Here is a 57,671-nt window from a genome sequence, read left to right on the forward strand (position 1 = left end):
GCTTTGGCGGTGCCGGATTTGGGGGCGTTGCCGAGGCTTTTGAGGGCTTTGAGGGGCCGCAGCAGGGGTGGGGTGTATTCGGTGGCGTGACTCATCCTGCGATCTCCGAGGGCCAGAGGGTGTTGTAGACCTGGGTGATGATGATGTTGACCGCGAATAGGACGATCGCGGAGGTGACGACGGCGGTGTTCACGCAGTTGGCGACTCCGCCGGGTCCGCCTTTGGTGGATAGTCCGGCGTGGCAGGCGATGATCGCGGCCAGGAGGCCGAAGATCAACGCTTTGAGCAGGGCGATGATGAGGTCGTTGGCTTGGGCGAAGGCGGCGAAGGCGGTGACGAAGCTGCCGGGGACGCCGCCTTGGACGAAGACGGTGAACATGTAGCCGCACAGGAATGCGACGAAGATGACGCAGCCGCAGAGTAGGACGGACACGAGGGTGGCGGCGGCTAGGCGGGGGGCGACGAGGCGGCGCATGGGGTCCACGCCCATGACGCGCATGGCGTCGATTTCTTCGCGGATGGTGCGGGATCCGAGGTCGGCGCAGATGGCGGAGCCGACGGCGCCGGAGATCATGAGCACGGTGACCAGGGGTGCGCCTTGCCTCAACACGCCTAATCCGGTGGCGGCGCCGATGAAGGAGTCGGCTCCGACCTGGCAGACGATGCCGCCGACTTGGATTTGGATGGTGACGGTGATGGGGATGGCGACGAAGAGGGTGGGGATGACCGCGACGCTGCACATGAAGGCGCATTGGCGGATGAATTCGGCGAACGGGAATTTGCGTTGCCAGACGTCTTGGGCGAGGGTGGCGATGGATTCGCCGCCCATGGAGATCATGCGGCCGCCGGTCTCGAGGGACTGGCGTGGGTGTTCACGCCAATACTTCTTCGTCCACTCGGACGCTGCACCGTATGACGAAGTCTTGGGCGCGCTCTTGGTTGCGACCACCAGTGACCTCCTTCGTGCTGCCAGGGGGCTGCCCGGAGAGGGAGTCTCTGAGCAGGTGCTGCGGTAAAGCTAAGGGCAAGCTGAGACCCCTGTGAGAGACGGGGTCAGAGTGGCGTCTGTTAATTGGACGACACGCGTGATCAGGATCATAAGCATTGGGAGGTGCCTGTGGTACTGGCTTTGTCCAGATTTAAAGCTGGGAACAATGTGGTCATTGTCAAATCGTGATGAAGATGTGCACCAAAGGTGTCCTTGTGGGTATAGTTCAGATACTTCCCCCCTGAAGTGTCACCTGGTTGCACCCCGCCTTTAAGACGTTGAATTCTCCTGTCCAACAACGGGTATGGGGTTTGGACTAAGGCCATACTTCTGGCCATTCCGGTCTCGGCCGGGCCGAACTCGTTCGACGTTGGGGAGGATCATGTTCACCAAGCTCGCAACGGTCGTTGTCGCTGCCGTAGCGATGATGGCTGGACTATTCGTTACGCAGGCAGCTGCATCGGGTGGCATCGCCATGGGTGGTGGTTCCGGCATCATCCTCGCCGGCCGTGCCACCTGTACTCTCACCACGATCGGTCACGACCGCTCGGGTTCCCTCGTCGGTATCACCGCGGGTCACTGCGGTAATCCCGGGGCCAGTGTCGTGGCTGAGAGGTTCCGTGGTGCCGGTGTCATCGGTCGGATGGTCGCCAAGAACTCCGCGCTCGACTATGCGGTCATCGAATTCGACCCGGGTCGCGTCGTCCCGGTGCGCCACGTCGGCGGCACCACGATCACGGGCATCGGGTCCCCGGTCAGTTTCCCCGCGCTGATCTGCAAGGAAGGCCGCACCACGGGCCACACCTGCGGTTGGGCGTACGGTGACGTCTTCGCCTCGAACCAGACGTGGGGCCAGGTGTGTGTCCGAGAGGGTGACTCCGGTGGACCGGTCACCGTCGGCACGACGCTCGTCGGCATGATCAACGCCTACTTGTCGCAGGCCTGTGTTGGGCCATCGGTCGGTACCAACATGAATGCAGTGCTCGCCGACCTCCGGGCTCGCGGCGGCGCCGGCGCTGGATACCGGCCAATTTAGACCCTTCCCCAAGGAGCGAGAAGCCCGGCGGACTGCCCATTCCGCTGGGCTTTCTCGTGTCTGGAGTGCGATGCTCGACCCATGCAGATGGACGAAGTCGTGGCGTTCCTCGAAGCGATGCCAGGGATTCTCGTGCTCGCCCCCAAGGCGGGCGACGGTTCGCCCGAGCTCGCGTGGGGCGATTCCTTCTTCTACTTCTCACCGAGCGGCGAGGTCCCACTCCGTGAACAGCCGTTCGCCACGATCGTGACCAAGACCTACCCAGGCGAGAAAGCCTCGCGCCTCGATCGCCCGGGGGCGTTCCGGGTCAACGTGAAGGCGTCGAAAGACGATTTCACGCGGTTCACCGGGCATCAGCCGCGGGACACCCCGCCTCCGGCCGAACACGAAGACGACACCGTGGTGGCCCACCCGACCTACGGAACGGTGGGCTGGCTTGCCGTCGTGAACCCTGGTGAGGTGAGTCGCACTGACCTGTTTGCGCTGCTCGAGGCGGCGTACGAGAAGGCCGTCGCGCACGCCGCGAAGTAGCGGCGAACCCGAAGCCAATGTCTCGCGCCAACTGGCTTGTACAAAACTGGACTTTCGTACAGGCCGCTGTGCGCGAGACATTAACCCCGGCGCTAGCCGCAGATCGCTCCGAACGACGCCGAGCCCACGAGCTTGGTGTACTTCGCCAGGACGCCTCGGTTGTAGCGCGGCGGTAGGGGCTCCCAACCGACCTTCCGGGCTTCGAGCGTTGCCGAATCGATCTCGACTTCGAGCTTGCCGTGTGCCACGTCGAGCATGATCGGGTCGCCATCCTGGACGAACGCGATCGGTCCGCCGTCGACGGCCTCTGGCGCAACGTGGCCCACGCACAGACCCGTCGTGCCACCCGAGAAGCGTCCGTCGGTCAGCAGGAGAACGTCCTTGCCGAGACCGGCACCCTTGATCGCGGCCGTGATCGCGAGCATCTCGCGCATTCCCGGGCCGCCCTTCGGGCCTTCGTAGCGGATGACGACCACGTCACCGGCGGTGATCGTGCCGTCCGTGAGTGCGTCGAGTGCCGCGCGTTCCCGGTCGAATACTCGTGCGGTGCCCCGGAAGACGGTTTCGTCGAAACCGGCGGACTTCACCACCGCGCCGCCCGGTGCCAGTGAGCCATCGAGGATCGTGATGCCACCGGTCGGATGGATCGGCTCGCTCATGGCCCGCAGGACCTTGCCGTCCGGGTCCGGCGGATTGATGTCCGCCAGGTTCTCGGCCATGGTCTTTCCGGTGACCGTCAGGCAGTCGCCGTTGAGCATGCCGGCATCGAGCAGCGCTTTCATCACCACGGGGATGCCACCGATGCGGTCGACGTCGGTCATGACGTGGCGGCCGAACGGCTTGAGGTCGGCAAGGTGTGGGACTAGTGCCCCGACTTTGCGGAAGTCGTCGAGCGTGAGTTCGACCTCGGCTTCGTGGGCGATCGCGAGGAGGTGCAGCACGGCGTTGGTCGAACCGCCCAGGGCCATGACCACGGCGATCGCGTTCTCGAACGCGGGCTTGGTCATGATGTCGCGGGCGGTGATGCCCTGGCGAAGAAGGTCGACGACGGCCTGGCCACTGCGGCGGGCGTAGCCGTCGCGGCGCCGGTCGGTGGCCGGCGGGGCGGCGCTGCCCGGGAGAGACATTCCCAGTGCCTCCGCCGCGGACGCCATCGTGTTCGCCGTGTACATACCGCCGCAGGCGCCCTCACCAGGGCAGATCGCACGTTCGATGGCGTCGACGTCCTCGCGGGTGATCAGGCCGCGCGCACATGCGCCGACTGCTTCGAACGCGTCGATGATCGTGACTTCGCGCGACGTCCCGTCCGGCATCTTGGCCACGCCTGGCAGGATCGAGCCGGCGTAGAGGAAGACGCTCGCCAGATCGAGTCGAGCCGCGGCCATGAGCATGCCCGGCAGCGACTTGTCACAGCCCGCCAAGAGCACGGACCCGTCGAGTCGCTCGGCCATCATGACCGTTTCGACACTGTCGGCGATGACCTCACGCGAGACGAGCGAGAAGTGCATGCCCTCGTGGCCCATCGCGATGCCGTCCGACACCGAGATCGTGCCGAACTCCATCGGGTAGCCGCCGCCTTGGTAGACGCCGTCCTTGCTGGCCTTGGCGAGGCGGTCGAGCGACAGGTTGCACGGCGTGATCTCGTTCCACGACGACGCGACGCCGATCTGCGGCTTCGCGAAGTCGTCGTCGCCCATGCCGATCGCGCGCAGCATGCCGCGCGCGGCTGCCTTCTCGAGCCCATCGGTGACGTCGCGGCTGCGGGGCTTGATATCAACGGGGGGCTTGAGTCCGACCATGGGGCCAAGCCTATGGCTACCAGATGGTGATGCGCTCGTCTTCCGGCAGGTAGAGGGCATCACCTTCGGCAACTCCGAAGGCTTCGTGGAACGCGTCCAGGTTCCGCACGACACCGTTGCAGCGGAACTCCGGAGGCGAGTGTGGGTCGACCGACAAACGGCGCAACACCTCTTCGTCGCGACCCTTCGCGCGCCACACCTGTGCCCAACTGAAGAAGACCCGCTGGAGGCCGGTGAGTCCGTCGAGGACCGGGGCTTTGTCGCCGTTCAGCGCGATTTCGTATGCCTTGAGACCGATGGTCAGTCCGCCGAGGTCACCGATGTTCTCGCCGACCGTGAACGCTCCGTTGACCTTGTGGTCCGGAAGCTGCTTCGGGGAGAACGCGTCGTACTGCGCGATGAGCGCCTTCGTCCGCTTGCCGAATTCTTCGCGGTCCGAGTCGGTCCACCAGTCGACGAGGTTTCCGTCGCCGTCGTACTTGGCACCCTGGTCGTCGAAACCGTGGCCGATCTCGTGTCCGATCACCGCGCCGATCGCACCGTAGTTCGCGGCGTCATCGGCCTCGAGGTCGAAGAACGGCGGCTGCAGGATCGCGGCCGGGAAGACGATCTCGTTCATTCCCGGGTTGTAGTAGGCGTTGACCGTCTGCGGGGTCATGAACCACTCGTCGCGGTCCACGGGGCCACCGAGTTTCGACAGGTTGTAGTCGCTCTCGAAGGCAGCGATCCGGCGCGCATTTCCGACGAGGTCGTCGGCCTTGATCTCCAGAGCCGAGTAATCGCGCCACTTGTCGGGGTAGCCCACCTTCGGGGTGAACTTCTCGAGCTTGGCGAGCGCGGCCTCACGGGTTTCCGGGCCCATCCATTCGAGGCTGCTGATGCTCTGGCGGTAGGCCTCGCGCAGGTTCCCGACCAGCTCGACCATGCGCTGCTTGGCGACCTCGGGGAAATGCTTGTCGACGTAGAGCTTGCCGACCGCCTCGCCGAGACCGGCTTCGACGGTCGCGACGCCACGCTTCCACCGCTCCCGGTTCTGCGGGGCGCCGGTCAGTCGCGTGCCGTAGAACGCGAAGTGCTCCGCGACGATCTCGGCGGTCAGCTCGGTTGCGCGGCCGTTGACCACGCGCCACGCCGCCCATGCCTTCCAGTCGTCGAGAGGCTCGGAAGCCCAGAGTTCGGCGAAGCCGGCGACGAAGCTCGGCTGCCGAATGACGACTTCACGGAAGGGCTCGATCGATCCGGCGAACGCGGTGGCCCACCCCGCCCAGTCGAAACCGCTGTGGTCGCCGGTGAGGCCGGCGATGCTGCTCAGGTTGTACGAAAGTTCGGCGTCACGGCGCTTGACGACGTCCCAGTGATGGCTCGCGAGCTTGGTTTCGAGGTCGAGTACGCGCTGCGCGTCGTAGTGGAGGCCGGTGAGCGCGAACATCTTCGAAATGTGCTCGACGTACGCCGCGCGGGTCTCGGCGTGCTCGTCCGCTCGGTAGTAGGCCTCGTCGGGGAGCCCGATCCCGGACTGGCTCAGGTACATGAGGTACCGGGTCGAGTTCTTCGCGTCGGTGTTGACGTAGCTGCTCACGGCACCACCGATGCCGGCGTGCTGCAGTTCGCCCAAGACGTGCGCAAGCTCGGTCCGGTCGGCGGCGTCGACAACGGCCGACAGTTCGCCAGTGATCGGAGTGATGCCCAGGGCCTCGATCGTGTCCTCGTCCATGAAGCTGCGGAAGAGGTCGCCGATGCGCTGCGCGTCGGTCCCCGGCTCGGCTGTGGTGTCGGCGGCGTCGGTGATGATCTGCCGGACGTCGAGCTCGGCCTGGTCGTACAGCGCGCGGAACACACCGTCCATCGCACGGTCGGCGGGGATCTCGTGTTCGGCGAGCCATCGTCCGTTGAAGTGCGCGTACAGGTCGTCCTGGGCGCGGGTGCCCGCGTCGACGAACGAGAGATCGATGCCAGAGTGTGCGGTACCGGAGGTCACGAGAATCCAGTATGCCGTGAGTGGCCGCGGCGCCGGTCGACTAGTTGCCCTGGGTCCCGGAGCCGTCGTTGAATTCCGCGAAGCACTGCTGCGCCGAGAACGGGTTGTTCTGTGCGTTGTCGAGGCAGTTCGTCAGTTCGGTGCCGGTGCTGGAGACGTTCGAGATGAGCGTTCCGTACAGGGCCGTGAACCACATGGCGGCGATCATGGCGGCGAAGCCGAGGACGATGCCGGTGATGGACTTGCCCAGGCCGGTGCGGTAGCCGGTCGTGGCCCGGACGAACGCGATCGCGCCCAAGACCACTGCGATGAGGCCCAGAACGCCACCGACGACGAGCCACGAGGTGAGGACACCAAGGATCGCCAAGACAAGGGAGGTGGTCGCGGTGCCGTTCGACTGACGTCGGTGCTGGTACTGGGGATACGCCGGCTGGTGCTGCTGCTGGTAGTAGCTGCCCGCAGGCTGCTGCTGGTGGTAGTAGCTGTTCACGGGGGCGTACTGCCCGCCGGCCGGCTGCTGATGCTGCTCGTGCGCCGGTGGGTATCCGTCCACGACCGGGAACACCGCAGTCGCGGGGTACTCGCCGTAGTAACTCATTCCACGGACGGTACCGGCGCAATCCCGCAGTTAGGGAACTTGGTGACGTAGATCAAAGTCTGCTAGGACCGCTACGGAGCTGGCCCGGGCTCGGTCGGAACGGTGCCAAATCGGTCTTTGAAGTGCTGGTCGAACGACTTTCCGCAATCCTGCGCGGCCACTGGATCGCGGCCCGCACTGCTGACGCACCGGGACAGCTCGTTGAGTCCGCTCTCGGAGATGAAGTAGCCGAGCGCGACCGCGACGACGACCGCCAAGGCCACGCCGAGAACGCCGAACGTGATGCCGGCGGTCGCCATTGCGCCGCCGCTGGCCTGCCCGTGCCGAATGCGCCGCAACGCGACGCCGCCGGTGATGATCGCGAACAGGCCAAGCACCGCAGCCACGACGGTGAAGAACGCCAAGACCGAAATCAGCCCCAGAATCAGGGACGTGATGGCGAGACCGCGTGATGGAGTGAGCTGATCCCGTTCGACCATGGCGGCTTCTAGTTGCCGGGCGACAATCGCGCGTGCATTTCCCAGACGAGGATCTCGGCACCGTTGTCGGTGTGGACCGAAATATCGGGACCGAAGGTGATCCGGACGGCATCGCCCTCGTCGATCGGCCCGACTCCGGTCATTTCGGCTTCCCCGCGGGCGACATAAACGTGCAGGTAGGGGGCGTTTGGCAACGTCACGGTACGACCGGGGTTCAACCGGCCGATGTGGAGCGTCGCGTGGCGATTGCTCAGTCCGAGCGGCACGTGGTCGCGGTAGCCATCCATGCCGGAGGCGACGGGGATGAGATCGCCGTCGTTGAGTTCGGCGGCGATGTCGACGTGTTCGAACGAGGGATCCGGCCGCAGGTCATCGGGCGCGACCCACATCTGGATGAATCGGACCGACTCGTCAGGTTCGCTGGCGTTGCGCTCGGAGTGGGTGATTCCGCTGCCCGCGTACAAGCGAGTCAGGGCGCCGGGACGGACGAGCGTCGTGTTGCCCATCGAATCCTCATGCGTGAGCACGCCTTCCAAAACCCAGGTGAGAATCTCGAGGTTCCGGTGTGGGTGGGAATCGAAGCCGGCGCCGGGGGCGATGACGTCTTCGTTGTTGACCAACAGAACGCCGTGATGCGTGTTGTCGGGTTCGTAGTGGTGACCGAAAGAGAATGAATGTCGGGAATGGAGCCAGGCGACACGCGTGCGCAAGCGCTCATCGCCTCGATGGAGGTCGACGTGCGGAAGCACCGGCGCGGCCACTTTGCCCCTTTCCCGAACTGTGTGCTGCGTCACACAGAACGGGGCAAGACTACGTGGAGCGGATGAGACTGTGCCGAAAATTCGTCACAGTCCCATCCCAATCTCAGTTTTGAGCAGCTGAATTCATTCGTTTGACGCGAATGATGTCCCAATCAGTGCGCGGCGGGGATTCTGCCGAAGCGGCCCGACTGGAAGTCCTCGAACGCTTGGATGACTTCGGCGCGCGTGTTCATCACGAAGGGTCCGGCCATCGCGACGGGCTCGCGGATCGGTCGGCCGCCGAGGATGTAGAGCTCGAGCGACTCGTGGTGTGAGTCCTGGCTCGCCGACGCGGTCGCGGACAGGACGTTGCCGGTGGAACCGGGACCGAAGACGGCAAGCTGGCCGGTTTCGATCGGTCGCTGGTCGGCTCCGACGGTGCCCTTGCCGGCCATGACGTAGATCAGCGCGTTGAAGTCCGGCTCCCACGGCAGATCGAGCCGTGCGCCGGGCGCCAGCGTCACGTGCGACAGCGCGATCGGCGTGTGGGTCGAACCCGGGCCGTGGTGTCCGGCGACGTCGCCCGCGATGATTCGGATGAGCGCGCCACCGTCATTGTTGGTCAGCAGCTTGACTTCGCCGCCGCGAATGTCCTGGTAGCGGGGTGCGATGAGCTTGTCCTTGCCGGGCAGATTGACCCACAGCTGCATGCCGTGGAACAGCCCACCGCTCTGGACGAGCGACTCCGGCGGCTTCTCGATGTGGAGGATTCCGGAACCGGCAGTCATCCACTGGGTGTCGCCGTTGCTGATCGTGCCGCCGCCACCGTTGGAGTCCTGGTGCTCGAACGTGCCGTCGATCATGTACGTGACGGTTTCGAAGCCGCGGTGCGGGTGCCACGGCGTGCCCTTGGGCTCGCCTGGCGCGTAGTCGACCTCGCCCATCTGGTCCATGTGGATGAACGGGTCGAGATAGGCCGGGTTGACTCCCGCGAACGCCCGTCGGACGGGGAAGCCTTCGCCCTCGTAGCCGGTCGGGGCCGTCGAGACCGCGAGAACCGGACGCGGGGTCGCGGTGAGCGGAGTCTCGATGCGCGGCAGCGCGAGGATGTTGTCAGTGGTGACGGCAGGCATGACGCCCTCCCGAGGATTGTTGACCGTATTTGGTAGACAGGTCAACAAATATGTCGGTCGGTTATTCCCACTACTCAGACCACCAGCGGAAGGTTCAGGTCAGCGCGCCGATCTGCGGGGACGAGAGCGAGGTACTCGGGCCGCTTCGACACGAACCGATGGACGCTGCGGCACATGGGGAGCACGCCCAGCTTTTCGTCCCGAGTGGCGTCGAGGGCCGCACGGACGAGGACCTTCGACAGACCCAACCCCTCGAACCGCGGGTAGATCTCGGTATGCGTGAACGCCCGGTTCGTACCCGCCTCGCGATAGGTCGTGTATCCGGCCTCGGCGTCGTCGACGTACAGCACGAAGCGTTTGACGTCGCGTTTGTGCTCGACGCGTGTTTGCATGATGCTCCAGGCAAAGTGTGAGAGGGCGGGGGTGCCGATGCGATCAACGGTACCGATCGTCGTCGTCGCGCCGGACAAGTTGAAGGGTTCCGCCACCGCTGCGCAGGCTGCTGCGGCAATCTCCCAGGGGATCCGGGATCGAATTCCCCAGGCGGTTGTCCGTCAGTTGCCCATCGCCGACGGCGGAGACGGAACCGTCGATGCAGCGCTCTCGGCCGGATGGCAACGCATCGACCTCGTCGCCGAAGACGCTCTCGGAGTCGAGGGGCCGACGTACTTCGCCATGCGGGACGGCGTGGCCATCGTCGAACTCGCGCAGATCTGCGGACTCGTGAAGCTCGGTGATCGGCGAGATCCCATGGGCGCGGGAACCGAGGGTCTCGGCACCGCCATCGCGCACGCGGTCGAACTGGGGGTACGCGAGATCGTCATCGGACTCGGCGGGAGCGCCTCGACGGACGGTGGCGCCGGAATGCTGCGGCGACTGGGCGCCCGAACGCTCGATGTCGAGGGGCGCGGCGGGGCAGTGTTGGCCGGAATCGCGCGTCTCGACCTCAGCGGGCTGGCGTCGAGCCTCGCCGGTGTCGCCTTCACCCTCGCCGCGGATGTGGACAATCCGCTCCTGGGACCGCGCGGCGCCGCTGCGGTTTTTGCTGCCCAAAAGGGTGCAACCCTCGAGCAGGTCGATGAACTGGAAGAATCCCTGGCGCGCTGGGCGGCAGTGGTCGCTGAAGCGACGGGCCGGGACGTCTCGGACAGCCCCGGTGCGGGTGCGGCGGGAGGCGCGGGTTTCGCGGCGATGGCGGCGCTGAACGCCGTGCGCACATCGGGCGTCGAGGTCGTGCTCGATCTCGTGGGCTTCGACGCAGCTTCACGTGACGCAACGTTGGTCGTCACCGGGGAAGGCGCGCTCGACGTTCAGACCCTCGAAGGCAAAGCCCCGGCGGGGGTAGCGCGGCGAGCCCGAGCGGCCGGAGTGCCGGTCGTCGCGGTCGCTGGGCGGAATTCCCTGCGCGCTGAACAGATCCGCGACGCCGGATTCGACCGGGTGTACACGCTCGCGAGTCTCGAACCGGATTCGGAGAAGTCCATCGCCCGGGCCCTCGAACTGCTCCGGTTGATCGGCAGACACATCGCCGACGACCTCGAGTTCTAGCGCACCTTCCAGCCGGTGAGTGGCTGAGCGGACGTCGCGTACCCGAGCGGCGGCAGTCCGTACATCTCCTCGACAGTGCGCAGAATGCTGTAGTGGTCGATGCGCTGGTCGTTGGTTCCCGGCGTCATCATCGGTCCGTAGACGATGGTGGGAATCAGGTTGTCGTCGCTGCCGCTGTCTTCATCGAAGGTGACGATCAAAAGGCTGTTGTGGGTGCTCGCCCAGTCGGCATAGCCCGACAGGTTGTTCTTCATCCACGTATCGCCCGTTCGCACCGAGCATGAGTGCATGTCGTTGCAGAGGTTCGGCACCACGAACGACACCGCAGGCAGTTGCGAGTAGTCCGTCGGAAACGTGCTGAACGGCACCGATGCGGTGGCCGGGATATTGCTGAAATCCGCGAGTGGGTTGTGCTTGCGGTAGTAGTCACCGGACTTGCAACCGGCATATCCGGCCGAGGGCATCCCTTCGAAATAGCCGGTGACGGTGACGTTGTGGTCGAGCAACTGCCGCACGAGATTCGGCTGGTCACCGAGATCCTGCGGACACGAATCATTCGTCACGCCGAGGGTTTTCCCGGCGAGCAGAGCAACGTAATTGCCCTGGCTCGGGTGCGCGATTCCGTGGGAATTCGTGAAGTCCGCACCGCGCTCGGCAAGCGAGGTGAGGTAAGGAGCGTCGGGCGCACCGACGACCCGCGACTGGTCCTCGTTCTCCATCAGCACGATGACGACGTGGTCCGGGCGTGGAACGCTTCCCGCGATGGTCGTCACGGGTGGCGCGGTGGTCTCCGGGGCGGCGGTGAGCCTGGGATTGCCGCAGGCGGTCAGCGCGACGGCTGCCAGCGACGCGACCGTGATGAGCCACGGTCGCGTCCAACTCTTCACCACCGGCATGTCACCCTTTCTACGCCGCGTTGATGAGGCGCAGCTCAGTCGGCGTGGGAGCCGCCGTGAGCAGCGGCCGAACCGGAGTCTCCGACAGGCGCTCGACCAGGCGGGTCAGCGGCTTGCGGACGAGGTACCAGCCGACGACCGCGACGACCGCGCCGAGCGTGAGACCAGCGACGACATCGTGGGGATAGTGCGCGGCGATGTAGACGCGGGCGGCAGCCATCACGAGCGCAGTGCCTGCGGCAATCTTTCCGAGCTTCGGGGCGAAGAGCAGCAAGCCGGCTGCGGCCGCACCGGCCATCGTGGCGTGATCGCTCGGGAAGGAGGGATCTGTCGACCGGTGGGCCAGAACCAGCAGACCGGGGATCGACGTGTACGGGCGGGCCTCGTGGAAAGCAGCTACCAGCGGTTGGTTGATCCCGACGGCGATCAGGGTGCCGGCTCCGGCCCACAGTGCGGCGGCCATCCGGGCCGGGTCGCTGTCGCGCCGGGCAATCCACCAGCCCGCAATGAGCAACGCACCGAACAGCACGACTCCATAGGTGGCGAAGTCGTAGGCGATCGTGTGCAGCCACGGCGTCTCCCGGGCGAAGTCGTTGATCGGCGTCATCCAGTTGTTGTCGGGCAAGGTGAAGGCGTTGTTCATGCGGAAAACCCTAGGAAGACGACCATTAAGAGAACATGAAGTCCGGTGCGGGACGTGGGTGGGATCACGTCGTGGCGGGTTCGAGTTCGTCGTTCGCGCGTCCGCGCAGTCGCTTGATCACGGTGCCCATCGCGGGGACGACCGAGAGCACGACGATGAGGATGAAGATGCCTTCGACGTGCTGGGCGACGAAGCTGATCTGACCGAGCAGGTAGCCCGCGAGAGTGACACCGGCTCCCCAGAGCACGCCGCCGATGATGTCGTAGGTGAGGAATTTGCGGTACGTCATGTGTGAAGCTCCGGCGAGTACCGGACTGAATGTCCGCACAATCGGCACGAAGCGCGCCAGAACGATCGCCTTCGGACCGTGCTTCTCGAAGAACTGATGTGACTCGGTGATGTAGCTCTGTTTGAAGAACCGCGAGTCCGGGCGGTTGAAGAGGGCCGGGCCGAGCTTGCGGCCGATGAAGTACGACGTGTTGTCTCCGGCGATAGCAGCGATCGGAATCGCGATCAGCAGCACCCACAGCGGCACCGGCGGTGCCGGAGTGTGGGCGAGCAGCCCGCCGGTGAACAACAACGAATCGCCCGGCAGGAACGGGAACAACAGGCCCGTTTCGATGAACACCATGGCCAGGATCGCGGGCAGCACGGCAGCTGCGAACGGTCCGTCGCCGGTGAGGAGATGGATCGGGTCCAGGAGATGCGTCATGGCCCGGGACGGTACGTGGACCACCATTAAGGGAAGCTGAAGAAACCGGCTCCACGTGGCTGGGATCACCTCGCCGGCAGCAGGACCGTGACGGTCATCTCCTCGCCGTGATCGCATGGCACGGGCACCGAAACCCCCTGTGACGTGTGGTGACCGGCAAAGCACAACCGCAGTTCGCCGCCCGCTTCGCGCACCAGAGCCTCGACGAGCGACAGGCCCAGCCCGGCTCCCGGCTTGGCGCGGGCGTCGTCGGCTCGGGCAAAGCGCTGGGTGGCGGTGGCCAACAGATTCGCCGGCATTCCGGCGCCGGCGTCACTGACCGACAGCCGTGCCCACCCATCCGCAGGGCAGTCCACCCGGACCTCTATGGGTTCGGCGCCATGCTTGCAAGCGTTGTCGAGGAGGTTCGTGAGAATGCGTTCGAGCTCGACATCGGCGACCGCGACCGGGACCGGGCCACCCGGGACGGTGAGCGAAAACTGCACGGGCCCCGACAGCAGCCGTTGTTCGACTACTCGCGCGGCGGCGTCCTCGAGGTCGCCATTCGCCGTCGAGGCACCCGATGCGCTGCCGACCTCGAGCAACTGCTCCGCCAACCGTGCGAGGCGATCCAGATCGACCTGAAGTTCGGCGAGGATGCGCTCGTGCTCCTCGACCGACCTCGAACGCCGTTGGGCGAGCTGAATACGGCTCTTGAGCAGGGTGATCGGCGTGCGGAGTTCGTGGCTGGCCTCGTTGACGAACTGACGCTCGCGATCGAGTGCCCGTTCCAGCGTGGCGAGCATGTGGTTGAAGGTGTGCCCGAGGCGAGTCACTTCGTCGTCGCGATCGACTGGTACGTCGAGCCGCAAGTCTGTTGAACCCGCCGCGATCTGGGCGGCTTGCCGGCGATACCGCTCGACCGGCGCAAGCGCGGCGCGGGCCAGCCGGTCACCCACGAATCCGGTGACGACCAAAGCACCCAAACCAGCGATGGACAGCTGGAGAAGCAGTTCGCGCAAGGCCTCGTCGCGATGGTCGCGCCGAACGCCCACCAGCAGGTATCGCGCGGGAGCGCCGGCCATGCGAGTGATCTGCAGCCGATAGGGGTTGTGCGAGATGGGCAACAGGTTCCCGACGTCGAACGTCTGCGACGTCGTGCCCACCTCCGCGAGCTGTCCAGCGCTGACCATGCTCTCCGGACCCGCGGCACCCCCGCGGGCCAGGACTCGATCGTCCGGCGTCAGCACCTGCCACGCCACGCCGGTGGCCTCGGCGGCAAACCGGTCCGACACCGAGTCGCCGGTACCGATGAGCGGCCTGAGGACTCCGATCGCGTTGGACAGGTCCGTCGCGAGGTCCTGATCGAATTCGTCTTCGATCTGCAGGTACACAAAGGTCCCGGCACCGACGAGCACGACGAACATCGCCAGCGAGAACCCGGCGACCAGCCGGATCCGGAGCGGCAGCCGAGAGAGCCGGGAACGCAGCCCGGTCATGGCCGGTCCACGCGGTACCCGACGCCGCGCAGGGTGGTGATCGTCTCCGTGCCGAACGGCTTGTCGACCTTCGCGCGGATACCCGCGAGATGCACGTCGATGGCGTTGCTGCGGAGATCCGTCTCGCCGCTCCACACCTCGTCGAGGATGGTGCCGCGCGTGACGACCTCGCCGGCCCGCGAGGTCAACAGGAAGAGGATGTCGAACTCCCGGGCCGACAGGACGATGTCGACGCCGCCGCGGGTCACGCGCCGTGCGACCGGGTCGATCACCAGGTCGCCGACCTGCACCGGCGCCGCTCCCGTCACGCTGCGACGGCGATAGAGTGCGCGCAGCCGGGCCAGGAGTTCGTCGAGGTCGAAGGGCTTCGGAAGGTAGTCATCCGCGCCGGCATCGAGTCCCTCGATGCGATCCCGGACGCCCCCGCGCGCGGTCAGCATCATGATCGGCGTACTCACGACCCCGATGTCACGAAGGCGTTGCGCGACGGCGATGCCGTCCATCTCCGGGAGCATCCAGTCGAGTAGCGCGACGTCGTAGCCGGTTCCGTCCAGCAGTTGCGCATAGGCGGAACGTCCGTCGTGCACGACCTCGACATCCCAGCCGGCTTCGGACAACGACTGCGCCAGAACGTCGGCGAGTCGAACGTCGTCCTCCGCGACGAGGATTCTCATCGGCGGTCAGTGATGCTTGACGAGGTAATCGATTGCGGCGCGGTAGCCGAACGTGCCGAGCCCGGCGATCACTCCAGTGGCGACCGGTGAGACGAACGAATGGTGGCGGAACGCCTCCCGAGCGTGCACGTTGCTGATGTGGACCTCGACGATCGGGACCTCGGGGATGACGAGCGCGTCGCGCAGCGCCACCGACGTATGGGTCCATCCACCAGGGTTGATGATGATTCCGCTGACGTTTCCGCGCGCCGCGTGGATGCGGTCGATCATGTCGCCCTCGGAGTTGGACTGGAAGTCCTCGAGCGCGCGGCCAGCGGCCTGGGCGGCGCTCCGGCACGCCGACACCACGTCAGCAAGAGTCTCCGACCCGTAGACCTCAGGCTGGCGTTTGCCCAGCATGTTCAGGTTGGGGCCGTTCAGCAGCAGAATCGGGAGCGGCGACACGTCGAAAACCCTATCGCGTGCGGCATCATAGCCGGGTGAACACGCATGCCCTGCTTCGTCGTTCCCGCATCGCGACCACGCTCGTCGCGATCGGCGTGACCGCCGCGTCGACCTCGGTGGCATGCTCGTCCGCGCCGCCGTCGGGAGGCGAACAGGTCGCCCTGGCGTTCAGCACGGCGCTCAGTGCGCATGACGCGAAGGCGGCCGCGAATCTGACGACGGACCCCGCGAACGCCGAGAAGACGATCAACGACGTGTTCACCGCGCTCGGCAAGGACAGCAAGCACTTCGTCGACGAAGTCGAGGGTGAAAGCGGTCACGCCAAATTCGCCATCACGTCGGACTGGACGCTCGCCCTCAACGGACAGAAATACGACTGGCGATACCAAACAACGGGCAAGGCGGTGGACTCCGGACACGGTTGGAAGCTGAGCTGGGATCCGGCGGTGCTCGTGCCGAAGCTCGTGCAGGGTGCATCGCTGACGCTCACCCAGGTCCCGCCGCCGCGCGCGAACGTGGTCGACCGGAATGACAAACCGATCATGGTTCAGCAGATCGTCACCCGAATTCTGATGTTGCCAGGCGTCGACACCGCCGCGCTCGCCGGCTTGCTCTCGCCGATCGATCACTCGATCACCCCCGCAAGCCTCGCCGCGCAAGTGGCGGGGGCCAATGGCCAGCCGGTCACGGCGATAACACTGCGCCCCGACGACATGCTCACCGTCGGACACGTGCTCCAAGGCATGCAGGGCGTTGTGCTGGCGCCGGAGCCGAAGCTCCTCTTCGCGGATCCCCGCCTCAGGTCGGGGGCGCTCAGCGGCCTCAACGACGTCTGGGGTGTCCAGTGGAACAAGGCCGCGGGGTGGAGCGTCAATGTGACCCCCAAACCGGGTGCCATCCCGGTGGAGGTCGGATACGGGGTGCCGAAGACCGTCAACGATATCCACACCACCCTGGATCTGGACGTCTTCGCGGCGGCGAAGGCGGCGGTGAGCAGCACAAACAATGAGTCAGCTATCGTCGCGATCAAACCCTCAACCGGGGAGATCCTCGCCCTCGCGCAGAATGACGCCGCAGACGCGGTCGGCCCGGTGGCCAACAACGGACTGTTCCCGCCGGGCAGCACGTTCAAGATCGTCACGTCCTACGCCGCGATCAAGTCGGGCGCGGTCACCCCGGACACCGTGGTGGGCTGCCCCGGTGTGGCGACGATCAAAGGCCGGACGATCCCCAACGACGACAATTTCGACCTTGGCAACGTGCCGCTCCACACGGCCTTCGCGAAGTCCTGCAACACGACTTTCGCCCAGCTGGCCGCTGACATGAAGTCGAACGACCTCACGAGCACCGCCCAGCAACTCGGCCTGGTCGTCGATTGGGCGATCCCGGGTATGACGACCGTCACCGGTTCCGTGCCGGTGCCCAGCGACGACGCCGAACGTATCGAGGACGGCATCGGGCAGGGCAAGGTGACCGCGTCCCCGTTCGGAATGGCGCTGGTCGCCGCATCGATCGCCAACGGCAAGACGCCCACGCCGAGCCTGATCAAGGGTCGGCTCGGCAAGCCGGACCGCGAAGTGGGGCGCCTCGACGCGAAGGTGTGTGACCAGATCCGGACGATGATGCGCGAGACGATCACCAGCGGAACCGCGACCGACCTCAACGACATCCCCGGACTGATCGGCAAGACTGGAACCGCGGAATACGGTGACGGGCATGCGCACGGGTGGTTCGTCGGAATCGTCGGAGACATGGCATTTGCGGTCCTCGTCGCCGGCGCCGACAGCAACACGCCAGCCAAGAATCTCACTGGCAAATTCCTGCGCGCATTGAACCACTGACCTGGGGTTTTTCTCGATAAAGGGCAGCGTCAACAAACCGTGCCTTGATCGTGACAACGCCACCCCGAGCGGGCGCAACGGTACGGCCGGGTCAGCTCGCGACAATGACTCCCATGCGTTTCTGGATAGACCGTGGTGTGATCGCGAAAACCGCGATCGTGGCCACAACCGTGGTAACCGTCGGATCTGGTCTGGCCTCGTGCTCGATCTTCGGTCCGAGTGACCCGGAGAAGGTCGTCCGGAGCTTTGTCGACGCGCTCGATTCAAAAGACGCCACGAAGGCCGCTGCGCTCACCTCGTACCCGAACGCCGCGGCGGTCGAGATGAAGGGCCTGTTCGACGGGCTGAAGGACAGCAAGCCGGACTACGAAGTCAGCCAGTACATCGAGATCGATGATTCCTCCGGATTCTTCAACCTCGACACGTCGTGGGACCTCGGGAACGGTCACGAGCTGAGCTACTCCTCGTCCGGGCAGATTCGCAAGCTCGCTGTCGGCTGGCGGATCTCGTGGGACCCGACGGTCCTCATGCCGCAGCTCGGGCACGGTCGATCGGTCAACCTCGTGCGGACCGATGCCACTCCGGCGCCCGCCGTCGTCGACGCGCAGGGCCAGCAGCTGATGTCGCAGCAGGACATCAAGACCGTCAAGCTCGACCCGGACAAGATCAAGGACGTCAAGTCGTCGACCGAAGCGCTGGCGGAAGCCATCGAGCCGGTTGCGCCGCTGATCACCGCGGATTCGCTGCAGAAGCAGCTGAAGGACGCCAAGGGCGATGTCATCACGGCCGTCGGCCTGCGTGAGGCCGACTTCAACGTCCTGGAATCGGCACTGCGCAAGATTCCGGGCGTCGTCATCACCGACACCCCGCGGCTGATCACCGTCGACCGTCGCATCGTCTCGCCGGTCATCGACTCGCTGCGGGACATCTGGCAGCAGGGTCAGGACAAGACGAAGGGCTGGGCCGTTCAGGTCACGTCATCGGACGGCGAGCCGCCGGTGCGGTTGATCGGCGAGCAGGGCCCGCCCGGGCCGAACATCCGAACCACGATCGACTCCGACATTCAGATGGCGGCCGAAGATGCCGTCTCGATGACCGGGGTTCCGGCGGCAATCGTCGCGATCCAGCCCTCGACGGGTGCAATCCTCGCGGTCGCGCAGAACTCGTGGGGCGCCGAGATGGGCGACCTGCCGCTGAACACGACCTTCCCGGTGGGGGACATCGCGAAGATGTTCGGAAACCGGGACGGTGCGGCATCGCTCGGGGTGGGAGCGAACTACACGATCAACGGACTGAAGCAGGTCACCGGCTCGCTGCCCGGCGGCAAGGACGCGATCAACGGCAACAACCTGAAGACGAGCCCGTTCGGCATGGCGCTGGCGGTTGCGTCGGCCAACCGTGGGTCTCTCGTCTCGCCGTTCCTGGTCCCCGGGCAGACGTCGAAGTTGGTTGCCGGGGTTCCGAAGCTCTCGAACGACACGGTCAAGAACGCGCGGAGCAGCCTCGTGGAAATCCCCTCGAAGTCGAGCTTCTGGCAGATCCGCCAGTACGGCGGCACCCTGACCGGAATGACCAGCCAGAAGGGCAAGGTCCAGTGGGTCGTCGGTAGCCGCAACGACGTCGCCTACGCGGTGCTGTTGACCGGTGCGGAAGGCGACGGTCAGATCATGGGTGTGGCGAACTTCTGGATCAAGGAGTTGGCGTCGGGCGGTTCAACCGCCCGCTGACGAACGAGGCGATGGCGCGTGGTGCCAGCAGCACCACCGCCAGGCTGATGCCCGCGATGACCGGGAACAGTCCGGAGAGGCCGGCGCCACTGAGCCCGCGGAGCACCAATCCGATCACGAACGTCGAACCCCAGACGGCGACCCCGGCGGGCCAGACCTGTTCACCGCGCAACCGGGTGGCCACGACGATGACCCAGCCGACCGCGAGACCGACGAGAAACGGCCACGCCGTGTGCGCGATCCCGGGGAGCGTGAGGCCCTCCGTGTGGCTTGCCCGACCGATGGCCGCGAACGCGAACACCGCGATGACATCGCCGGCGAGGGGACCAATAGCGGTCCGGTTCACTCTTGCCTCCGTTGCTGTTCGACGTCGATGCCGAGGTGCGATTTCGCGCCCTTGGTGCGGAACCGGAACGCGAACACGATCCACCCCAGAATCGCGATCATGATGAAGCTGACGCCACGGTAGACGAAGGCCGCAGCGACCGACTGCGTGGCCGTCAGGGACGCGGTCGAGGTCAGCGACAGGATGAGCGTCGCGTCGACGATGACGAGGCCACCGGGGGCCAGCGGGATGGTGCCGACGGCCTTTCCGAACGCGAAGGTCAGGAGAAGGCCGGAGATCGTCGGGTCGGCACCGATCGCGAGGCAGGCGAACCCCAGACACGCCACATCGCCGACGCGGTGCATCGTCGTCCACAGCAGGATCAGGAAACTGTCCTGCGGGCGCATCTTGACCGACTCGATCTGGCTGATCTGCTCCTGGACGCGGTCGAGCCCCTCCTCCGCCGGCCTCTTGCGCAGACGGTTCAACCGCTTGACGATGCCGGCCACCAGGCGATCGAGCGAGCCCGGGTGGGACGCGGCGTACCGCACTCCCGCGGAGATGACGACGAGGATCGCCACGGAGATGATGAGTCCGGCGGAGCTGACCCGCGTTCCGGCGAGCATCGCGCCACTGACACCGACGACGGCGAGGCCGACCGCCGCGATGACGCCGGAGTAGGCGAGCTGCCACGAGGCGACGATGGGACTCGCGCCCCAGCGGCGCGTCTCGCGGTAGGTCAGGGCGGTTGCGAAGACCTGTCCCGCGGGCAAGGTGACCGACATGGCAGTCGCACCGTAGACGAGGGATAGCGATTTGGCTTGCCGAACGTCGACGCCACCGGCCGACAGCAACTGCTTCTGAACTCGGGCGAATCCGCTCATCGAAATGAGCTGAGCAACGATGCTGGCGGCCAACCAGCCGATGTGGGTTTCGTAGAGGGCGTGCCACGACTCGTGCAGGCGCGGCCAGAGATAGATCCCCTCCGCGGTCAGCAGCGCCAACAGTGCGATCGCGGCAACCCAGCGCAACCAGCGGAAACGGCCACGCGAACGCCGACCTGACGGGGTCTGCTGATCGGCATCCACACCGCCAGCGTAATCAAGATCGCGTTCTGGATCACTCACCAGTTTGACTTAGCTGAGGTGGATCGAATTCCAGGTCGGTGTTGATCGGCGTCGCCAGCCGCGTGCGCCGCTTTCGACCGCGGAGGACCACCTCTTCGCCGAGCTCCCAGTTGGCTTGTTCCTCGTCGGAGGCGAAGTACAGTGCGCTGCCGGACGCCACGACCTTGGTCGGCTCGGTCTTCGCCAATTCCTGCAGGCGGGAGGCCTCGTTCACCGGGTCACCGATGACCGTGTACTCGAATCGGTTCGCCGAACCGATGTTGCCGGCGACCGCGAGACCGGCACTCACGCCGATACCGAAGTCGAAGCCGGCCAGAGAACGCAGGCGAATTCGAAGTTCGCGCGCGGCCGACAACGCTTCGGTCGGGGCATCGGGGGAATTCAGCGGAGCGCCGAAGATGGCCAGCGCGGCATCTCCGACGAACTTGTTGACGAAGCCATTATGTCGGTCGACCACGTCGACCACGATGTTGAAGAAGTCGTTCAACAGGGCCACGACCTCGCTCGGCGGTCGTTCGGCAGCGGTTGAGGTCGAGCCGACCATGTCGACGAAAAGCACTGCGACGAAGCGAGTCTCGCCGCCGAGTTCGGTGCCGAACTCCATCGCGCGGCGGGCGACGTCCTCACCGACGTGCTGACCGAACAGTTCCTGCAGGACCCGTCGCTCGGCCGACTCGGCCATCATCCGGTTGAAGCCGACTTGGAGCTGCCCGACCTCCGAGCCGTCGAACACCTGGACCTCGACGTTCTCCTCGCCGGACTCGACCTTCTCCATGGCCTGGATGACCTGCTGGATCGGGTCGGAGATGCTCGAACTGGTGAGCATCGACAGCGCGAACGCCTGCAGGATCACCAGCAAGGCGATGGCCAGGATCGCGATCGCGAGCGAGCGGGCCGTGAATTCGAGCGTCGTGGTGATCTGCGTGACGCACAGCATGACGATGCCCAGCGTCGGGGCGAGGGTGCCGAGGCCCCAGGTCATACCCATGCGGGTACCGATGCCGGGCGTGAACGTTTTGTCGAAGCGAACTTCGCTGAGCGCGCGTGCCGCGACTGGTCGCAGTAGTCGCTCGCCGAGCATGTAGGTGAATCCGAAGACGATCGTCGCACCCATGATCGTGGTGAGGATCACGGCCGCGGTGAGCTCCGGAGTGGCCGTGATCGTGAGGGCGGCGAACACCGAACCGCCGATGATCCACAGCACGAGCTGTAGTGCTGCCTGGCGCAGCGGCGCGTGCAGCGCGGCGAGTTGCTCACGCCGGCTCGGCGGGCCGCCACGCAGCTCCCACTGCAGCACCGGCCGCAACAGGATGAAGGCCCCGAGCAGGGAAAAGAAGCCGAAGAGCAGGCAGATCGTCACGAACGTGATCAGGTTCCGGCGCCGGTCCTCGATTATCGCCGTCGACTGCGGCAACGGCAATCCGTAGCGCAGGAAGACGTAGATCAGGATCGCGCCGAGCCCGTTCGCCGCCAAAACCGCAGCGAGATACATGGGCCAACGCGTACCCATCGTCTTCTTGACGACATCAGTAGGCGCAGGCACCAGAACAATTTATCCCCGGGACGAAAGTCAACGCGGGCGAACCGTGTGGATGGCGGGTTAGGCTCGCAACGATGAGCGACAAAGCTTCTGTACAAACGACTTCCGCAGCCGATGCAGTTCCGCACTCGCTCCGCGTGTCCGCCGAGTGGACGTGGCGCCTGTTGGTGCTGCTCGCAGGCTTCATTGCTCTCTGTTTCATGATTATCCAGCTCCGCACGGTCGTGGTTCCGTTTGCCATCGCGCTCCTCGGCGCAGCGATGCTGGCGCCGTTGGTCGACTGGATGAATCGTTATGGAGTCCCGCGCGGAATCGCGGTCATGGTCTCGATGATCGGAATGATCGGTGCCGTCGCGGGCGTGTTGTCGTTCGTCGTCGAGCAGACGGTCAACAAGTTCCCGGAGCTCGCGGCGCAGTTCAACGCCGGTATCGCGGGCATTACGGATTGGCTCAAGCACAGCCACCTGCCGTTCTCCGAGGAGATCCGGCTCTCCAGTGAGAACGTCAAGAACTTCATCACCGAGCACAGTCAGTCGCTGACCGCCAATGCGATCGCGACCGCCACGGTTCTTACTGAAGCCCTGACCGGGCTCCTGCTGGCGACCTTCATCCTCATCTTCCTGCTGTACGACGGCCCCCGCATCTGGGAGTTCGTGACGCGGATCGTGCCGTCCGCATCGCGTCGTCGCGTGCGGCTGGCCGGGATCGCGGGGTTCCGGTCGCTCACCGGATTCGTCCGGGCCACGGTCGCGGTCGCGGCCGTCGATGCGATCGGCATCGGGGTCGGCCTGGGTGTTCTGGGCGTCCCGTTGGCGATTCCGTTGGCGTCGCTGGTGTTCATCGGTGCGTTCATCCCGCTCGTGGGTGCGTTCGTCACCGGCTTCGTCGCGGTGTTCATCGCGCTGGTGACGAAGGGGATCGTGACTGCCGCGATCGTCTTCGGCATCATCGTGGTGGTCATGCAGGTCGAGGGCCACATCTTGCAGCCGATGCTGCTGGGTCGGGCCGTCGCGATCCACCCGCTGGCCGTGGTCCTGTCGATCACGACCGGAATCGTGCTCGCCGGAATCTCCGGTGGTCTGCTCGCGGTCCCGATCGTCGCGATCCTCAACTCCGCGATCCGGTCGCTGGTCTCGGACGACCCCGTCGAATTCGTCGAAGCGCTGCCGGGTCCGGCGAAGGACACGCCGATCCCGGTCTCCGAGGTCCCGGTTGCCCCGGCCGAGCCGAAGAGCGCGTCGGAGGCGGACAAATAGATCCCACGCGGATCCTGATATCGCGGTGGCGCTGGGCGCCACTTGGATATCAGGATCGCGAACGGCTGCCCTTCAGCACTGTCTGACCGCCGATATCCTGGTTTCGTGGACGCCAGAGATCTCCGGGTTTCCGATGCCGAGCGCGCGCACGTCGGCGAGGTGCTGCAGCGTGCGGTGGGGCAGGGGATGATCACGCTCTCCGAGTTCACCGAACGCTTCGACACCGCGCTCGCGGCCCGAACCCGCGGCGAACTCAACTCCGTCCTCGTCGACCTGCCCGGTGTTCAGCTCATCGGAGCCGCGCCGCCGCAGCCGGTCCACCAGCCGCTCGCGTTCCCGGTGTATCGACACCCAACCCCGGTCGCCACCGCGCCGAGCTTTCCGCAGCACCTGCCCGGATATGGGCACGAGTTGGGCGGAGTCCGCGCGCGTCTGACCAACATCACGCGGCGCGGGCGATGGTTCGCGCCGCCGACTCTGCACGTGAATTCGTGGCTGAGCGGCGTGACTCTCGATTTCACCTCGGCGCAGATGTCGACGCAGGTCGTCGAGATCGTCGTCGATGACTACCTGAGTTCACTTGTTCTCATCGTGCCGCCGGTCGCGACCGTCGACCTCTCCAACCTCGAACTGATCGGTGGCTCGACCAAGAACAAGACCCGTTCGGGTCCGCCGATGGGTCCGCTGCATCTCGTCGTCCGGGGCCGAACGCGGTTCGGCTCGGTCACCGCAAAACACCCGTTCGGCACCGCATTTCGGCGGGCATTCGGCCGCTGACCGCGTGGCGGGAGTCTGATCTTGTCCGAATCCGGTCGAATGCCGCACTCTGGGTAGATGGACGGAACCCCGCCACCGAATGTCGATCCCGCCCTGCTGGCCCGCCTTGCCGCGGAACTAGACGGCCTGCAACGGCAAGTGGGCGCTTTGAGCCACACGGTCGCGCTGCTGCAGCGCTCCGGTCAGCCTGGCGCGTGGCAGGCCCAGCCCGCCCAGCCGATGCCGCCGCAGATGCCCGCACAACCGATCCAGCCGCTTCCACCCGTGGTGCGCCCGACGATGCCGGGCTACGCGCCGCAGCAGCCCCCGCACCCTCAGCAGCAGTGGCGACCGATGCCGCCGCGGCCGCCCCGCCAGCCGTGGTGGGAGCGAGAGGGAATGGTCAGCCGGGTGCTTGCGGTCGCGGGTGCCGGCGTGACGCTCATCGGTGTCGTGCTCATGGTCGTGTTGGCGGCTCAGGCCGGCTGGTTCGGTCCGGTCGCGCGGGTCATCGCCGGCGCGGTGCTGTCTGGCGTCCTCGTCGCCCTGGCCTTCCGCGTTCATTCCCGCCCGGGTGGCCAGGTCGGCGCGGTCGCGCTCGCGGCCACCGGAATCGCGGGGGCCTACCTCGACGTCATCGCCATCACGTCGATCTACGAGTGGTTCCACCCCGTCGTCGGCCTCGGGATCGCGCTCGCCATCGCAGCCGCCGGTCTGGCGCTCGCGGCCCGCTGGCAAGCGCTCGCGTTGGCCCAGATCGTGATCGTCGGCGTCGCGGTGCTCGCACCGATCATCACCGAGGAACCGAACGCCACGCTCATCGCGTTCCTCACGATCCTGCAGGTCGTGGGGTGGGCGGCGCAGTGGTTCCGCCATTGGCCGACGCTGCACGTCACCCGTACCGCACCGGTCGTTCTCGCCTTGATCGCGGCGATCGGAGTCGATTCGCTTTCCTCGACCATCGATCGCGCCTACCTCGAACTGCCGGGCGCCGCAATGGTGGCGGTCGTCGGGATCGCGACCTCGGCCGCATCGGTCGTGCGCCGACCCCACGACACGCTTGGTGGCGCGATTCTCGGCGTGGCAGCGATCCCGCTGCTGATGGTCGGCGTCCTGTTCGGAACCAGCGCACACATCGCGATTGCCGCGGTCACCGCCGGCGTACTCCTCACCGTGGCGCTCGTGCCGCAGCTGAACTCCGCGGCGCGCGTGTCGGCGCTGGTCGCGGGTGTCCTGGCCGTCGTGGAATTGTGCTTCACCGTGCCCGGCGACGGTGGACCGTCGATCGCGGTCTCACTCGCCGCTCTCAGCTTCCTGGGCGCTTCGGTGTCGCCGAGGGCACGGGCCGCCTACTGGGTCGGTGCGGGGCTGGCACTGTTGAACGTCCTCGTGTTCGTGAGCCTTGCGTCCGTCCAGGAATTGGTCGACGAGCGGGAAGCAGTCATTGGGCTCGGCGGGTACACCGTGGTCGCGAGTGTGCTGCTGATCGCGACGCTCGTCGTGCTCGTGTGGCAGGGCAATCGGCTCGGAATCATCGAACCGCAGCAGCTCCAGGTCATCGGGGTTCTGGCGGCAGTCGCTGGGGTCTTCGCCTTCACGGCGGCGCTCGTGGCCATTGGCGTCAGCGTCGGCGGTTCCGGCGGGTTCACGGTGGGCCACTGCGCCGCAACGGTCTGTTGGATGCTCGCCGCGACGCTCATCCTTTTATATGGGCTCAAGACACCGAGTGCGGCGCACCTGGCACTACTCGTCGGGCTCACCCTCACCGCGGCCGCCGTCGGCAAGCTGTTCCTGTTCGATCTCGCGATGCTCAGCGGTCTGACCCGCGCGATCGCGTTCCTCGCAGTCGGCTTGCTCCTGCTCGGCGCGGGCACGAAGTACGCCCGCGCGTTCGCCGAGCGTCCGGACTCGTAGTCGGTTTTGGCCCAGCCCCTGGTCCATCGGATGCCGCGTTGAGCGCCTGATCAGGCGCACCAAAAGGCAACGCATGCAACGGAAGTCGCAAATGACGCTCGCTGCGGTAATTCATGCACGTGCGCCAGCGCGGACTAAACGGAACTGCTGACCTGGAGTTCCGGAGCATCGTGCGGAATCCGGTCCTCCTCGGGAATCGGTTCCCCGAGCCCGATGCGGCTCTGCATCCGCTTCATCCACTGCGGTGCCCACCAGCAGTCGTCGCCGAGCATCTTCATGACCGCCGGGACGAGGAACATGCGCAGCAGCGTCGCGTCGATGACGAGCGCGGCGATCATGCCGAAGGCGATGTACTTCATCATCACCAGCTGCGAGAACCCGAATGCACCGGTCACGACGATGAGGATCAAGGCGGCGGCGGAGACGATGCGGCTGGTGTTCGCGGTACCGACGCGGACGGCTTCGGCGGTCGGGGCACCGAGCGCGCGCGCCTCGACCATTCGCGACAACAGGAACACCTCGTAGTCAGTCGACAATCCGAAGATGATCGCGATGATCAGCACGAGCACCGGAGACATGATCGGTCCGGGCGTGAAGTTCAGCAGATGCGAACCGTGACCGTCGACGAAGATCCAGGTCAGAATGCCCAGAGTCGAGCCGAGACCCAGCGCGCTCATGAGCACCGCCTTGATGGGCAGTACCAACGATCCGAAGCTCAGGAACATCAGGATCGTGGTCAACGCCGCGACCACGACGAGCATGAGCGGTAGCAGCTTGAGGAGCGCCGTGATGCTGTCGCGCTCGAGGGCCGGCGTGCCGCCGACGTAGACCTTCACACCCTCGGGAACGGCCATGTTCCGCAGGTAGTCGATCGTTTCCTTGACGTCGGTCTTTCCGTCGAGCGTTCCGTTCATGACGAAGACGTTGTTCTTCGTGACGACCGACAGGTCGGACTTGAACTTCTCGCGCAGACCCGGCGCGTGTGACGCCTCGCTCTTGATCGGCCCGATCTGGCTGGGGGACTCGGTGACCACGACGAGCTTGATCGGCTGCGTCGGACGCAGCGGGAACAGTTCGTCGAATTGCTGCTGCGCGATTCGAGTGGGGTTGGTCGGCGGCAGGTACTTCTCGTTGATGCCGCCGAACTTGATGCCGCTCACCGGCATGATCAGTAGCAGCAGGCCCACCACGATCGGCACCGTGATCTTGAGCGGGTGCCGCATGACGGACAGCGTCATCCGACCCCAGATACCGGACTCGACCTCTTCGGCCGTCTTGGTCTTGCGTAGGCGTTTGAAACTCAGTGCGTCGACCTTCTTGCCCAAGACGCTCAGAATCGCCGGGAGGATCGTCAACGCGGTGATCGCGGCGAGGGCGACCGTGGCGATGGCGCCATACGCCACGGACTTGAGGAAGCCCTGCGGGAAGATCAGCAGACCGCCGATCGACGCGATGATCATCGTCGCGGAGAAGATGACCGTCCGGCCGGCCGTCACGATCGTGCGTCGCACCGCGTCTTGGGTGCCGCGACCGCTCGCGATCTCCTCGCGGAATCGACTGACCATGATGAGCGCGTAGTCGATCGCCATACCAAGGCCGAGCAGTGACACGACGGGGGAGACGAACGAGTTCACCTCGGTGAAGTGCGTGATGATGCGGACGATTCCCCACGCACCGAGCACCGCCAGGGCGCCGATGGCCAGCGGCAGCGACGCCGCGACGATGCCGCCGAAGACGAAGAACAGCAGGATGCCGACCGCCGGGATCGCGAGGACCTCCATGCGGTGGATGTCCTCGGCCATCGTGTCGTTGAGTCCGTGCGCAACGGGGAGCAGGCCGGCGAGTTCAACGTCGATGCCGTTGATGTAGAAGACGTCGCTGACCGCCTTGAAGTTGCGGGTCGACTCGGTGTCGTTGCTGCCGTTGATCGCGATCGAGACGAACGCGTGCTTGCGGTCCGCGTCCGCGAGTTGCGTGTTCGACAGCGCGCCGGGGATCTTCCAGTAGCTCGCGTTGATCCGCATGATCTCGGTCGGGTGCTCGCGGACCGCCTTCTCGAGATTGTCGACGATCTTGGCCGCGAACTCCGGGTCATCGACCGTCTTGCCATCCGGCGCGGTGTACAGCGCGATGACATCGGAGTTGTGGTCGCGACCGTATGTCTCGTCGGCCAGTCGGGCGGCGGCCACCGAGTTCGAGCCCGGATCATCCCAGCCGCTCTGGCTCAAGTGGTCGTTCAGTGTCAGGCCATAGCTGCCGAGCGCGAGCAGAATGGTCACCATCGTTCCGATGACCAGATAACGCGCACGGTAGACCAGGCCACCCCAAAGCTCGAACACTACGACGAAGCTCCCTGACGAGTTGGGTCCATACGACTGCTGAGCAGCGCAGACAGCGGACGGAACGGTTGCAACCAGGCGCCTTCTTCAGGCAGCGAGTCCAGACTGACTCGCGGCAGCGGTTCACGGAAGACCCCGGGGATGTCCTCGAGGTCGATGAATTCCAGCTTGTCCGAGATCAGCGCCCATGCGGCGTGCTCCCGGAATCCGATCACAGTGACGTCGATCCCGCGATCCGAGAGCGCCTCTAGGGGCTCCCGGAAGGCCTGGCCGTCGGCCGAGGCCACGATGACCGCCGACAATCCACCGGATGTCGCACGCAGATCGATGTGGGCGAGCATGTCGGAGTCGACGTCGCTGTCTTCGTCGACCTTCGGTTTTGCGAAGACCGCATAACCGACGTTGCGCAGGGCCTCGACCCACGGTCGGATCAGCTCGGCCGTTCCCGGCGCGACGTTGGTGAACACCGTCGCCTCGGGCTCGACCTGACGCTCGAGACGTCGCGAAAGGTCAGCAGTGCGATTGAGGAGCCAGCGCCCGAGCGCGTCGAAGCGCGGTCGGTGGGCGGCGGTCGGACGACCGCCGAGGATCGCACCCAAGCCCATGTCGAGGTTGGGCGCGTCCCAGATCAGCAGGATGCGACCGACTCCGCGGGCGTTCACGAGGGACACCACGGAGGACGCAGCGGACGAACCAGCTACGTCGATGGCCGAACCGGCAGTGGTCATTCCTCGATCTTCTCCCAGATGAACTCCGTGATAGTGGACCCGGCACGTATCCCTTTGATTTCAAATTTGGTTTGTGGCCGTTCCAAGGTCATCGGGGACGGGCCGGAAAGCGGGCCCAATCGGTTTTCCGGGGCGCTCGCCTCGGCGATGAATTCGGCATAATCCGCATGGTCGGTCGCGATGTGCAGGACGCCTCCGGGGCGAAGTTTGTCGACCAGCATGCTGATGGTTTCGGTCTGGAGGAATCGCCGTTTGTGGTGGCGCGCTTTTGGCCACGGGTCGGGAAAGAAAACCCGGAATCCGGTGACCGAGTTGTCCGCGATCATGTGATTGAGCATTTCGGAGGCGTCGCCCTTGAGAATGCGGATATTACTGACGCCGCCATTCTTGATGTGCTTCAGCAATTGTGCGATTCCCGGGCGGTACACCTCGACCGCGACGAGGTTCACCTCGGGCTCGGCCGCCGCCATGGCGGCCGTGGCGGTGCCGGTCCCGGATCCGATCTCGATCACCAAGGGTGCCGATCGACCGAACCAGGCAGTGTCGTCGAGCGGTTCTTCGGAGACGTCGGCACCGAGCACGGGCCACAGTTCGTCCCACGTGCGCTGCTGGGAGTCCTTCAGAGAGCCGTGCCGAGAACGGAAGCTCGTCACCCGACGGTGGTACATCATCGGGTTGTCTTCCAGAGCGGAGCCTGCGGAGCGACCAGAAGGCGCAGCTGACTCGTCCACGGCGGGGTTCTCGGCATCTACCACCGAAACATTGTGACCCATAGCCGCAGGTGGTCCGCGCGGCTATGGGTCACAGTTGGGTTGTGAGCGCCTTTCGGCGAGCTACTTGTCGACGGTCTTGATCAGCAAGAGGTTCGCGTCGCCGTTGTGGACGACGCGGTTGGCGACCGATCCCATCATGCGGGCGAAGCCACTCATGCCACGGTTACCCATGACCATGAGGTCGTACTTCCAGGCTGCGTTGACCAGCGCTTCCGCAGGTCCGACACCGCTCAGGACATCGCGCAGAACCTCGATGCTCGGGTCGGCAGTCCGAATCGCCGACTCGACCTTGTCCAGGATCGCCTCGCCGGCCGCGCGGTCCTTGGCCGCGGTGACGAGGAAGCAGTTCCCCTTGAGCGCGTTGCCGATCTCGTAGCCCTTGCGAACCGCGACGACCGAGGTGTCCGAACCGTCGGTCGTCAGTCCGACGGCACCGAATGCCTGCGGGTTCTGGTGAGCGAACAGGATGTCGATCGGGCTCGAGTGCGACAACGCGTTCGAGACGCTGCCGAACAGGCGCTGGGCGGGGTTTCCGAGTCCACGGGAACCGACGACGAGCAGAGCAGTCGGGTGCTCCTCGGCGATGTCGACGATGACGTCGAAGGGGTTGCCCTCACGTTCGATCGTCGACACGGGCGAGGCCTTGTAGTCGGTGCTCGCGGATGCGGCGCACGACTGGGTGACTGCCTCGGCGTTGGCCTTGCCGTCAGCGTTCTTGTACGCGGTGATGATGATCGCCGGAATGCCCAAGCGATAAGCAATACGCGACCCGATTGCGACCGCGTTGTCCGCAGACTTCGAGCCGTCGGTAGCAATCAATACCTCTGAGTAGGCCGCCATGTGGCCATTCCTCCCCGTTGACGCAGGTGAAGAGCCGAAATCCCGGCACCGATCCCGAAAGTACCAGTGGCCGTGGGGCGCCGGGCCAACTTGAGACGAAAGCTTCAAAGCTCAAACATGGAGTAACGGGACAAGGTAGAACTTAGCGGTGGCCGGCATCACACCCGGCACGTGATCTATGTGCAAGGCGGCACGTGAGGGGCGGCGATGAACCAACTTGCTCTCGAGGGCTTCTTCGGGACGTTCAGCTGGACGGAACAGACCGGGATGCCCCGGTTTGTGATCGACCTGGTCACGGTACCGATCTTCAGCGCGATCGCTGGTCTCATCACCAACTGGACCGGCGTCATCATGCTGTTCGCTCCCGTGCGATTCAGTGGCTTCTACACCCCGGGTGCGAAGACGCTCTTCCCGTTCCTGCCGCGGATTCTTCAGGTCCTACCGATCTGGGCACCGGGCGGAATCGTCGGTTTCCAGGGATTCATCCCGGCCCGCGCGGAGAAGATGGCCAGCCTTTGCTGTGACAAGGCTCTCCTCAAGCTCGGAAACGTCAAGGACTTCTTCCAGGAGCTCGACCCGGCGAGTATTGCGGCCAATGTCACTGTCATCGCCAAGGGCAACCTGCGCGAGATGATGGAAGAGGTCATGGTCACGCAGCACCCGCAGCTGTGGAAGGACCTCTCGCCGCAGATGCGCGAGACGCTCTACAACCGCCTCGAGGCGGACCTGCCGGCCATCGTCGACCGCACGTTCGACCAGATCGCCGACAAGATCGACCAGCTCGTCGACGCAAAGCTCATGACCGTCGGTTACCTGCGCAAGAACCCTGAGGTTCTCAAGGACATCATCTACGGCCTTGGTGCGCCGGAGCTGAAGTTCATGGTCAAGATCGGTCTGCTCGGTGCCCCGATGGGTCTCGTTCTGGCGCTGTGGCTGTCGTTCATCCACTACTCGAGCGAGCACGCCAAGGAAGGCGTCGAGCATGGTGGTTACTACCTGAACCTCGAGTTCCTCGGCTTCTTCAACAGCTGGTTGCACTTCTTCCCGATGTGGCTGTGGGTGCTTCTCGGCGCCGCCCTCATCGGAATCATCGTCAACATCATCGCGATCAAGGTCGTGTTCTTCCCGGGTATCCCGCAGCCGCGCTACAAGTACATCTGGAAGCAGGCCCTGTTCGCCAAGCGCCAGGACCAGGCCGCTGCCGACTTCGGGCACGCTCTCGCGTACAAGGTCATCACGCTGCAGAACCTGGCCAACGAACTCCTGCACGGCCCGGCCGGTGACAAGACGCAGCAGTTGCTGAAGCACGTCGTGTCCCAGGAGATCGACAAGGTTCTCGGACCGATGAAGGCTGCTGTCCGTGTCGCCGTCGGTGGCAAGGAAATGGACAGCCTCATGGAAGGTGCGGGTGCGCAGGCCATCAGCTTCGCGCCGAACCTCGCGGCCGACCTCGAGTTCAACAAGAGGCAGGCGCAGAAACTCGACGAGTTCATGACTCAGAAGCTGCGGGACCTCCCGCCGGACGAGTTCATGGACATGCTTTACTCGGCAATCGAGCAGGACGCCTGGTTGCTGTATGCACACGGCGGTCTTCTCGGAATCGTTGTCGGTGCTGTTCACATCGCGATCTTTGGAGCGTGACGCAAAATGACCCACGCAGTGCCGGAAGGCGACGACATCAGCTCTGAGGCTCTCGCCCCGAGCGAGGCGCCTCCGAAGGCGACGTCCGCGACGGCTGCCGAATCCCCCGCGGCTCCTTCGGGTGGCGCCGGCGGCTTCGTCGGCGACCTCGCGCGAAGTGCTTCCGGAAGCCCGAGTGACGCAGCCGGCCTGGCCCGGTTGGCCAGCACCGGCTTCATGAAGGCGATGTCCGGCTTCGCCAAGGGATCGCTCGAGCAGGCGGCGACCGCGGCTCGCCAGATCAGCGAGGGCGCGCCCGTCACGCAGGTCATCGACCAGCAGATCGAGTCGGCGCGCCACAGCGCGGCGTCCTTCATGGGTCTCGAAGATGCCGCCGGACGCCGGATCATCAAGGGCACCAGCCGCAAGGAGCTTCGTGCTCGCGGCACGGCGCTGATCAACCAGTCCTGGAACGCGGCGGTTCAGCCGAAGGATCAGCACCCGGCGTTCTCTCGCATTCTCGACGAGATCACTCACGACGAGGCGCGGGTCATCCGCTTCCTCGCCGCCTGTGGGTCGCAGCCGGTGGTCGACGTCCGGACCAAGACGCCGTTCGGTGTCGGCTCCGAGCGGGTGGCCGGCGGTATCAGCATGATCTGTGAGATGTCGGGCTGCCTCTACCCCGAGCGCGACCACGTCTACTTCGCGAACCTCAACCGTCTGGGCCTGCTGCGCTTCTCGGAGGAGCCGGTCGCGGACTTCCGTCGGTACTCGCTCATCGAGTGCCAGCCGCGATGCATGGAGGCGATGGCCAAGACCAACAAGGCGACGACCGTCTACCGGTCGATCTACTTGTCGCTGTTCGGCTACCAGTTCGCCGACATGTGCTTCGAGATGGAAGGCTACGACGCCGGCGGTTGGAAGGACAACGACCGCGGTGACCGCATCATCGGTAAGGGCATCCCTGAGTTGAAGGTCAAGCACCACTAATTCCACACGCAAAGCCGGGCAGTGTCACTGAATCACGCTGTTGCCCGGCTTTTGCATGTCCTGGATGAGTCGGCCGCCGGGCACGCCGCGCACGCTCGACGCCTGTGGGAGGCGGTGTCGGCGCCGCTGCGGATTCAGTTGCTCGGCCGTCCGTGGGCCGGGGTTTCGACCATCTCGGCGCTGCTGTCGGCGGACGGATTCGCGGTCGTCGACGGCCCGGCCGACTGCACGCTCTACGTTCTGCCTGGTTCATTGCGACCGGTCGATCGTGCGGCGATCGAGAAGCTGTCGAATCCGCTGGTCGTCCTGAATAAGGCCGACGCGGTATCGCCCGATCCGGCAGTGGTGCAACAGGTGTCCGCAGCGGTGGCCTACACGCTCCACACCACAGTCCTGCCGCTGACGGCTCACATCGCGCGCGCGGACGTGAGTGTTGCGCAGTTCGCACACCTGCGGAAGCTCGCCTCCGCCGCCGACGCCGGTGCCCAGGTTGCGACGATCGTGTTCGGCGATTCACCGGTTCGGGAGTGGGGACCGCCGGCCGTCGCGGTCGCGGTGAGCGCACTGCGGCTGACCCCCGATCTCGATCCCCAGGGTGTGCAGAGGGTGCTCGAGGCGTTCAGCGGGATCGGTGACCTTCGGGTCGCGATTCACGAACGGGCGGCGTCGGCGACGAGCGCACAGAGTGGCGCATTTCTCGACCTGCTCGATCGTTGTGCCGCGGAGTCGTCGGCTCGCGACGAGGTGGAGGACTTCCTCGCCGGACCGACCGCGGGTGAGCTCGCGCTGCGCGCCGCGGGCTGGAGAGGTGAGTCGGTCGCGGAGCTGCGGTCGAGGGCGAACCTCGGCACGGCGAGTGAGCGGCGGGTCGCCATTCGCGCCGAGCGGGCGCTCGCGCGTCGATCGACGGAATGGGCGAGCGAACCGGCGGGAGGGATTCGACCATGACCGTGGAGCTGTCCGATCTCCTCGCGCGCTGGCACCCCCAGGGCCTGGCTCGCCTCGCCGGGGCGGGCACCCAGCGGCTTGTCACCGTGCGTGGGCCGGCGGGGGCGGGTGCATCGATCCTCGGGGCCGAGCTCAACGAGGTCGAGGGCATCGACTGCACGGAAGCGGCCGCCGATGTCGTCGTGTGCGTCGTCGACGCCGCCGCACCGATCACCGAGGACGAGCTCGCCGACCTCGACGGGCTGGCTGCCGGCGGGCAGTCGATTGTCGTCGCGGTCAACAAGATCGATGTGCACCCGGAGTGGAAATCGTCGCTTGCGGCCACCGCAGCGCGCGTCGCCCGCGTCGACCCCCGGATTCCCGTCGTGGGCGTATCCGCCCTGCTCGCCCAGTTGGGGCGACAAACCACCACCGACCTGCCCAGCGGGTTGGCCGGCGTGGTGCAGGAGATCGCGACCGCCGCGTCGCTCGCCGGGGACCGGGTGCTTCCGGTCGTCGTCGCGGAGGCGATTGCGAATGTCGAGCGGGAACTCGGACGCATCCAGGAGATCGAGTCGGGCCTGCGTGGGCGCCGAATCGACCTCGTCGGGCAGCGCGATGGTGGCCGTGCCTCGGTGCTGGCGGCCGCGAAGGCCAGGATCCAGCTCGCCCGAGTCGGGCTGCTGCACGACGTCAACGACGCCATCCGCGGTGCCGGGCAACGGCTTCGGCACCGGATTGACAGCGCGAGCGCAAAGGAATTGCGCAATGGCGAGCAGTTGGCGTCCGAATGTGCCGCCGAACTGCTGGCGGAGGTACATCGACGGGCGCATGCGCGGCTAGCTCCGTTCGGCGCTCGCGACCTCGACCTGTCGACGGTTCGCATGCCAGAACCGCCGCACGGCCGGAATCGGGGTGCCGAGGACGGCCTGATGGTGGTGTTGGGCGCCTCTGCCGGGTTCGGTATCGGTCGGCTGGCCGTCGCGCCACTGTCGCTGGTGCCTGCCGCGGACATCGCATCGATGCCGGTGGCGCTCGGGCTCGGCGGGGCGGTCGCGTGGTGGTTCGTCCGAATGCGATCCCTCGGCGCGGACCGAGTGCACGTTCGGGCCTGGGCGAACGATGCCTTGGCGTCGATGAAGTCGCAGCTCGAGCAGATTGTTCACGCTCGACTGGTGGAGCTCGAAACGACCCTGGCGAGCGAGGCGATGGCGTCGAGCACCAGGCAGGCAGTGGCGGTCGACCAGGAGTTGACGCAGGTTGAATCCGAGCTCCGGCGACAGCTTCCATTGCTGTCCGAACGTCGAGCGCAGCTCACGAAGGATCTCGCGGCGCTGCGCCAAGCGGGATCCGGAAGTTGCATGCTTCCCGAGAGCTAGGGAAAATCGCGACATGCCCGCCGAAGAGTTCCTCAATCCGACTTCGCACGACGATGCGATCGCGTCGGCAATCGGCGATGGATATCTCGACGCCGGCCCCCTCGACATGGATCACGCGACGATCGATGTCGACGGTGACGGAATTCTCGATACGGTCGTCGGTTCGCTTCATACCGGCCACGAAGCGGCGATGTTCGTGGCGACGGATACCGACCAGGATGGCACCGCCGATACCCTCAAGATCGTCGGCGGCAACGGTGAGTTCTCGTCTTTCGAATATGAGGCGGATGCCACAGGACACCGTTGGCAAGAGGTCGACCGGGGTAAACTCGCAGAGTAACCGCGCCATTCCCGCAATCGGGAATCGGCGCGGTTGAAATCAATCACAAAGTTGTGCCGTGGTCGGATGCTGTAAATAGATCGCTCAGGGTTACTCTCCACAGAGTTAACCCGGTGTCGTTCAAGCGGAGTTTCCGCACCGTCCTTCCGCGCCACGAAAGTGTAGGAGAGTTTCATGACCTCAGCGACCGTCCAAACACCACCGACGCAGCACGCTGAGCTGCTCGCCTGGGTCCAGGAAGTCGCTGAACTGACCCAACCGGACGCGATCGTCTGGTCGGACGGCTCGGACGACGAGTGGGAGCGCATGACGGCGAAGCTCGTCGCTGCGGGCACCTTCCAGAAGCTCAACGAGGAGAAGAAGCCGAACTCGTACCTGGCGCTGTCGGACCCGTCGGACGTCGCCCGTGTCGAGTCGCGCACGTACATCTGCTCCGAGCGCGAAGAGGACGCCGGCCCGACCAACAACTGGGTCGCTCCGGACGAGATGCGCGCCACGATGACTCCGCTGTACCGCGGCTGCATGAAGGGCCGCACGATGTACGTCGTGCCGTTCTGCATGGGCCCGCTGGGTGCGGATGACCCGAAGCTCGGCGTCGAGATCACCGACTCGGAATACGTCGTCGTCTCGATGCGCGTGATGACCCGTGCGGGTACGGCTGCCCTCGAGGCACTCGGCACCGACCGTCCGTTCGTCAAGGCACTGCACTCGGTCGGCGCTCCGCTCGCCGACGGTCAGGCCGACGTCCCGTGGCCGTGCAACGACACGAAGTACATCACCCACTTCCCGGAGACCCGCGAGATCTGGAGCTACGGCTCGGGCTACGGCGGAAACGCGCTCCTCGGCAAGAAGTGCTACTCGCTGCGAATCGCCTCGGCGATGGCGCATGACGAGGGCTGGCTCGCCGAGCACATGCTGATCCTCAAGCTCATCTCGCCGGAGAACAAGAACTACTACATCGCGGCGGCGTTCCCGTCGGCGTGCGGTAAGACCAACCTCGCGATGATCCAGCCGACCGTTCCGGGCTGGCGTGCCGAGACCCTCGGTGACGACATCGCGTGGATGCGCTTCGGCAAGGACGGACGTCTCTACGCCGTCAACCCGGAGTTCGGATTCTTCGGTGTGGCACCGGGAACCAACCACAGCTCGAACCCGAACGCGATGGCGACCATCGACGCCGGCAACACCGTCTACACCAACGTGGCGAAGACTGACGACGGTGACGTCTGGTGGGAGGACCTCGAAGGCACGCCGCAGCACCTGATCGACTGGCTCGGCAATGACTGGACGCCGGAGTCGGGCACGAAGGCAGCGCACCCGAACTCGCGTTACTGCACCCCGATGTCGCAGTGCCCGACGCTCGCTCCCGAGTGGGATGACCCGCAGGGTGTGCCGATCTCGGCAATCCTGTTCGGTGGCCGTCGCAAGACCACGGTTCCGCTCGTCAACGAGTCGCTGAGCTGGCAACACGGCGTCTTCATGGGCGCCACCATGAGCTCGGAGCAGACGGCCGCCGCCGAAGGCCAGGTCGGCTCGGTCCGCCGCGACCCGATGGCGATGATCCCGTTCCTCGGCTACCACGTGGGTGACTACATCAACCACTGGATCAACATCGGCAAGAACGCCGACGAGAGCAAGCTGCCGAAGATCTTCTACGTCAACTGGTTCCGTCGTGGCGACGACGGTCGCTTCCTGTGGCCTGGCTTCGGTGAGAACAGCCGCGTCCTCGAGTGGATCGCCGGCCGTATCGAAGGCACCGCCGCCGGCGAGACGACCCCGATCGGAACCGTCCCGACCGCTTCGCAGATCGACCTCGATGGCCTCGATGTCGACCCGGCCGACGTCGACGCCGCGCTCGCGGTCAACGTCGAGGACTGGAAGGGCGAGATCCCCCTCATCGAGGAGTGGTTCGAGTTCATCGGCGACAAGCTGCCTTCGGGCATCCGCGACGAGTTCGAGGCACTCAAGCAGCGCCTGGGCTAAGCCTCTGGACGATTGTGGGCACTTCGCCGTACTCAGTACGGTCGAGTGCCCACGTTCCGTTCGTGGCTACCGTTTCGGGCGCAGGACCAGCACGAGGTTCGCGGTCATCAGCTCACGCAAGACCGGCACCTTAACGACCCACCAAGCCCACGACGGGTTGTACCGGGGGAACGCGGCCACCAGTTCCGCACCCTCGAAACCCCGCGCCCACTTGAGCCCAGACTTCACCGACATCGGGAACAACGATTCCCCGTACCGGTTCTTCGGCTCCTTGCCCATCTTCCGTGCATAGCGGCGGGCGGCGAACTCACCGCCGAAGTAGTGCCACCGTCCGGTTTCGTGCCCGCCGAACGGCGACAGCCACACGGTGTACGAGTAGACGACGAGGCCATCGTCCTTGGTCACTCGAACCATTTCTTCGGCCATATCCCACGGATTCGGGACGTGCTCGGCGACGTTCGACGACAGGCACACGTCGACGGTCGAGTCGGCGAAGGGCAGCTCGAGTCCTGACCCCTGCACCCGGATTCCGGGGGAATCTGCCGCTTTTTCGAGCTCTCCGCGGTCGGGTTCGATAACGATGTACGACGCTCCGGCGGCGGTGAACTGTTCGGCGAAATAGCCCGGCCCACCGCCGACATCGACGATCTTGCGGCCAGTCAGGCCGTTCCCGGAGCCGTCGAGGTAGAGGTCCGCGCACATCGCCGCGGTGTCTTCGGCAAGGGCTCCGTAGAAGATATGCGGTTGCGGCTGTTCGTATTTGAACTTCGCCAGCAAACCGAAGGAGCGGCGAAGAGTGGCCCGGCGGGCGAACGTCTGCGTCCTCGATCGATTTCTCACGTCACGACCCTAGCGCGTGTCACACGCTGGCCCGATCCGGCGATGAACTACTGAGGAGACGCTGAGGGCGGCCTGCGCTTGAGCTGAGCCGCGCAATCACCCCGCTATCCTGGGAAGTCGATCGACCCTGAGGAGCCCGGCTGTGCGCGAAGTTCTACTTCTGTGCTGGCGCGACTCCACGCATCCACAGGGCGGTGGCAGCGAGCGATACCTCGAAGAAGTTGGCACTCGGCTGGCCGCCCGCGGCATCAAAGTCACTCTGCGCACTGCGCATCATCCGGGTGCCGCCCGGCGCGAAGTCCGGGACGGCATCACGATCATCCGCTCGGGCGGACGGTTCACGGTCTACGTCTTTGCCATGGTTGCGCTCGTCCTCGGGCGCTTCGGCCTCGGATCGATGCGGGACGTTCGACCGGACGCGATCATCGACACCCAAAACGGAATGCCCTTCTTCGCACGTTTGGTGACCCGAGTGCCGGTCACGGTTCTCGTCCATCACGGCCACCGGGAGCAGTGGCCGGTCGCCGGCCGTCTCGTGGGCCGAATCGGGTGGTTCATCGAGTCAGTGCTCTCGCCACGGGCCCACCGGACGTCGCAGTACCTCACGGTGTCGCTGCCGTCGGCCGAGGAACTGACCGCGCTCGGCGTCGAAGCGAGCCGGATCGCGGTGGTGCGCAACGGCATCGAAGCCATTCCCGCGGGTGTTCCGGTCAGCGACCCGACGGCGGAACCGACGATCTGCGTCCTTTCGCGACTCGTACCGCACAAGCAGATCGAGGATGCACTTCGCCTCGTTGGGCGCATTCGCTACCAGGTCCCGGGCGTCCGGCTCGACGTCATCGGCGACGGTTGGTGGTCGCCGAATCTGCACGAATACGCACACTCCATCGGCGTCGCCGATCGCGTGCGGTTCCACGGTCATGTGTCCGAGGAACGCAAGCACGAACTCCTCTCGCAGGCGTGGTTGCACGTGATGCCCTCCCGCAAGGAGGGCTGGGGCCTCGCCGTCATCGAGGCAGCTCAGCACGAGGTTCCGACTATCGGGTATCGCTCGTCGCGCGGTCTAACGGACTCGATCATCGACGGCGTCACCGGAATCCTCGCCGACGATCACGACCATTTGTGTGCCGCGGCCGTCGATCTGCTGCGCGATGACACATTGCGCGAGTCGATGGGCCGTAAGGCGGCGTTGCGCAGTGACGAGTTCTCATGGGACGCGTGCACGGACGGGGTCACCGCCGTCCTCGAGGCGTCAATCGCCGGGTCGCCCGTGAGTGGACTGGTGAGCGCGGCCGAGGACGAATCCAACTATCAGTCCGCCTGAGGACACCAGCAGCAATAGCGCCCATACGAGATGGGCTGCGATGGCGCTCGTGCGGTGCGATGGCTCGGCGACGACGTCACCCGAGACCGAGTAGAGGGCAAGTGTGCCGTCGTCGAACTCGCGCGTCATTCGGCTGAGCGTCTGGTTGGAGTCGCCTAGCGGCCCCGGGCTCGACTCGATGAGGACGTAGCGCACGCCTTCGCGCGCTAGTTCAGCCGGTTTTGCGCCGTCAAGCAGTGCCTTTTCGACGCGGATCGCGCGCGTATTCTCCCCGGCGATCACAGTGCGCGTGACGCGCAACTCCCCGGTCTGCAGGACGTTGCGCGGCAGGATCCGAGGCGCTGGATCGAGAACCGGCACCGTCATTCCGGTGAAGATCCGAAACTGCCCGGCGGGCAATACCGCGACATCACCGCTGGGTCCATGTTCGACGATTTGGGCGACCGCATCCCACGAATCCGGCAGACGAACCGGCCGCAGTGCACCGTCAACACCCCAGGCGAGGGGCAGCAGCACAACTATGAGGGCGGCGACCTTCGCGACGGGCGGTATCGGTACCCGCAGTCGCACTCGACAGCCCGCCGCGGCCGCGAGCACGTAGAACGGCACCGCCAAGGCGACGAACTTCTGGGTATCGCGAAGCAGTCCGGCGCCGGGGACGGTGTCGACGATCAGTTTGAGTACCTCGATGCCCCATCCGGTGGCCGCCAGAGCGGGGAGCACGATTGCGACGGCAGCGAGGATCGCCATCCGGCGGGCCACCGCACCCGCCCGCCAGGCCTGCCGAGCGCCGAGCGCCACGACTGCCAGCAGAACAACCGTGCCGACCAGGGCGAGGGGCGTATTGCGCGGGGAGGGGACCGCCTCGGCATTCCAGATGCCGCCGAGTCCGGCGAGGCTGCCGATCGTGCCGAGCCAGGGTTCGGCCCGGGCCGCGAACGCGCCGACGGCGTCGGGATCGGAGCGGACCGCGCCGCCGAACGAGGCGATGATCCACGGACAGTTCGCGACGATCCACACGGCTAGGGCGACGGCCAAGACGCGTCCGCGATCGGCCAGTGCGACCGCGACCGCGATTCCGGCGATGATCCCGCCCGTCGGCGTGAGTGCGGCCGCGGCCAGGCTCAAGGTCAAACCGAACCACGCCGTGCGATCGCGTGCATCGAGCCGAAGCGTGTAGGCGAAGCAGACGCCCCACAGAAGGCCGGCGTAGCCCACGAGCAGGCTCCAGTGCCCCTGTAAGAGGCGTTCGGCGACATAGGGATTCCAGACGGCCACCGTGATGGCCACGAGGCGATGACCGGTACGGAGCCCGGTCAGAACGGTCCGGGCCAGTGCGTCCGCGCCCAGCCCGGCGAACACTAGCGCCGCGAAGATCAGAATCTTGACCACCAGTCCGCCGTCGACAACGGCCGACAGCAGTGCGACCGCGGCATCCTGCGGCACCGCCCGCGGAGCGCCCTGGCTCGCGCCGAGGGCGACGTCAGTCAAGTACGAACGCGGGGTGCTGACGAGGTCGCGGTGGAGGAGGTAGCCCGGTGCGAACATCGGTGCGCAGATGACGGTGGCGAGGGCCAGGCAGTAGGCCGGTGGCAGCCACGCGGGACGTTCGCGCACGCCTCGAGTCTGTCACGGCCGATCGAAGATCACGATCATGAACCGTCATTGATTCAATCCAAAAACTCACGGGTCGCACTGATCACTTGCCTAGTTAGTCTTCTCTGCAGTCTCAGGCCTCCAACGCTCGAAGGATCTGATCGTGAAGTTGTCTCGTCTCTCCGTGCTGCGTCGTCTCGCGACGCCAGTGCTGGCTGTTGCTGCCGCGGTGACCGCGATGGCTGTTGCGCCGGGTCAGGCCCAGGCCTGGCCGGGTTCGGGCGCGGAAACTCACTACATCTATTCGCCGTCGATGGGTCGCGCGATCCAGACCGAGATCTGGCGGAACGCCGGTGGTGGCCCGATCGTCTACCTGCTGAACGGCATGCAGGGTGGAACAGACGGCCTGAGCTGGGGTCGCTCGACGCCCGCCCGGCAGTTCTTCGCCAATAAGCACGTGACCGTTGTCAACGTCATCGACGGCTCGGGCAGCTTCTATGCGAACTGGCGGAGCGACCGCAGCCAGCAGTGGGAAACGTACTTCACCAAGGAACTCCCGCCCGTGCTGAACAAGATGGTCAGCTCGAATGGCAAGTACGGAATCATCGGTCTGTCGCACTCGGGCCTCGGCGCGATGAACATGCTCGGCAAGTACGGGATGTTCCAGGCTGGCGCATCGTTGTCCGGATGCCCGCAGACTGCCGACATCGGAACGACGTTCATGCACGCGGCCGAGGACATGAGCGTGGGCCGCAACATCTTCAACATGTACGGCGGACCGGGCGACCCGTCGTGGGCCTACAACGACCCGACGATGCACCCTGAACGCTTCCGCGGCAAGACGATCTTCCTGACCGCCGCTTCGGGCGTCCCAGGCCCGCCGGACGATGTCGTCACGCCGGGTATGTACGGCGGTCCGGCCGCCGTTGAGGCGATCACCAAGCAGTGCACCCAGAACTTCTCGAACGCACTGAACAGCGCCGGGGTTCGGCACGGGGTCTACTACTACGCCAACGGTGCGCACACCTGGGGCTTGTTCTACAACGAGCTCGTGCGGGCGTGGAGCTACATCTCTCCGCGACTGAGCTGATTTCAAACGACTGACTAGCGAGCCCGGGAACCGATCGGTCCCCGGGCTCGCTGCCTATTGTGGAGAAGTGACTGACCTGGCCGGCGCCTCCCGATCGACCACGGCCGTGGGGCTGACCTTCGTCACCGCCGGGTCGATGATCGCGAACATCGCCGGCTACCTCATGCACGTGACGGCGTCGCGGTGGCTCGGGGTCGATGGGTACAGCGAGTTCGCCGCGCTCCTTGCCGCGCAGCTTGTGCTCGCGGTGCCGGCACTGGCCTTGCAGAACGTCATGGCCCGCGAACGTGTGCGCGGGGTCGATTCCGCGCACCTGCGACTCCTGGCCACCCGGTGCGCTGGGCTCGTCGCCGTGCTCGGGTTGATCGCCGTGCCGGGCGTCGTCGCCGGTTTGCGAGTCGGCGCCGTGGCGGCCTTCGCGGCGCTGCTGACCGCTCCGGTCTACGTGCTGCTCGCCGGTGAGCAGGGGATCATGCAGGGCGAGGGCAGGTTCCGTGAGCTGGGCGGATTCCTGACGCTAGGGGGCGTCCTGCGGGTGGTTCCCGCAGTGGCCATGCTGGCGATCGGTGCGGGTACTTCCGCTGCGCTCCTGGCCGCGGCCGCGGGAACCACGGTGGCGGCCGTCGTGGCACGCCTGTGGAACCGGCGAAGTGAGCGGACCGGCGTGCGGCTGACCGTCGGACTGCAGACGGTGCTCGCCGCCTCGCAGCTGCAACTGGCGATGATCGTGCTGACGTCCCTCGATCTGCTGCTCGCGCGCGGGGTGCTCACCCAGACCGACGCGAGTATCTACGGACTGGGTGCCGTCGCGTCCAAGGTCGCCTTCTGGCTGCCGCAGGCGATATCGATCGTTCTGTATCCGCAGTTCGCGGCCGCCACGGGTTCGGCACGAGCGCTGCGATCGGCGCTGCTGATGCTCACCGGGATCGGGACGCTCGTCGTCGTCGGCATCGCCGTGTGTGCACCGCTGGCACCGATCGTTGCCGGCCGCGACTACCAGCCGGTGACCGGCGTCCTGTGGCTGTTCGCGCTACAGGGCGCCGTGTTGGCGATCGTGCAGTGCGCGCTGACGGCCGCGGTGGCCGTCGAACGCACACATGCCGCACTCGTGGCGTGGTGTGGGCTGGCCATCGAAGCTGCTTTGATCCTCACCATCGCGGACGGGTCGCTCGAGCGCGTCCTGACGATCGCAGCGTCCTGCGCGACGGCCGTTGCTGTGGTGACCGTGGCCGTGGCGATCGCCGAGCATGCACGCCGATCGGCGAAACCTAGCGCGCCGGCGGCGGAGGCGGCGGGAACTGGCCGGTAGGCCGGTTGAACGGGTTCGTCGACCAGGGCGTCTCGGTCGGCAGCTGAGTTGTCTGAGTGGCCTCCGACGCGCTGACGCGCGTCGACCATTCCGGCTCGTCGTCGAACGGCGCAACAGCTTCGTCGTCACCGCCGCCGTCACCATTGCGGACGCGCAGTCCGGCGACGACGAGGGCGGCGATACCACCCAAGGCCAACAGCACGGGCAAGATGCGGCTGTACAGGCTCAGGCGGTCGGAGAAGTCGTTCGCGGTCGACAGCAGCGTCTCGACCGTGCTCTCGTCGAACGTGAGGTTCGCCTTCAGGACCGTCAGCACCGGCTTGCTCGCGCTGCGGGCGTAGAAGTTGTTGATCTTCTCCTCGGCCTTGACGATCGTGCCGGTGCGCGGTTCGACCCACAGGTCACGCTCGTTGGAGTACCACATCGGCAGCGTCACCTTCGTGCTGCCGCCGTCGATGCCCCACTTGTCGGCGCTGAACGTCGCGCTGTTGCTCTTGTCGACAGTGGTGAGGTCGACCGGGTTGATCTTCTGGTGGAAGTGGTAGACGGTCGTGCCGGCGAGGTCGGTTTCCTCGACGAACTGCAGCTCGAACGACTTGCGAGCGGTCAGGTCGAAGTACTGGTACGCCTTCTTCTCGGTGCCGATCGGGAAGCGGTACTGCAGACCGGTGTGCTTGAGTTCCGTCGGCGGCTTGAGGCCGTTGTCCTGGAGCGATCCGACCGGATCGGTCGGGTCGCCGGTGGTGCGGTCGATCGTGACGCGGTCGACGAGGGCGGACAGCAGGCCGGTGTCGCCCTGGCGGTCGGTCCGGCGCATCGTCTGACCACACTGCAACGTCGCCACACTGCTGTCGGCGGGGTCTTCGACGGTGATGAACCGCTGCATGACCAGCGGGACCTTCTTCGACGTGCCCAGGGTTGCCGAGCCTGACGTCGTCCGCGGGTCGACGAGTTCGGCGCCATCGTCATCGGTCGTGGCGACGGTCGTGGCCTCGAGGTCGAGCGGAGTCTTCGCCAACTGCGAGTACGTGAACGTGGGCAGCAGAACCGCGGCGACCAGGAAGAACGCACCCAGCCCGAACAGGATGAGCGTCACCAAGCGCCCACGTGGCATAACTCTGCTCCTCAAATCACGGATATCGACTCGACGGTATCAGCAGAGACTGAGTGAACCGGGACACCGCACGGCTAGACGGCTGGTTGTGGGCACAGGCACACTGGGTGTGCCATGCAGCTTGTCGTCGCCCCGCCCGCCCCTTCCACGGCACCGCACGGTCTTCGGACGACGCGCCCATCGGGTTATCTGCCCGCGGTCGAGGGCATGCGAGCCGTCGCTGCGATCGGAGTTCTATTCACGCACACGGCTTTCCAAACCGATGCCATCAGGTGGCCGGTCCTCGGGCCGCTGCTTGGACGGCTCGATCTGGCGGTCGCGGTGTTCTTCGCGATCTCGGGCTACCTGTTGTGGCGGGTGCACGCCGCGGCGGCTCGCGGACTCGCGACTCCACCTTCGGTACGCCGTTACTTCCGTCACCGTGCGGTTCGCATCCTGCCCGCCTATTGGGTCGCGGTGTGCGTCGTCCTGTTGTTTGTCGCCGGCGGCTCGTTCGAAGTGTGGTTCGCGAACCTGACACTCACGCAGCTGTACTTTCCATTCACCCTGACGACCGGCCTCACCCAGATGTGGAGCCTCGCGGTCGAGGTCGCGTTCTATGTTGCGTTGCCGCTGATCGCGATTGCGATGCGCCCGCTGCGCGACGATATCGCCAACCTGCGGGCGCCGATAATTCTGGGCGTCTCGCTGGCTTCACTGGGTTGGGCACACTTCAACCTTCCGCTTCCGCAGGGCGTCGACCCGTCCTCGATGCCGCCTGCGTACCTGTCGTGGTTCGGTGCGGGCATGCTCCTGGCGGAACTGTCCATCGGATGGCCGGAGCTGGTCACGCGGATCATGACGAAGCAGTGGATCTTCTACGTGGTCGCAGCGCTGACGTTTTGTCTGTCGGCGACGCCGGTCGCCGGGCCCGGCGGTCTCGTGATCCTGGAGACGTACCAATTCAGCACGAAGGTCGCACTGGGAGCGATTCTGGCGTTTGCGCTGATGGCACCGGTCGTCGCAAGTGATCGTCCACATCGATTCCTCGACAGTCGGGTCATGCAGACCCTCGGACGCTGGTCGTACGGAATCTTCATCTGGCACGTCGGCGTTCTGGCGATCGTTCTGCCCGTCGTCGCGGTCGCGCCGTTCTCCGGCCACTTCGTCCTCGTGACGGTCGTGACGCTCGGTTTGTCGATCCTGATCGCCGCGGCGAGCTACGCCCTCGTTGAGGAACCGCTGCGGGTCGTATCGCGGCGCTGGGAACGCAACCATTCCGGTGCTCCGACCGCGGCGGCGCCTGTCACCGCGACGGCGACCAGGCAGAGGAACTGAATCGTCGTCGAGTGGCCGAAGTAGCCGGTCAATGACTGCCACGGTCCGCGCGACAGCAGCGCCACGGCGAGCCCGTAGGTGATGCCGACTGCCGCCGGAACCCATCGCGGCCATCGCCGCCGAACGTAAGGCTCGGCCAGGAGCGCACCCACTCCGACCAGCGCGCCTACGACTCCCGAGATGGCCGCACAGGCGGCAACCACGCCAATCGCCCCCAACCAGGTGATCGTCGGGACGTTCATCCTGCTCGTCGTGCGACCTCGGCTGCCGATCAGCGCGAGTGCAAACAGGGGCAGGAGCAGCAGTAATCCACCGAAGATCGCCACGCGGTACCAGGTGTCGAGCGCGAATTCGAGAGTCACCCGAGTGATGCCCGGTGGCACGACCCAGCCCTGCTGCCAGCCGTTCACGGTGATGGCCTGCAGTTTCTTGCCGTCCGCCGTCGCGGTCCAGCCCACGTTCGTGCTCTCCGGCACGACCAGAATCTGCGCTTTCTGCGATGCCTGGACGTCGACCTCCCGGTGGGAGTTCGTCCAGTCGTCCTTCTTGACGTCGAAATGGCGCGGGTCGGCGACCGGGGTGCCAGTGTTCAGCCGCAGCTGGTCGGTCACGAACAGCGGACCCGCCTCGACCCGGACGTCGGAGTTTCCGGCCGGCAGTTCCGCGCTCGGCAGGCACGGCGAGGCCTCGAGGACCTCGTTCGACTTGAGCTGCGCAACCGTCGCTCGAACGCTGGTCGGGACGATCGTCTTGCCGATGGTGATGGTCGGTCCTTGGCCGCAGGGGATCTCGATGACCCGATCGCTGGGCTGCGGCGTCGCACGAATGACTGCTCCGTCATCTCCGATCAGCGCGACCTCGGCGAGGCCCGGACTCTGCGCGACGTTGAATCCGGCCGGAGTGCGGTCGAGCGTCGTCCGCCAGTCCAGGATCGAGATGTCGATTCGGTCGGTGACCTGCGGGTGTACCGCGATCGTGGAGGTCGAACTCGAGGGCACGGTGAGCGTCTCCGGCCCCGCGCCGAGATTGACCGATACGTGTTGCGGCGCGGCCGGCAGCTGACCCAGGCTGCGCGTCAGCTGAATACCGGTGATGAGACGGGGCGCCGGTAGGAGAACGGTGATCGTGGCTCGGCCACCCGTGGTGTTGACTGTGCTGTCCGGTGCGGTCCACGTCGTGCGCACATCTCCGTCCGCCGCCGCGAACGCGGAGCCGCGCAGGTCGGCGACATTGGCTCCGCCGATCGCGGTCAGCGGCAGCGTCGTCATGATCCGTTCGAGTTCGGCTCCCGGCCGGGACCGGACGGTGAGGACCGGATAGACCGTCACCGTTGCCGGAACCTCGAGCGTCCGGGCGAAGTGCTCTTCCTCAGGGGGGAGAAGGAGCGCGGGGCTGCACCGAACTCGATCTTGGCTGTCGAAACAGGCCGGCCGCCCCGGAAGCTCCTGCCCGAGATCCCAACCGGCGATCGTGCTCCCAGCGGCCGGCGCGGGCACGATGACGTGCTGGTAAATCGGGACGAAGACCGGGTTGTCAGGGTCGGCGAAGTCCTTCAGCGACACTTCGGCGAGGCCGAACTGGTTACCCACGCTGCCGTCGACCGTGGCCTTGGCGGTGATGCGGATCCACGTCGTTCGCCCGGGCGGGAGAGCGACCGCAACCGGCGTACCCGGTGCGCCCACGCGCACGCCGGTGCTGCCGATGTCGGTCGAGACTTCGATGTCCGCGACTCGGGAGCCATAGGCGCCTGCGCTCGGCGTGAGGTACAGGAGGCCCGACGTGATCGGGCGATCGAGGTTGAGTTGCATCCACTCGCCGAGCGCGCCCTTACTTCCTTCGCTCACCCAACTGGTGCCGGGATCGCCGTCGAATGCGCTGCCGGCCGAGCTGCTCGGTGACACCCCGCCGAGTTGGACCGCGTCGGCCGCCGAGCTCGACACGGTGACGCGGGCTCCGACCCACTCGGCGGAGATCAACCGAGCACCGTCGACGGGGTAGTCGGCCTTGGCATTGAGGGTTCGGCGGGGGTCTCCGACCGACCGGATGGCGGAAGCGTGATCGTCGACGCGGCCGTAGTCGATCTCCCGGTTCAGGGGCGTGTCGGTGACGGTGACCAGGGGCGCGCGGACGCCGGCGCGTGCGGCATCGGAGGCCAACAGAGCGGTCGGCAGGCCCATTCGGATCAGTGCTTCGGGGCCGCCGTCGACGACGGGGATGTCGGCCATCGCCGCCGTGTACGGCTCTGTGGGATTGGGGTCTTCGGGCAGCACCTGGTAGATCTCGACCGGCTTGTACGGCGGCCGAAGTTCGGTGTCATAGACGATTCCCGGCTGCTTGGCGGTGCCCGGCAATTCGCCGAACTCGGCGACCTTGCGTAAACCCGGGGAGGACGCGAGGACGTGGTGCACGAGCAGTGGACGCGTCGATTGGGACGTCTCGGGGTCGAGGTCGTTGCGGACGACGAGGTAGCCCACACCCATGCTGCGCAGTGCCGCCGAGAGGTTAGGAGAGGGCTGTCCGGAAGCGAAGAGCCGTTGGATGGCATCGAGAGCGCGAATCGCGCCCGGCGGATTCAACGGGATCGCGTCGCGGACCGCCCACGGCGAGCGAGCCAGAGCCTGTAGCGGCTCATCGCGGGTCAGACCCCACGTCTGGCTGCCGAACGGTGCGCCCGGGACGACGAGCGCGCGAGTGTGCGGGGCGTTGTCGGCGAGCCAATCGGCGGTGTCCTGCCAATACTGCGGTAGTTCGTCGTAGGTGCCGCGGGGCGCGAGCCGACCAGTCCAGGCCACGGCCGTCGCCACGGTGACAGCGACCAGAATGAGGGCCGCTCCGGCCATTGCCCGGTGCCGTTCGACATGTGCGAGGAGGCTCGCGAGGCGCCGCCACGGAGTCGCCAGCGGGAGTGGCACGTTCGCCAGGAGATGTGCGAGCCCCAGCGCGAGTGGAAGCCGGATCAGCGGGTCGAACTTGTGGACGTTCCGCAGCGGTGCTCCCGCGCCGTCCAGGAAGTGGCGGACGGGCTCAGCGATCGCGGACCCGAGCGCGTCCGGATAGCCGACCGTCAGGATGACGACGCCGGCCAGGAACATAACCGTGAGGCGGCCGCGAGCGGGCATCGACTTCAGCGTCAAGCCCATGAGGCCCGTGACGGCGATAGCGCCCGTCGCCAGCACGGTGACCGGCTGCGTGATGAGCACCGATCCGGCGATGCGGTCGGGCGAGACGAAGGCAGTCCAACTGTCGGTTCCGCGCAACACTTCGACCAGCGAGTTCCACTGCGTCGTGACACCGGCCGATTCGATGAAGTCGAGGAACGGCGGACTCAGCCGCCCGAGGAGCAGCAGCGGAACGAGCCACCAGACGGTCGCCAGGGCCAAGCACAGGACCCACCACCCCGTGAAGCGCACCCAGATCTTGTTGGGTTTGGTCAGGAGCCACCAGATCCCGGCAGGGACACACGCTGCGAAGGTCGCGATGGCGTTGACCGAACCCATCAACGCCACGGCGACCGCGCTGCGGGCCGCGGCCCGGCGGGGGGTGACGTCGCCACTCCACAGTCGGACCAGAGGAAGCAGCACCCAGGGCGCCAGCATCATCGGGAGCGACTCGGACGAGATGGGCCCGATCGTCGTGAGAATGCGCGGACTCAGCGCGAAGGCGATCGCAGCGAGGACGCGCGACCCACGGTTGCCGATCCCGAGCGCTTCGGCGAGGCGAATGATTCCCCAGAATCCGGCCGTGAGCAGGATCGCCCACCACAGTCGCTGAGTGATCCATGCGGGGATATGCAGGAGATGCCCGAGGCTGAAGAACGCGCCATGCGGGAAGAAGTATCCGTAGGCCTGGTTCTGAACTTGGCCCAGCGGGGCCTGACTGCTCCAGAGATGCGCTGCCCGCGCGAGGAATCCGATCGGATTCTGGCTCAGGTCGTACTTGGTGTCAGCGGCGATCTTCCCGGGGTCTTGCCAGAACGCAAGAATCAGAAAGGCGATTGCCGCGCCCGCGAGATGGCGGCGTCCGAAGGGTGATCGGTCGACTTCGGCGAGCGAAGCAGCGGATTCGGTCGCCGGAGTCCTGGCCTTGGCGCGACGTAAACTCGCCGGAATCCTGGCCTTGGCGCGACGTAAACTCGACAACGGCGCTGCGTATTACGCGGCCGTGGGGATCAGCGGCTGCCGTACGTGACGATTCCGAGCAGCGACGACTCGGCGTTGGCACTGCGATCGATGTTCGGGCGGGAGTTGTCGGACACGGCGACGGTGATGCCGAGCACGAGAGCAACTCCGAGCACACCTCCGGCGAGGGCGCTCAAAAGACCGGGTCGAACGATGTCCATGGCGTCCACGGTAGCAGTTCAGTCTGTGGCGAAGCTCAACAGTCCGCGCAGAGTGCGCAGCTTGGCAGTGGTTTCGGCCAGCTCATCGGCGGGATCCGAACTGGCGACGATTCCGCCGCCGGCGTAGAGGCGGGCGTGGAATCCGTTCGGGGACAACACTGCGCAGCGGATCGACACGATCCAGTCGCCGTCGCCCTGGGCGTCGCACCAGCCGACGGCACCCGCGTAGAAGCCGCGGTCGCCTTCGATCTCGCGAATTGCCTCGAGTGCGGAATCGGTCGGCGTCCCGCCGACGGCCGGCGTCGGATGCAAGAGCGCGGCGAGGTCGAGAGCGGTGGTCGCTGGTTCAGCAAGCGTTGCGCGAATCGGTGTCGCCAGGTGCCACACGTGCGGCGTGCTCGCCAGGATCGGCCCGGCCGGAACGTCGATCTCGGTGCACACCCCGCTGAGGCGGTCGCGCAGGTACTCGATGACGTACGCATGCTCTTCGAGGTTCTTGTCGGAATCGAGGAGCTTCTGGGCGTTCGCCTCGTCCGATTCGGGGTCCGTCCCGCGGGGAGTGCTGCCCGCCAGCGGCTTCAATGTCACGCTGCGTCCGCGCCGGCTGACCAGCACTTCCGGGCTGGCGCCGATGAGGGTGGTGCCCACGTGATCGGAACCGGCGGCCGAGAGGTCGACCGCGAAGACGTTGCCAGTGGGGTATCGAACTGCCGCGTGAAGTGCGAAGTCCACGGGGTCGATCGCGGCGTTGGCGGCGACGTCGATCGACCGGGCCAGAACGACTTTCTCCAGCTCACCGGCACGAATCCGTTCGATGGCACCCGCGACCCGGGCACTGTGTTCGGCGGGCGTGGGGTTCTCCGCGACGACGGACAGCGCGATCGGGTCGTGCTGCACCGGAGTGATCGACCTCCGCGTGACCTGACCGGCGCGGAACAGCGCGGTCGGGTGAGTGGGGTCGAACGGCAATGCACCGGCGATGAATGCATCCCGTTGGGTGCGGATTGCGATGCCGGCTTCGTGGACAGACTGGAACGTCTCGCGCGCGCCCGTGGCTCGCACGACACTGCCCGCTCGGGCCAAAAGAAATCCGTCCATCTCATCGCCGACCCTACCTCGGAGTATGCGCTCAGAACCGAGGGGTGTGACGCGTCCCATGGGTGTTGGTTCCAGGGTTTGCGGTGGGTTCGCCTATACGGTTGACCGAGTGAAGCGGTTGACCCGGACTGTGGTGGCTGCTGTGGCAGTGGTGGTCACGGCGTGCTCCGCCGCACCGACCACCGTTTCCGGTCAGGACGCAAGTCTGGCCGCCTCCGATTCCGAGATGGTTTCCGAAGCCGCTGCGAAGGCCTCCTGTGAAGCGAACTTCCTCGGTCGATTGACCCGTCGCGACAAGCTCGCGCAGCTGCTCACCGTCGGTGTCACCGGCTTCGACGACGCCTTAGCGGTGGTTCGCGCGCAGCATGTGGGCGGCATTTTCATCGGCGGTTGGACCGACCACGGTCTGCTCGCGAAAGCCTCGCTCGATCAAGTGAAGTCCGCCGCGAATGTGCCTCTCCTGGTGTCGATCGACGAGGAGGGTGGCCGCGTTTCGCGGGTTGCCGACCTCATCGGCCCGGTGCCGTCGGCGCGCACGGTCGCCCGCACAATGCCTGCCGACTCGGCGTACAAAAATGCCCTGAAGCGCGGCAAAGATCTTGCCGCGCTCGGGATCACCGTGAACTTCGCACCCGTCGTGGATGTGTCCGACCAGGCCGACGGCGAAGTCATCGGGGATCGGTCGTACTCGGGTGACCCGCAGGTCGCGACCACGTACGCCGACGCCTACGTCCGCGGCATGGAGGAAGCCGGGGTCCGCCCGGTCATCAAGCACTTCCCGGGCCATGGGCATGGGTCCGGCGATTCGCACCGCGCCGGCGTGGTGACCACTCCGCCGCTCGCGGACCTGCAGCAGGTCGATCTCGTGCCGTTCCGCAAGCTCGTCGACGACAACGTCGGCGTCATGGTCGGGCATCTCACGGTTCCGGGGTTGACCACCGACGGGATTCCGGCAAGCGTCAGTCCGGCGGTGATGGATCTGCTCCGGAAGGGCGACGGCTACGGCGCACGGCCGTTCAACGGCGTCATCTTCACCGACGATCTGCTCGGCATGGCGGCGATCAGTGATCGGATGGATCTGCCGTCTGCGGTCGTGGCCGCCCTCGAGGCCGGTGCCGACGTCGCGTTGTGGATCTCGACCGCGGAAGTTACTCAGGTCCTCGATCGGCTCGAGGAAGCAATGACGTCCGGCCGCTACCCGGAAAGCCAGGTCGACGCGTCGGTGTTGCGCGTGGCGCGCTTCAAACACGCCACCACCTGTTGATCGCCGGGACCGCGCCTCTCCTAACTTACTGACGAGTAAGGTAGGCTTCCTTCCGAAGTGGGGAGGTCGAAGATGACGAATCGTGCACGTCGGCTCCCGCGCGCGATCCGCGAGCAGCAGATGCTCGACTCGGCCGTCGAGGTGTTCTCCGAGTTCGGCTTCCATGGCACGTCGATGGAGGCGATCGCGACTGCCGCGGGCGTCTCGAAGCCGATGCTGTACCTGTACTACGGCTCGAAGGACGAGCTCTTCGCGGCGTGTATCTCACGCGAGACCGTCCGGTTCCTGGAGGCTATCGCGGGTGCGGGCGACCCGCAGTTGTCGCCCTTCGAGCAGGTCAACGTAGGGCTCGTCGGGTTTCTGAAGTTCGTCGATGAGCACCGTGCGTCGTGGCAGGTCCTGTACCGGCAGGCGGTTGGTCAGCAAGCCTTCGCGGGCCAGGTGGCCGCGAGCCGGCAGCGGCTTATCGACCTGGTTTCCCATGTCCTGCAAGCGAGTACGCGGAACCCGGAAGAGGACACGGACTTCTCGCTGATGGCCGTCGCGCTCGTCGGCGCAGGTGAGGCCGTCGCCGACCGAATCGCCGACGGGTCGGTCTCCGTCGAACGTGCGGCTACGGTCCTGCAGAACCTCGCGTGGCGTGGTCTGTCCGGCAGGCGACGGGAATCTTAAATTCCCGTTGCACTGTGAGGTGGGTCACAGTAATATGAGGAAACCAACTCGAAATGCGGTGAAACCGACTGCAGACGGATTCACACTTTCCAAGTGCCCGGCCATCGAAACCGGAAAACGATGACCCCGGGGGGACCGGAATAACGTACAAGAGACGGTTGAAAATACGGATTAGCGTGCCCAGCGTCCGCAAATAATTGGAGAAGAGCCGTACAACGGTTTGGTCCTCCAAACAACGACACATTGACCCTAGCTAGGCCGCAAAATGTGATCGCAGGACCTCCAAGCCCAGACTCTCAGCGCAAAAGCGCCCGATCCCCCGTCGGGCGCTTTTTGCGTGCCCGGATCAGGATCGGTTCGCGTTGGGAAGCGTCCGGATCGCTGACCGATCGATTTCCTTCCGAATCCCGAACTGGGGAACCAGGCGATCGCACCGGACGTCCATGTTCGCGTGCACAACACCAAACTGAATTCACTCCTCGCCCGGCAGGAGGGCATTCTCACCCTTCGTCAGGCGCGGGACTATGGCATGTCGGAGGAAGCGGTAAAGCGTCGACTGTCGTCTCGGCAGTGGCGCCGAGTCTCGTCGGGCACGTATCACGCGCTCGATCACCCGTGGACGCCTACCGCCGCGCTGCGCGCCGCTGTCCTCGGTGCCGGCAAGGATGCAGTGGCCCATGGTCTCAGCGCCGCCTGGTGGCACGGGCTCTTGGAAAAACCTGACGTCACGCGTTTCGTGACGATTCCACGGAAACGCTGCGTGACGCGGATTGGAAACGTGGAGATCCGCCGACGAGACCTGGATCGACGCGATCTCGCAGTAGTTCGGGGGCTTGCCGTGACTGGCGTGCCGTTGTCCGTGCTCGAAGCCGGTGATTCGGTCCTGATGGATAGGGCTCTTCAACTCCGGGTCAAACTTCCGATGCTTCGTGAAGTACACGATCGAAACGCTCGTCGAGACGGAGCTGCTGAGGCCGGACGACTGTTGGCAGTCGCCGAATCTGGCGGGCGGAGTGAGGCGGAGCGTCTCCTCCACTCGATCTTCCGACGATGGAACATCCGGGGTTGGACGGCGCAGTTTGAGGTGCAGGGCTATTTGCTCGATGCGGCGTTTGAGGAGGAACGCCTCGGCATCGAGGTCGACGGCTGGCGGTTTCATCGAGATGCGGCGCGAAACAGTGCTGACTTGCGGAGGCAGAACATCTTGGTCAACGCGGGGTGGCGACTGCTGCGGTATGACTGGCACCGCCTGGACAGTGACCCGGACGGAGTGGCCGAGGAGATTCGCCTGGCGATTGGGAAGCGTTTGGATCGCTGAGCGATCCGATTCCTTCCCAAAGCCGAACCCCCGCCAGTCCGAGGACTGGCGGGGGTTGGTTCCGGTCTAAATCAGAGCCCGCGCACCGTCGCAGTGAGGTGCGGGTAGCCCTTCTTCGGGTGCTTGACCGCGAGGTCCCAGCCGCCATCGGCCTTATCGGCGTAGACGTTGATCTTCGACGGGATCAGGACCGGCTTGTTGAACCGCACGGTGTACACAAACGCGTCCGGCAGCTTGCCTTCGATCGCCTGCAGAATGGTCGCTGCGCTCCACATGCCGTGCGCGATCGTTGACGGGAAGCCGAAAGCCTTCGCGCCGATCGACGAGATGTGGATCGGGTTGCGGTCGCCCGAGACGGCCGCATAGCGGCTGATCGTGCTCTGGGTGACCTTGAGCGCCTTCTGCGGGCGAGGCGGAACCTCGTCCGGCTTCTTTTCGCCCTTCGGTCCGCCCGACAGCGACGTCTTCTGCTGGCTCAGCATGGTCGAAACCTGCTTCCACACCAGCTCGCCGCCGACCGTGATCTCGCTGACCATGTCGAAGAGCATGCCCTTCGGGTGTTCGCGCAGGTTCTCGGCGCGAACGGCGATGTCGAGCACGTCGCGGACCGACAGCGGACGGTACTGCGTGATGACGTTCTCGAAGTGCACCAGACCCATTGCCGGGAACGGGAATTCGCCGCCCACGAAGAGCGACACCACGAGCGGAGTCGTCAGCGTGAAGGGGTAGGTGGCCGGCAGTGCGTCGATGAGGCGCAGGTCGGTGACCTTGACGTAGTCCGACAGGTTGTCGAGGTCGACCTTGAGGCCGTCGAGCTCCATGACCGTGTCCGGCAGCGTCTTCGGCTTCGACTTGCCCGGGATCGGGACCGCGCCCAGGGCGGCCTTTGCGTAAAGGCCGCCGAGGTTCGGCAGTTCAGTCAGCTTCTGAGTGGCCACGATCAGGCGCCCATCATCGCCTGGCCGCAAACGCGGACGACGTTGCCGGTGACGGCAGCCGAAGCCGGGCTCGCGAAGTAGGAGATGGTCTCGGCGATGTCGACCGGCAGACCACCCTGGAGCAGGGTGGAGAGCAGACGGCCACCCTCACGGGTCGCGACCGGAACAGCGGCGGTCATCGCGGTCTCGATGAAGCCCGGCGCGGCCGCGTTGATCGTGATGCCCTTCTTGGCCAGCTCGATCGCCTCGCCGTCGACCATGCCGATGACGCCGGCCTTGGTGAGGCCGTAGTTGGTCTGGCCACGGTTACCGGCGATGCCAGCGATCGACGAGATGTCGATGACGCGGCCGCCCTCGGCGAGGACACCCTTCTCGACGAGGCCGTTGGTGATGGCATACGGCGCAGCGAGGTTGACCGCGATGACCGAGTTCCAGCGTCCGTCGTCCATGTTGGCGAGGAGCTTGTCGCGGGTGATACCGGCGTTGTGCACGACGATGTCGATCTTGCCGCCGAAGCGCTCGGCTGCCTTGGCCAGAACGTCTGCCGCGTCGGCCGCGGTGACGTCGAGAGCGAGGGCGGTTGCGCCGATCTTGTTGGCGGTCTCCGCGAGCGCCTCGCCGGCCTGCGGAACGTCCGCGATGATGACCTTGGCACCGTCGCGGATCAGGACCTCAGCAGTCGACGCGCCGATACCGCGAGCGGCACCGGTGACGACGGCGACCTTGCCGGCGAGCGGCTTGGCCCAGTCCGCCGGAGCAGTGGCGTCGGCCGCGCCGACCTTGAAGACCTGGCCGTCGACGAAGGCCGACTTGCCCGAGAGGATGAAGCGGAGGGTCGACTCGAGGCCCGAGCCCTTCTGCTTCGGCGAGACGTAGACGAGCTGTGCGGTCGAGCCCTTCTGAAGCTCCTTGGCGACCGAGCGGGTGAAGCCCTCGAGCGAACGCTGCGCGATGCGCTCTTCGACGGACTTCGTCTCGTCCGGCGTGGTGCCGATGACGAGGATGCGAGCGCAGGCGGTGAGCTGGCGCATGACCGGCTGGAAGAACTTGTAGAGGTCGGCGGTGCCGGCGATCGTGGTGATGCCGGTCGCGTCGAAGACGAGGGCGCCGTACTTCTCGTCGTTGCCTTCGGCGAAGACATAGTCGGTCAGCAGGCCCGGGATCGCCTTGGCGATGCGACCGGTGCCGCCGACGAGAACCGGGCCGTTGAGCGGCGGCTCACCCGCGACGTAGCGACGCAATTCCGGGGGAACCGGGAGACCGGCCTTCTTGGCAACGAATCCACCGATGGCGGAGTGAACGAAGGAGCCGTAGAGCTGGGGAGCGCCGCCATCAGCGGCACGCTTGGTCGAGGCCACGAAAAACCCTCT

49 protein-coding genes and 1 pseudogene are annotated in these 57,671 nt (G+C 65.8%); 21 read left to right on the forward strand and 29 right to left on the reverse strand.

Features of this window, described 5'->3' with window-relative positions; all coding sequences use genetic code 11:
- Window positions 1-91: 91 nt before the first annotated feature.
- Window positions 92-949 (reverse strand): MlaE family ABC transporter permease, encoded by an 858-nt coding sequence (locus F600_RS0102635; RefSeq protein ID WP_018159034.1) that lies wholly within the window; start codon window positions 947-949, stop codon window positions 92-94.
- A gap of 421 nt (window positions 950-1,370) precedes the next feature.
- Here F600_RS0102635 and F600_RS0102640 point away from each other — a divergent pair, with 421 nt between their 5' ends.
- A complete protein-coding gene (locus F600_RS0102640; RefSeq protein WP_018159035.1) occupies window positions 1,371-2,024 on the forward strand; it encodes a chymotrypsin family serine protease in 654 nt (217 codons plus the stop codon).
- An 81-nt stretch (window positions 2,025-2,105) separates the two neighbouring features.
- Window positions 2,106-2,555, forward strand: a complete 450-nt coding sequence (locus F600_RS0102645; protein WP_018159036.1) for a DUF6194 family protein — start codon at window positions 2,106-2,108, stop codon at window positions 2,553-2,555.
- Between the two features lie 92 nt (window positions 2,556-2,647).
- Here F600_RS0102645 and ilvD read toward each other — a convergent pair whose 3' ends face one another.
- The 7 genes from ilvD to F600_RS0102680 all read right to left on the reverse strand — a co-directional run bounded on the left by ilvD (window position 2,648) and on the right by F600_RS0102680 (window position 9,674).
- Complete coding sequence (ilvD, locus tag F600_RS0102650) at window positions 2,648-4,354, reverse strand: dihydroxy-acid dehydratase (RefSeq protein WP_018159037.1); 1,707 nt, start codon at window positions 4,352-4,354, stop codon at window positions 2,648-2,650.
- 16 nt (window positions 4,355-4,370) lie between these two features.
- Window positions 4,371-6,332, reverse strand: a complete 1,962-nt coding sequence (locus tag F600_RS0102655) for a M13 family metallopeptidase (protein ID WP_018159038.1) — start codon at window positions 6,330-6,332, stop codon at window positions 4,371-4,373.
- A gap of 40 nt (window positions 6,333-6,372) precedes the next feature.
- The gene (locus F600_RS30030) at window positions 6,373-6,930 is read right to left on the reverse strand and encodes a DUF4190 domain-containing protein (RefSeq protein ID WP_018159039.1); all 558 of its coding nucleotides are present in this window, start codon (window positions 6,928-6,930) and stop codon (window positions 6,373-6,375) included.
- Window positions 6,931-7,001: 71 nt separating this feature from the next.
- On the reverse strand, window positions 7,002-7,409 hold the full coding sequence (locus F600_RS26585; RefSeq protein WP_018159040.1) for a DUF4190 domain-containing protein: 408 nt from the start codon (window positions 7,407-7,409) through the stop codon (window positions 7,002-7,004).
- Window positions 7,410-7,417: 8 nt separating this feature from the next.
- Entirely contained in the window at window positions 7,418-8,170 is a 753-nt protein-coding gene (locus F600_RS0102670; protein ID WP_018159041.1) for a pirin family protein, read from the reverse strand.
- A gap of 152 nt (window positions 8,171-8,322) precedes the next feature.
- Window positions 8,323-9,282 (reverse strand): pirin family protein, encoded by a 960-nt coding sequence (locus tag F600_RS0102675; protein WP_018159042.1) that lies wholly within the window; start codon window positions 9,280-9,282, stop codon window positions 8,323-8,325.
- Window positions 9,283-9,356: 74 nt separating this feature from the next.
- Complete coding sequence (locus F600_RS0102680; protein WP_018159043.1) at window positions 9,357-9,674, reverse strand: GNAT family N-acetyltransferase; 318 nt, start codon at window positions 9,672-9,674, stop codon at window positions 9,357-9,359.
- A 37-nt stretch (window positions 9,675-9,711) separates the two neighbouring features.
- Here F600_RS0102680 and F600_RS0102685 point away from each other — a divergent pair, with 37 nt between their 5' ends.
- Window positions 9,712-10,830 (forward strand): glycerate kinase, encoded by a 1,119-nt coding sequence (locus F600_RS0102685; RefSeq protein ID WP_040630265.1) that lies wholly within the window; start codon window positions 9,712-9,714, stop codon window positions 10,828-10,830.
- Here the strand turns inward: F600_RS0102685 and F600_RS0102690 are convergent.
- From F600_RS0102690 to aroQ, 6 genes are all read right to left on the reverse strand, one after another.
- Window positions 10,827-11,726: an alkaline phosphatase family protein gene (locus tag F600_RS0102690; RefSeq protein WP_018159045.1), complete on the reverse strand. Its 900-nt coding sequence runs from the start codon at window positions 11,724-11,726 to the stop codon at window positions 10,827-10,829. The genes F600_RS0102685 and F600_RS0102690 overlap by 4 nt on opposite strands.
- Window positions 11,727-11,736: 10 nt before the next feature.
- Window positions 11,737-12,369 (reverse strand): phosphatase PAP2 family protein, encoded by a 633-nt coding sequence (locus tag F600_RS0102695; RefSeq protein WP_018159046.1) that lies wholly within the window; start codon window positions 12,367-12,369, stop codon window positions 11,737-11,739.
- Window positions 12,370-12,433: 64 nt separating this feature from the next.
- Window positions 12,434-13,081 (reverse strand): DedA family protein, encoded by a 648-nt coding sequence (locus F600_RS0102700; protein ID WP_018159047.1) that lies wholly within the window; start codon window positions 13,079-13,081, stop codon window positions 12,434-12,436.
- A gap of 65 nt (window positions 13,082-13,146) precedes the next feature.
- On the reverse strand, window positions 13,147-14,559 hold the full coding sequence (locus F600_RS0102705; RefSeq protein ID WP_018159048.1) for an ATP-binding protein: 1,413 nt from the start codon (window positions 14,557-14,559) through the stop codon (window positions 13,147-13,149).
- Entirely contained in the window at window positions 14,556-15,233 is a 678-nt protein-coding gene (locus tag F600_RS0102710; protein WP_018159049.1) for a response regulator transcription factor, read from the reverse strand. The genes F600_RS0102705 and F600_RS0102710 overlap by 4 nt, the downstream gene beginning before the upstream one ends.
- Before the next feature lie 6 nt (window positions 15,234-15,239).
- Window positions 15,240-15,677 carry a type II 3-dehydroquinate dehydratase gene (gene aroQ / locus F600_RS0102715; protein WP_018159050.1) on the reverse strand — a complete coding sequence of 146 codons (438 nt, stop codon included), beginning with the start codon at window positions 15,675-15,677 and terminating at the stop codon, window positions 15,240-15,242.
- A 35-nt stretch (window positions 15,678-15,712) separates the two neighbouring features.
- Here aroQ and F600_RS0102720 point away from each other — a divergent pair, with 35 nt between their 5' ends.
- Together F600_RS0102720 and F600_RS26590 are read left to right on the forward strand one after the other, a co-directional pair.
- Window positions 15,713-17,518: a penicillin-binding transpeptidase domain-containing protein gene (locus F600_RS0102720; protein WP_018159051.1), complete on the forward strand. Its 1,806-nt coding sequence runs from the start codon at window positions 15,713-15,715 to the stop codon at window positions 17,516-17,518.
- A 113-nt stretch (window positions 17,519-17,631) separates the two neighbouring features.
- A complete protein-coding gene (locus tag F600_RS26590; protein ID WP_162141378.1) occupies window positions 17,632-19,245 on the forward strand; it encodes an NTF2-like N-terminal transpeptidase domain-containing protein in 1,614 nt (537 codons plus the stop codon).
- Here F600_RS26590 and F600_RS0102730 read toward each other — a convergent pair.
- From F600_RS0102730 to F600_RS0102740, 3 genes are read right to left on the reverse strand one after another with little or no spacing between them, the layout of a single operon-like run.
- Window positions 19,208-19,591 carry a DUF3054 domain-containing protein gene (locus F600_RS0102730; RefSeq protein WP_018159053.1) on the reverse strand — a complete coding sequence of 128 codons (384 nt, stop codon included), beginning with the start codon at window positions 19,589-19,591 and terminating at the stop codon, window positions 19,208-19,210. The two genes, F600_RS26590 and F600_RS0102730, sit on opposite strands and share 38 nt — an antisense overlap.
- A complete protein-coding gene (locus F600_RS0102735) occupies window positions 19,588-20,658 on the reverse strand; it encodes a lysylphosphatidylglycerol synthase transmembrane domain-containing protein (protein ID WP_040630278.1) in 1,071 nt (356 codons plus the stop codon). The genes F600_RS0102730 and F600_RS0102735 overlap by 4 nt, the downstream gene beginning before the upstream one ends.
- Before the next feature lie 31 nt (window positions 20,659-20,689).
- Entirely contained in the window at window positions 20,690-22,189 is a 1,500-nt protein-coding gene (locus tag F600_RS0102740) for an adenylate/guanylate cyclase domain-containing protein (RefSeq protein WP_018159055.1), read from the reverse strand.
- A gap of 122 nt (window positions 22,190-22,311) precedes the next feature.
- Between F600_RS0102740 and F600_RS26595 the strand changes: the two genes are divergently transcribed.
- From F600_RS26595 to F600_RS26600, 3 genes are all read left to right on the forward strand, one after another.
- Window positions 22,312-23,493: an AI-2E family transporter gene (locus F600_RS26595; RefSeq protein WP_081628678.1), complete on the forward strand. Its 1,182-nt coding sequence runs from the start codon at window positions 22,312-22,314 to the stop codon at window positions 23,491-23,493.
- Window positions 23,494-23,598: 105 nt separating this feature from the next.
- Window positions 23,599-24,270, forward strand: coding sequence for a DUF1707 SHOCT-like domain-containing protein (locus F600_RS0102750; RefSeq protein ID WP_018159057.1), 672 nt, complete (start codon window positions 23,599-23,601; stop codon window positions 24,268-24,270).
- A gap of 57 nt (window positions 24,271-24,327) precedes the next feature.
- Window positions 24,328-26,163 carry a DUF2339 domain-containing protein gene (locus tag F600_RS26600; RefSeq protein WP_018159058.1) on the forward strand — a complete coding sequence of 612 codons (1,836 nt, stop codon included), beginning with the start codon at window positions 24,328-24,330 and terminating at the stop codon, window positions 26,161-26,163.
- Window positions 26,164-26,318: 155 nt separating this feature from the next.
- Here the strand turns inward: F600_RS26600 and F600_RS26605 are convergent.
- The 4 genes and pseudogenes from F600_RS26605 to F600_RS0102775 all read right to left on the reverse strand — a co-directional run.
- Window positions 26,319-28,502 (reverse strand): annotated as a pseudogene (locus F600_RS26605) (MMPL family transporter); the annotation flags it as partial.
- A complete protein-coding gene (locus F600_RS0102765; protein WP_018159060.1) occupies window positions 28,502-29,230 on the reverse strand; it encodes an NYN domain-containing protein in 729 nt (242 codons plus the stop codon). The pseudogene F600_RS26605 and the gene F600_RS0102765, both read right to left, overlap by 1 nt.
- A complete protein-coding gene (gene trmB, locus F600_RS0102770) occupies window positions 29,227-30,003 on the reverse strand; it encodes a tRNA (guanosine(46)-N7)-methyltransferase TrmB (RefSeq protein WP_026306097.1) in 777 nt (258 codons plus the stop codon). The genes F600_RS0102765 and trmB overlap by 4 nt, the downstream gene beginning before the upstream one ends.
- A 60-nt stretch (window positions 30,004-30,063) precedes the next feature.
- The gene (locus tag F600_RS0102775; protein ID WP_018159062.1) at window positions 30,064-30,843 is read right to left on the reverse strand and encodes a universal stress protein; all 780 of its coding nucleotides are present in this window, start codon (window positions 30,841-30,843) and stop codon (window positions 30,064-30,066) included.
- Between the two features lie 207 nt (window positions 30,844-31,050).
- Between F600_RS0102775 and F600_RS0102780 the strand changes: the two genes are divergently transcribed.
- The 6 genes from F600_RS0102780 to F600_RS0102805 all read left to right on the forward strand — a co-directional run bounded on the left by F600_RS0102780 (window position 31,051) and on the right by F600_RS0102805 (window position 38,082).
- On the forward strand, window positions 31,051-32,484 hold the full coding sequence (locus F600_RS0102780; protein ID WP_018159063.1) for a DUF445 domain-containing protein: 1,434 nt from the start codon (window positions 31,051-31,053) through the stop codon (window positions 32,482-32,484).
- A 6-nt stretch (window positions 32,485-32,490) separates the two neighbouring features.
- Window positions 32,491-33,453 (forward strand): Abi-alpha family protein, encoded by a 963-nt coding sequence (locus F600_RS32255; protein WP_018159064.1) that lies wholly within the window; start codon window positions 32,491-32,493, stop codon window positions 33,451-33,453.
- A 21-nt stretch (window positions 33,454-33,474) separates the two neighbouring features.
- The gene (locus F600_RS31460) at window positions 33,475-34,401 is read left to right on the forward strand and encodes a hypothetical protein (protein ID WP_026306098.1); all 927 of its coding nucleotides are present in this window, start codon (window positions 33,475-33,477) and stop codon (window positions 34,399-34,401) included.
- Entirely contained in the window at window positions 34,398-35,759 is a 1,362-nt protein-coding gene (locus F600_RS0102795) for a hypothetical protein (RefSeq protein ID WP_018159066.1), read from the forward strand. Before F600_RS31460 ends, F600_RS0102795 begins: the two co-directional genes overlap by 4 nt.
- Before the next feature lie 13 nt (window positions 35,760-35,772).
- Window positions 35,773-36,099 carry a DUF6802 family protein gene (locus F600_RS26615; RefSeq protein ID WP_018159067.1) on the forward strand — a complete coding sequence of 109 codons (327 nt, stop codon included), beginning with the start codon at window positions 35,773-35,775 and terminating at the stop codon, window positions 36,097-36,099.
- A 174-nt stretch (window positions 36,100-36,273) separates the two neighbouring features.
- Window positions 36,274-38,082 carry a phosphoenolpyruvate carboxykinase (GTP) gene (locus F600_RS0102805; RefSeq protein ID WP_018159068.1) on the forward strand — a complete coding sequence of 603 codons (1,809 nt, stop codon included), beginning with the start codon at window positions 36,274-36,276 and terminating at the stop codon, window positions 38,080-38,082.
- Window positions 38,083-38,148: 66 nt separating this feature from the next.
- Here F600_RS0102805 and F600_RS0102810 read toward each other — a convergent pair whose 3' ends face one another.
- Window positions 38,149-38,922 (reverse strand): class I SAM-dependent methyltransferase, encoded by a 774-nt coding sequence (locus F600_RS0102810; RefSeq protein ID WP_026306099.1) that lies wholly within the window; start codon window positions 38,920-38,922, stop codon window positions 38,149-38,151.
- Between the two features lie 142 nt (window positions 38,923-39,064).
- On the opposite strand from F600_RS0102810, the gene F600_RS0102815 reads away from it, so the two are divergent.
- Window positions 39,065-40,246 (forward strand): glycosyltransferase family 4 protein, encoded by a 1,182-nt coding sequence (locus F600_RS0102815; RefSeq protein WP_018159070.1) that lies wholly within the window; start codon window positions 39,065-39,067, stop codon window positions 40,244-40,246.
- Here the strand turns inward: F600_RS0102815 and F600_RS26620 are convergent.
- The gene (locus F600_RS26620; protein ID WP_018159071.1) at window positions 40,175-41,863 is read right to left on the reverse strand and encodes an MmpA family trehalose lipid delivery protein; all 1,689 of its coding nucleotides are present in this window, start codon (window positions 41,861-41,863) and stop codon (window positions 40,175-40,177) included. The two genes, F600_RS0102815 and F600_RS26620, sit on opposite strands and share 72 nt — an antisense overlap.
- Before the next feature lie 142 nt (window positions 41,864-42,005).
- On the opposite strand from F600_RS26620, the gene F600_RS0102825 reads away from it, so the two are divergent.
- The gene (locus F600_RS0102825) at window positions 42,006-42,932 is read left to right on the forward strand and encodes an alpha/beta hydrolase (RefSeq protein WP_060934630.1); all 927 of its coding nucleotides are present in this window, start codon (window positions 42,006-42,008) and stop codon (window positions 42,930-42,932) included.
- Window positions 42,933-42,999: 67 nt separating this feature from the next.
- The gene (locus F600_RS0102830; RefSeq protein ID WP_018159073.1) at window positions 43,000-44,241 is read left to right on the forward strand and encodes a lipopolysaccharide biosynthesis protein; all 1,242 of its coding nucleotides are present in this window, start codon (window positions 43,000-43,002) and stop codon (window positions 44,239-44,241) included.
- On the opposite strand, the gene pgfA is transcribed toward F600_RS0102830, so the two are convergent.
- Window positions 44,201-45,355, reverse strand: coding sequence for a cell envelope lipid trafficking protein PgfA (gene pgfA / locus F600_RS26625; RefSeq protein ID WP_081628680.1), 1,155 nt, complete (start codon window positions 45,353-45,355; stop codon window positions 44,201-44,203). The genes F600_RS0102830 and pgfA overlap by 41 nt on opposite strands.
- A gap of 114 nt (window positions 45,356-45,469) precedes the next feature.
- Between pgfA and F600_RS31000 the strand changes: the two genes are divergently transcribed.
- On the forward strand, window positions 45,470-46,672 hold the full coding sequence (locus F600_RS31000) for an acyltransferase family protein (protein ID WP_156024382.1): 1,203 nt from the start codon (window positions 45,470-45,472) through the stop codon (window positions 46,670-46,672).
- On the opposite strand, the gene F600_RS0102845 is transcribed toward F600_RS31000, so the two are convergent.
- Genes F600_RS0102845 through F600_RS0102855 form a run of 3 tightly spaced genes read right to left on the reverse strand, consistent with a single transcriptional unit; the run spans window position 46,555 to window position 52,109 of the window.
- Window positions 46,555-50,811, reverse strand: a complete 4,257-nt coding sequence (locus tag F600_RS0102845; protein WP_018159076.1) for a DUF3367 domain-containing protein — start codon at window positions 50,809-50,811, stop codon at window positions 46,555-46,557. The genes F600_RS31000 and F600_RS0102845 overlap by 118 nt on opposite strands.
- Before the next feature lie 29 nt (window positions 50,812-50,840).
- On the reverse strand, window positions 50,841-51,011 hold the full coding sequence (locus tag F600_RS26630) for a DUF2613 domain-containing protein (RefSeq protein ID WP_018159077.1): 171 nt from the start codon (window positions 51,009-51,011) through the stop codon (window positions 50,841-50,843).
- A gap of 18 nt (window positions 51,012-51,029) precedes the next feature.
- The gene (locus tag F600_RS0102855) at window positions 51,030-52,109 is read right to left on the reverse strand and encodes an isochorismate synthase (protein WP_018159078.1); all 1,080 of its coding nucleotides are present in this window, start codon (window positions 52,107-52,109) and stop codon (window positions 51,030-51,032) included.
- A gap of 109 nt (window positions 52,110-52,218) precedes the next feature.
- On the opposite strand from F600_RS0102855, the gene F600_RS0102860 reads away from it, so the two are divergent.
- The 3 genes from F600_RS0102860 to F600_RS0102875 all read left to right on the forward strand — a co-directional run bounded on the left by F600_RS0102860 (window position 52,219) and on the right by F600_RS0102875 (window position 55,363).
- Window positions 52,219-53,373: a glycoside hydrolase family 3 N-terminal domain-containing protein gene (locus F600_RS0102860; RefSeq protein WP_026306102.1), complete on the forward strand. Its 1,155-nt coding sequence runs from the start codon at window positions 52,219-52,221 to the stop codon at window positions 53,371-53,373.
- A 72-nt stretch (window positions 53,374-53,445) separates the two neighbouring features.
- Window positions 53,446-54,045: a TetR/AcrR family transcriptional regulator gene (locus F600_RS0102865; RefSeq protein ID WP_018159080.1), complete on the forward strand. Its 600-nt coding sequence runs from the start codon at window positions 53,446-53,448 to the stop codon at window positions 54,043-54,045.
- A gap of 451 nt (window positions 54,046-54,496) precedes the next feature.
- Complete coding sequence (locus F600_RS0102875; RefSeq protein ID WP_018159082.1) at window positions 54,497-55,363, forward strand: type IV toxin-antitoxin system AbiEi family antitoxin domain-containing protein; 867 nt, start codon at window positions 54,497-54,499, stop codon at window positions 55,361-55,363.
- Window positions 55,364-55,434: 71 nt separating this feature from the next.
- Here the strand turns inward: F600_RS0102875 and F600_RS0102880 are convergent, their stop codons facing one another.
- Together F600_RS0102880 and F600_RS0102885 are read right to left on the reverse strand one after the other, a co-directional pair.
- Window positions 55,435-56,301: a MaoC/PaaZ C-terminal domain-containing protein gene (locus F600_RS0102880; protein WP_026306103.1), complete on the reverse strand. Its 867-nt coding sequence runs from the start codon at window positions 56,299-56,301 to the stop codon at window positions 55,435-55,437.
- 2 nt (window positions 56,302-56,303) lie between these two features.
- Window positions 56,304-57,659, reverse strand: coding sequence for a 3-oxoacyl-ACP reductase (locus F600_RS0102885; protein WP_018159084.1), 1,356 nt, complete (start codon window positions 57,657-57,659; stop codon window positions 56,304-56,306).
- Window positions 57,660-57,671 lie beyond the last annotated feature (12 nt).

This window comes from Smaragdicoccus niigatensis DSM 44881 = NBRC 103563 (assembly GCF_000380645.1).
Classification (GTDB): domain Bacteria; phylum Actinomycetota; class Actinomycetes; order Mycobacteriales; family Mycobacteriaceae; genus Smaragdicoccus; species Smaragdicoccus niigatensis.

Coding starts and splice junctions, on each gene's coding strand:
- F600_RS0102645 (WP_018159036.1), top strand. CDS start 2,106: ATGCAGATGGACGAAGTCGTGGCGTTCCTCGAAGCGATGCCAGGGATT.
- F600_RS0102740 (WP_018159055.1), bottom strand. CDS start 22,189: ATGTATCTCGCTGCGGTTTTGGCGGCGAACGGGCTCGGCGCGATCCTG.
- F600_RS32255 (WP_018159064.1), top strand. CDS start 32,491: ATGACCCACGCAGTGCCGGAAGGCGACGACATCAGCTCTGAGGCTCTC.
- F600_RS0102855 (WP_018159078.1), bottom strand. CDS start 52,109: ATGGACGGATTTCTTTTGGCCCGAGCGGGCAGTGTCGTGCGAGCCACG.
- pgfA (WP_081628680.1), bottom strand. CDS start 45,355: ATGCCACGTGGGCGCTTGGTGACGCTCATCCTGTTCGGGCTGGGTGCG.
- F600_RS0102865 (WP_018159080.1), top strand. CDS start 53,446: ATGACGAATCGTGCACGTCGGCTCCCGCGCGCGATCCGCGAGCAGCAG.
- F600_RS30030 (WP_018159039.1), bottom strand. CDS start 6,930: ATGAGTTACTACGGCGAGTACCCCGCGACTGCGGTGTTCCCGGTCGTG.
- F600_RS0102765 (WP_018159060.1), bottom strand. CDS start 29,230: ATGACCACTGCCGGTTCGGCCATCGACGTAGCTGGTTCGTCCGCTGCG.
- F600_RS0102700 (WP_018159047.1), bottom strand. CDS start 13,081: ATGACGCATCTCCTGGACCCGATCCATCTCCTCACCGGCGACGGACCG.
- F600_RS0102780 (WP_018159063.1), top strand. CDS start 31,051: ATGAACCAACTTGCTCTCGAGGGCTTCTTCGGGACGTTCAGCTGGACG.
- F600_RS0102705 (WP_018159048.1), bottom strand. CDS start 14,559: ATGACCGGGCTGCGTTCCCGGCTCTCTCGGCTGCCGCTCCGGATCCGG.
- F600_RS0102795 (WP_018159066.1), top strand. CDS start 34,398: ATGACCGTGGAGCTGTCCGATCTCCTCGCGCGCTGGCACCCCCAGGGC.
- F600_RS0102640 (WP_018159035.1), top strand. CDS start 1,371: ATGTTCACCAAGCTCGCAACGGTCGTTGTCGCTGCCGTAGCGATGATG.
- F600_RS0102675 (WP_018159042.1), bottom strand. CDS start 9,282: ATGCCTGCCGTCACCACTGACAACATCCTCGCGCTGCCGCGCATCGAG.
- F600_RS26630 (WP_018159077.1), bottom strand. CDS start 51,011: ATGGACATCGTTCGACCCGGTCTTTTGAGCGCCCTCGCCGGAGGTGTG.
- F600_RS26595 (WP_081628678.1), top strand. CDS start 22,312: ATGAGCGACAAAGCTTCTGTACAAACGACTTCCGCAGCCGATGCAGTT.
- F600_RS0102680 (WP_018159043.1), bottom strand. CDS start 9,674: ATGCAAACACGCGTCGAGCACAAACGCGACGTCAAACGCTTCGTGCTG.
- F600_RS26590 (WP_162141378.1), top strand. CDS start 17,632: ATGCGTTTCTGGATAGACCGTGGTGTGATCGCGAAAACCGCGATCGTG.
- F600_RS0102710 (WP_018159049.1), bottom strand. CDS start 15,233: ATGAGAATCCTCGTCGCGGAGGACGACGTTCGACTCGCCGACGTTCTG.
- F600_RS0102690 (WP_018159045.1), bottom strand. CDS start 11,726: ATGCCGGTGGTGAAGAGTTGGACGCGACCGTGGCTCATCACGGTCGCG.
- F600_RS26600 (WP_018159058.1), top strand. CDS start 24,328: ATGGACGGAACCCCGCCACCGAATGTCGATCCCGCCCTGCTGGCCCGC.
- F600_RS0102775 (WP_018159062.1), bottom strand. CDS start 30,843: ATGGCGGCCTACTCAGAGGTATTGATTGCTACCGACGGCTCGAAGTCT.
- F600_RS26585 (WP_018159040.1), bottom strand. CDS start 7,409: ATGGTCGAACGGGATCAGCTCACTCCATCACGCGGTCTCGCCATCACG.
- F600_RS0102695 (WP_018159046.1), bottom strand. CDS start 12,369: ATGAACAACGCCTTCACCTTGCCCGACAACAACTGGATGACGCCGATC.
- F600_RS0102805 (WP_018159068.1), top strand. CDS start 36,274: ATGACCTCAGCGACCGTCCAAACACCACCGACGCAGCACGCTGAGCTG.
- F600_RS31000 (WP_156024382.1), top strand. CDS start 45,470: ATGCAGCTTGTCGTCGCCCCGCCCGCCCCTTCCACGGCACCGCACGGT.
- F600_RS0102685 (WP_040630265.1), top strand. CDS start 9,712: ATGCGATCAACGGTACCGATCGTCGTCGTCGCGCCGGACAAGTTGAAG.
- trmB (WP_026306097.1), bottom strand. CDS start 30,003: ATGGGTCACAATGTTTCGGTGGTAGATGCCGAGAACCCCGCCGTGGAC.
- ilvD (WP_018159037.1), bottom strand. CDS start 4,354: ATGGTCGGACTCAAGCCCCCCGTTGATATCAAGCCCCGCAGCCGCGAC.
- F600_RS26615 (WP_018159067.1), top strand. CDS start 35,773: ATGCCCGCCGAAGAGTTCCTCAATCCGACTTCGCACGACGATGCGATC.